Here is a 54581-nt window from a genome sequence, read left to right on the forward strand (position 1 = left end):
CTCACCCGCACCGGAACCAGGATCGAGCACCCGCCCCCGTATCCAACCGTCGCGCTCCAACGCGACGATCGCAGGCTGCGGCTCACCGATCACCCACGGCGCAACATCGTTGTCATAAGCGGAATCCCAGAACTCAGCTGATCTCGTCATCCCCCGATCGTCCACCCTGAACCGAGGTTGAGGTCAACCACGCTGCACCTGGCTACCCTCCGCGAGCCATAGCGGCGAGCTCGACGGTTCGAGCTCGCCGCGGACGTGGATCAGGCGACGGCGACCAGGCGGGCGGCGTTTGCGGCCTCGTCGTCGGCGGCCTGGTTGGCGGCCAGTTCGGCTTCGACGCGATCGCGGTAGCGGGTGAGTTCGCGTTCGGCGTCGGCGGCGTCCCAGCCGAGGCGGGCGCCGATCAGCATGGCCACCTCGGGGGCGGCGAGCAGGCCGCGGTCCGAGGCCTCGATGGAGATGCGGGTGCGGCGGGTGAGCACGTCGTCGAGATGCAGTGCGCCCTCGTGGGTTACCGCGTAGACGATCTCGGCGGCGAGGTATTCCTCGGCGCCCGCGAGCGGCTGGGCCAGCGTGGGATCCTCGGCGATCAGCTCGAACAGGTCGTGCACGGCGGAGCCGTACCGGCCGAGCAGGTGCTCGACGGTCGCCGGCGACAGCCCGGCGCGCTGCGCGACGCTGTCCAGATCGGCGGCCATCTCCTGGTAGCCGACCGCACCGAGCAGCGGCAGCTTGTCGGTCACCGACGGCGCGACCGCGCGACCAAGACCCTGCACCGCGGCGTCCACCACGTCGGCGGCCATCACCCGGTAGGTGGTGTACTTGCCGCCGGCGATCACGAACAGACCCGGAACCGGTTCCGCCACAGCGTGTTCCCGCGACAGCTTCGCGGTATCACTGGACGCGCCGGACACCAGCGGCCGCAGCCCGGCGTAGGTGCCGACGATGTCGTCCCGGGTCAGCGGCTCACGCAGCACGGCGTTGACGTGATCGAGGATGTACTGCACGTCGGCGTTGCTCGCGGCCGGATGATCCTTGTCCAGCGACCAATCCGTGTCCGTGGTGCCGATGATCCAGTGCTGGTGCCACGGGATGACGAACAGCACGCTCTTCTCGGTGCGCATGATCAGCCCGGTGTCCAGGTCCAGCCGCTCGCGCGGCACCAGGATGTGCACGCCCTTGGAAGTGCGCACGTGGAACGGGAATTCGACGCCGGTCATCCGGTTCATCTCGTCGGTCCACACGCCGGTCGCGCTGATCACCCGGCGGGCGCGCACGGTGTACTCGCACCCGGTCTCCAGATCGGTGACGTGCGCCCCGACGACCCGGTCGCCGTCGCGCAGCAGCCCGGTCACCTTGGTGCGGGTCAGCACGGTCGCGCCGTGCTGGGCCGCGGTGCGGGCGATCGTCATGGTGTGCCGCGCGTCGTCGACCTGTGCGTCGAAGTAGCGGATGGCTCCGGTCATCGAGTCCTCGCGCAGCGCGGGCGCCAATTCCAGTGCGCGCGTGCGGGACAGGTGCCGGTGCATCGGCAGCGCCCGTGCCCCACCGATCGTGTCGTACAGGGCAACGCCCGCACCGATGTACGCGCGCTCCCACACCCGATGCTGCAGCGGCAGCAGGAACGACACCGGGCGCACCAGGTGCGGCGCCAGCTTGTTCAGCAGCAGGCCGCGTTCCTTCAAAGCCTCACGCACCAGCCAGAAGTCGAGCTGCTCGAGGTAGCGCAGCCCGCCGTGGATGAGCTTGCTGGAGCGGCTGGACGTGCCCGCCGCGAAGTCCCTGGCTTCCACCAGGGTGACGCTCAGCCCGCGTGAAGCGGCATCCAGTGCGGCGCCGGCGCCGACCACGCCGCCACCGATCACCAGCACATCGATCTCTTCGTCACCCAGGGCGTCGATTGCCTCGGCGCGGTAGGTGGGGTCTAGTCGTGCAGACATGAATCTCTCCTTGTTTCAGTGATATTCGCGTCGGCGACTCAGTCGTCTACGTCTATCCAGTCGAGGGTGCGCGACACGGCCTTCTGCCAGCGGGCATAGCCGCGTTCGCGCTGCTCCTCGGACCAGGTGGGGTTCCAGCGCTTGTCCTCGTGCCAGTTCTGCACGAGTTCGTCAGTGCTGCTCCAGAATCCGACCGCCAGCCCGGCCGCGTAGGCGGCGCCGAGCGCGGTGGTCTCGGCGACCACCGGCCGCGACACCGGCACGCCGAGGAAGTCGGCCTGGATCTGCATGCACAGCTCGTTGGCGGTGACGCCGCCGTCCACCCGCAGCACATCCAGCGGCACCCCGGAGTCGGCCTGCATTGCCTCGACGACGTCGCGGGTCTGGTAGCAAATGGATTCCAGCGTCGCCCGCGCCAGATGGGCGTTGGTGCTGAACCGGGACAGCCCGACGATCGCGCCACGCGCGTCGGAGCGCCAGTACGGCGCGAACAGGCCGGAGAACGCGGGCACGAAGTACACGCCCCCGTTGTCCTCGACCTGCCTGGCCAGCGATTCGCTTTGCGACGCACCGGAAATGATGCCCAGCTGATCGCGCAGCCACTGCACCGCCGAGCCGGTCACCGCGATCGAACCTTCCAGCGCGTACACCGGCTTGGCGTCGCCGAGCTGATAGGCGACCGTGGTGAGCAGCCCGTGCTGCGACCGCACGATCTCCTCACCGGTGTTGAGCAGCAAGAAGTTTCCGGTGCCGTAGGTGTTCTTCGCCTCGCCGGGCCGGAAGCACACCTGCCCGACCGTGGCCGCCTGCTGATCGCCGAGCACGCCCGAGAGCGGCACCTCACCGCCGAAAGGCCCGTCGGCCCTGGTCTTTCCGAACAGCTCCGGGTTCGACGACGGCGCGATGGCCGGCAGCATGGACCGCGGAATGCCGAAGATGGACAACAGTTCGTCGTCCCAGTCCAGCGTCTCCAGATCCATCAGCATGGTGCGGCTGGCGTTGGTCGGGTCGGTGACGTGCACCCCGCCGTCCACGCCGCCGGTCAGGTTCCACAGCAGCCAGCTGTCGGTGGTGCCGAAGATCGCCTCGCCGCGCTCGGCCGCCTCCGCGACGCCGGCCACGTTGTCCAGGATCCAGCGCAGCTTGCCGCCGGAAAAGTAAGTGGCCGGGGGCAATCCGGCCTTGTGCCGGATGGTGTCGCCGTGGCCGGCGCGCTCCAGTTCGGCGGCGATGCGGTCGGTGCGGGTGTCCTGCCAGACGATGGCGTTGCAGTAGGGGCGTCCGGTGTTGCGGTTCCACACCACCGTGGTTTCGCGCTGGTTGGTGACGCCGACCGCGGCCAGGTCACTCGCCTGGAGATCGGCCTTGGTGAGGGTGCTCTGGATGACCGCGCGGGTGCGCTCCCAGATCTCGGTCGGATCGTGCTCCACCCAGCCCGCCTGCGGCAGGATCTGCTGATGCTCGAGCTGGTGGCGGGCGACCTCGTTGCCGCTGTGATCGAACACCATGAAGCGCGTGCTGGTGGTGCCCTGGTCGATGGCGCCGACGTACTGGCTCATCGTGGTCCTTTCGAAGAAAACTATTGAGAGAGAATGAGATTCAGAAAAGGACCTGTGCGGCCAACCCGGCCAGCACGCCGCCGAGCAGGGGACCGGCGATCGGCACCCAGGCGTATCCCCAGTCGGAGTTCTTGCCCGCGGGCACCTGCGCCGGGCCGGGATCGGCGAGCGGCTCGGCCGAGCGGGCGCCGACGGTCGCGGGCTCCCGCACCGCCGTGGTCTTGTGCACCGGCAGCAGCGCGTGCGCCAAGCGCGGCCCGAGATCGCGGGCCGGGTTGATGGCGTAACCGGTTGGCCCGCCGAGCGAGGCGCCGATGCCGACGACCAGCAACGCTGCGGCGAGCGGGCCGAGCCCGGTCGCGGTGTGGCCCATGGCCAGCAGCACCAGGACGAGGGCGAAGGTGGCGACCACCTCGGTGGCGAAGTTCCAGGACAGGCCGCGGATCGCCGGACCGGTGGCGAACACGCCGAGCTTCTTCTCCGCGTCGGTCTCCTCGTCGAAGTGCCGCTTGTAGGCGACGTAGGCGAGATTCGCGCCGACGAACGCGCCGACCAGCTGGCCGAGGATATAAGCGAGGGTGGTGGCGACGGTGATCTCGACGCCGGGGGTGTACTCGTCCGCGCCGCTGAACAGCACGCCGATCGTGTACGCGGGATTGAGGTGGCCGCCCGTTTTATAGGCGACATATACGCCGGCGAGCACGCCGAGGCCCCACCCGAAATTGATCAGTAGCCAGCCGCCGTCGAATCCCTTGGATTTGGTCAGCAACACATTCGCGACTACGCCGACACCGAGTAGCACCAGCATTCCCGTGCCGAGTGCTTCACTCAGGAAGATCGAGCCGAAGTTCACCGTTGAGTCTCCGTTCGCCCTGCCGGCCGCGGTCGCGACCTTGCGGACCTCGACGTTACGACGGGATTCAAACGGGGCACATAGGACACGTTCGACAATGCTGAACGGTTGGGCTGGCTGTGGGTGACCGCTGCCGCTACTGTCGGGCGCCCGAGGGGGTCGACATGACGCACGTCACACCGGCGCGTCGGGTGTGTTGCTCTCCGTTTACTAGGTGTTCGACATTGTCGAACCGAGAGGTTAGGTTTCGGTTCATGCCCGGTCCGATCCAATCGATCGAACGAGCGGCGGCCATTCTGCGGCTGCTCGCCCGCGGCGCGGGCCGCCTCGGCGTCGGCGAGATCGCCGGCGCGCTCGACCTGGCCAAACCCACCGCGCACGGCATCCTGCGCACCTTGCAGGGCGTCGGGTTCGTCGAGCAGGATTCGGCCACCGGCAAGTACCAACTCGGCGCGGCGCTGCTGCATCTCGGCACCAGCTATCTGGATGCCAACGAGCTGCGTTCGCGCGCGATCAACTGGGCCGACGCGCTGGCCGCCCGCACCGGCGAGGCGGTCCGCATCGGCGCGCCGGTCGACGGCGCGGTAGTCGTCGTGCATCACGTATTCCGTCCGGACAACACCGAACAGGCCCTGGAGCTGGGCGAACTCTTACCCCCGCACGCGACCGCGCTCGGCAAGGTGCTGCTCGCCTTCGACGCGGAACTCGCGGCCGCCGTGCGCGGGAGCGACCTGCCCTCACTCACCCGCCGCACCATCGTCGACCGCGTCGCGCTCAATCGAGCCCTCGCCGCGGTCCGGCAGGCCGGCTGGGCGGGGGACACCGAGGAGTTCCGGCCGGGCGAGGCGGGCATCGCCGCGCCGATCCGGGCGCACGGCGGACTCGTGGTGGGCGCGATCGGCATCAGCGGACCGGTCGACCGGCTCTGCGACCCGCAATTACGGCACCGCCCCGCGTTGATCACCCTCGTGCGCGACGCCGCGCACGCGGTCTCGCGCGATCTCGGCGCCGGACACTGACCACACCGTTTCACCTCAGAAAGGACGCGGATGACGCAGCGGTTCGTGCTCGCCATCGATCAGGGCACCACCTCCACCAGGTGCATCCTGTTCGATCAGCGCGCACGCCTGGTCGCGGTCGCGCAGCGCGAGCATCAGCAGCATTATCCGCGGCCCGGCTGGGTCGAACAGGACGCGATGGAGATCTGGCGCAACGTCGACCGGATCGTGCCGCAGGCGCTGCGCGACGCCGGCATCACCGCCGATCAGATTGCGGCCCTTGGCATTGCGAATCAGCGCGAGACCACGGTGGTGTGGGATCGGCGCACCGGCACGCCGATCCGGCGAGCCATCGTCTGGCAGGACACCCGCAGCGAGGATCTGGTCCGCGAGTTCGAGGAAAAGCCTGGCGCGCAACATATCCGGGAGTTGTCCGGGTTGCCGCTGGCCACCTACTTCGCCGCGCCGCGGCTGCGCTGGCTGCTGGATAACATTGCGGGCCTGCGTGATCGGGCCGAACGCGGGGAGGTGCTGTTCGGCACCATGGAGACCTGGCTGATCTGGAACCTGACCGGCGGAGTGGACGGCGGCCTGCACCTCACCGATGTCACCAATGCCAGCCGCACGCTGCTGATGAACCTGGCCACGCTCGCCTGGGACGAGGAACTGCTGAGCTTCTTCGGCATCCCCGCGGCGATGCTGCCGCGCATCCAGCCCTCGACCGCGTCCTACGGCACCACTCGCCGCGTCGTGCCGGGCATCCCGATCGCCGCCGCGCTCGGCGATCAGCACGCCGCGCTGTTCGGCCAAACCTGTTTCGCGCGTGGGGAAACCAAGTGCACCTACGGCACCGGCGGCTTCCTCATGATGAACACCGGCCGCGAGCTGGTGCAGTCCTCGCACGGCCTGCTCACCACCATCGGCTATCAGATCGGCGACGAGCAGCCGGTGTACGCGCTGGAGGGCCCGATCGCGGTCACCGGCTCGCTGGTGCAGTGGGTGCGCGACAACATCGGCCTGGTCGCCAGCGCGCCGGAGATCGAAACCCTCGCGCGCACAGTGCAAGACAACGGCGGCTGCTACATCGTGCCCGCCTTCTCCGGGCTGTACGCGCCGCACTGGCGCAGCGACGCCCGCGGCCTCATCGTCGGCCTGACGTCGTATATCACCAAGGGCCACCTCGCCCGTGCGGTCCTGGAGGCCACCGCGTGGCAGACCCGTGAGGTGGTCGACGCCATGAACGCGGACTCCGGTTTACAGGCCCGCGCCCTGCGCGTCGACGGCGGCATGACCTCCGACAACCTGCTCATGCAGATCGTCGCCGACGTGCTCGACGTCCCCGTCATGCGCCCGTTCAACGCCGAAACAGTATCCCTCGGTGCGGCTTACGCGGCCGGCCTGGCGGTCGGCTACTGGCCCGACCTGGAGGGCCTGCGCAACAACTGGCGACTGGCCGCCCAGTGGCGTCCGCAGATGGACCCGGTGCACCGCGCGGACGAATACGAGAACTGGCAGCGCGCAGTGCAATTGACCTTCGGCTGGAAGCGTTCGAAGCGCCATCCGGCGGGCGCCTGACGCCGACTATCCGCTGGTGACGACCGGCCTGCGCAGCGAGCCTTCGATATTCGAACGCACTCGCTGCGCGGTCCGGCGCAACCGGCCGCCCTTGAGCCCGGCCTCCAGCTCGAGGCGCAGCCGTCCGTTGTGCAGTGCGGTGCGCAAACCCTCTGCCGCGCCGGTGATTTCGGAGACGGCGAGGGTCGCGCCGTTCTGGAACTTGCGCTCCGAGGCGGTCTCCGGCGCGTCGTCGGCGGTGGCGATCAGGAAGCGGTCGGGGACCGCGAGCTTGTGGATGGTGCGCATGGTGAGCAGGTACTGCCGCAGCAGGGTTCCGCTGGTGTAGGGCAGGTCGTACTTGTCGCACAGGGCGCGCACCCGGACGGCGATCTCGGCGTAGCGGTTGCTCGGCAGATCCGGGAACAGGTGGTGTTCGATCTGGTAGCAGAGGTTTCCGCTGGCGAAGGCGAGGGTCGGGCCCGCGTCGAAGTTCGCGGTGCCGAGCATCTGGCGCAGGTACCACTCGGACTTCGTCTCGTCCTCGAGCGCGGCGGGGGTGAACTTCTCCGCGCCGTCGGGGAAGTGGCCGCAGAAGATGACCACGTAGGTCCAGGCGTTGCGCACGACGTTGGCGGTGAGGTTCGCGGTCAGGGCGCGGCGCCAGCGCTTTCCGCTCAGCGCGGGGAACAGCACGTAGTCCTTGATCGCCTGGCGGGAGATCTTCTTCAGGAAAGCCTTTGTCACCGCGGTCTTTTCGGCCTTCGACTCGGACCGGTCGCGGTCCGCGTAGAGGCCGTGCAGGCCGATGCCCCACTCGAAGGTGGTGGCCAGCAACAGGTTTTGCAGTGGTTGCAGCAGATGGCTCCGGTTCCACTCCTGGTCCCTGGTCACCCGCATCACGCCGAAGCCGATGTCGTCGTCCATGTCGATGACATTGGTGTAGACGTGGTGGCGGAAGTTGTGCGAGTACCGCCACTGGGAAGACAGCCCGACCATGTCCCATTCCCAGGTGCTGGAGTGGATCTCCGGGTCGTTCATCCAATCCCATTGGCCGTGCGAGACGTTGTGCCCGATCTCCATGTTCTCGACGCACTTCGCCGCGGCCAGCGCCGCCGTGCCGAGCAACCAGGTCGCCTTGTTCCGATTCACCGCGATCAGCAGCCGGGCCGCGATGTCGAGCGCGCGCTGGAATCGAATGGTGCGCCGGATATAGGCGGCGTCGCGCCCGCCGAGCGACTCGCTGACGTCGCGATGGATCGCGTCGAGCTCGCTGCCGAGCGCCTCGATGTCTTCCTTGCTCAGGTGCGTGTACACGGCAATGTCGGTGATAGCCATTGGTCCTCTTCGGATGGATCGGCTGCGCAGGCGCAGGAAAGCCCGGTCAGGCCGCCGACGCGTGTCGTGATCGGCGTTGCTCAGGTGAACCGAGCTCGATGATCGGCCGAAGAAATGGCCGACGATGATTCTTGCCTCGACGGTACCAGCGCCGCGGACACCGCCACGGCAACAGCAGGCGGACGCCAGTACAACGGGACATGACCGCGCCGGATACGCGCGCCGGAACCCGGCGACATCCCCTTGCCACGCCGATCGTTCGCGGTTCCGCGAGCCGAAGGGGTTGAATAGAGGGGATTGGCTATTCGCGGCCGATCGGAGGAGGCTCGACGAATGAGTCAGGAAAGCGGGCAAGGGTCCGGGCTGTTCAGCCATGACACCATTCCCATTCAGGTGTATACGCCTGCCGAGAGCAGTGACGTACATCATCAGCCGGTATTCAGTAGAGCCGAAGATGGCTCCGGGTCTGCTGTCGGGGAGGTCAATCCGCCGCACGCCTGACGCCGGACATGACCCGAGCCCCCGCATCTCTCGACGAGATGCGGGGGCTCGAGTCGTTTCCGGGGGTCCCTCGAACGGTTAAGTGAATCAGCCATAGCGTAATGCAGGTCACTGACCAGCGTCTTTGTCGATTGCTCTTCCAGGTGTGAGCCGCATGATGTTCAATAAGTGAATATCCGCTAGTCACCGTTGATGGGAACGACATGAGCAGACGCGCCGTCGTCGCCGGTGTGGGAATGATTCCGTTCACCACGCCGAGCCGGAGCCAGACCTATGACGTCATGGGCACGAGAGCGGCGCGGGCCGCGCTCCTCGATGCCGACGTCGACTACGCCCAGATCCAGCAGGCCTACGCCGGCTACGTCTATGGCGATTCGACCTGCGGGCAGGCGGTGATCTACGGGCTCGGGCAGACCGGCATCCCGGTGATCAACGTCAACAACAACTGCTCGACCGGATCGTCGGCCCTGTTCCTCGCCCGCCAGGCGGTGGAATCCGGTGCCGCCGAAGCGGTTCTCGCCGTCGGCTTCGAGCAGATGCAGCGCGGCGCGCTGGCCCGCGGTTACGCCGACCGGCCGAGTCCGTTCGCGCGCTTCGACGAGGTGATGGACGAGATCCAGGAGCGCGACGAATCCCCGTTCGCGGCACAGATGTTCGGCGGGGCCGGGCGGCAGTACGCGGAAAAGTACGGCACGGCGCCGGAGACCTTCGCCAAGATCTCGGTGAAGTCGCGCAGGCATGCGGCCAACAATCCGTTCGCGGTGTTCAAGGATCCGGTCACGGTCGCCGAAGTGCTTGCCTCCCCGCATATCTACGGCCCGCTCACCCGGCTGCAATGCTGCCCGCCCACCTGTGGCGCGGCCGCGGCGGTCATCGTCAGCGAGGACTTCGCCAGGGCCAACGGGATCGACCCGTCGATCGTGATCCGGGCGCAGGCGATGACCACCGACTTCCCGTCCACCTTCGCCGAGAAGGACATGACGAAGATCGTCGGCTACGACATGTCCAAGGCTGCGGCCCAACAGGTTTACGACGCCGCCGGCGTCTCGCCCGAGGACATCCGGGTGGTCGAGCTGCACGACTGCTTCACCGCCAACGAACTGCTCACCTACGAGGCGCTCGGGCTCACCCCGGAGGGCACGGCGGAGAAATTCGTCAACGACGGCGACAACACCTACGGCGGCCGGGTTGTCACGAATCCGTCCGGCGGGCTGCTGTCCAAGGGGCATCCGCTCGGCGCGACCGGGCTCGCGCAGTGCGCCGAATTGGTCTGGCAGCTGCGCGGGCAGGCGGAGGGACGTCAGGTCGCCGACGACCTGAAGCTCGCGTTGCAGCACAACATCGGGCTCGGCGGCGCGGCCGTGGTGACCCTGTACGAGAAGGTGAACTGATCGAATGCCCTTGGACCAGAGCGTAATCGGCACACCGTTGCCGCCGAGCACCCTGACCGTGGAGGCCGGACGGCTGCGTTTCTTCGCCCAGGCGATCGGCGAGCGGAACCCGATCTTCACCGACCTCGACGCGGCGAAGGCCGCCGGGTACGCGAATCTTCCAGTGCCGCCGACGTTTTTGTTCGGCATCGAGCTGGACAACCCCGATTCGTTCAGCTGGCTGGCCGACCTCGGCATCGACCTGCGCCGGGTGCTGCACGGCGAGCAGTCGTTCACCTATCACGCCACCGCGGTGGCGGGTGACGTGCTCACCTCGACGCCGACCATCGGCAACGTCTACACCAAGAAGGGCGGCGCGCTGGAGTTCATCGAGAAGACCTCCACCGTCACCCGCGCCGACGGCACCCTGGTCGCCGAGCTGAAATCCGTGATCGTCGTGCGCAACCCGGAGGCAGCGAAATGACCGACCTCGCCACCGTCGACCTCGGCACGGAATTGGCGCCGCTGCGGGTGCGGCCGATCTCCCGGACCACGTTGGCGTTGTTCGCCGGTGCGTCCGGCGATCACAACCCGATCCACATCGACCTGGATGTGGCGAAGTCCGCCGGGCTGCCCGACGTCTTCGCGCACGGCATGCTGTCGATGGCCTACCTCGGCCGGCTGCTCACCGATTGGGTTGACCCGCAGTCGATCCGCAGCTATCGGGTGCGCTTCGCGGCCATCACGCCGGTGCACGCCGAGCCCACCGCGACCGGCAAGGTCGTCTCGATCGACACCGTGGACGGCGAACGCCGGGCCACCCTCGAACTCGCCGTCACCCTCGCCGACGGCACCGTCACACTCACCGGCGACGCCGTCGTCGCGCTCTGAAAGGATTTGCAGCACATGGGAACTCTGGATGGCAAGGTCGCTATCGTCTCCGGCTCGGGCCGCGGCATCGGCCGCGAGATCGTGCTGAAGCTGGCGAGTGAGGGCGCGAAGGTCGTGGTGAACGATCTGGACGCCGAACCGGCCAAGGCGACGATCGCCGCCGTCGAAGCCGCGGGCGGACAGGCGGTTTCGTGTGTCGGCAGTGTCACCGAGGAGGGCTTCGCCGAGCGCTTCGTGCAGACCGCCGTCGACGAGTTCGGCGGGCTGGACATCATCGTCAACAACGCCGGTTACACCTGGGACTCGGTCATCCAGAAGATGACCGACGAGCAGTGGGATGCCATTCTCGACGTGCACCTCAAGGCGCCGTTCCGGATCCTGCGGGCCGCGCAGCCGGTGATCGCGGCGGCGGTCAAGCAGGCCAAGGCGGCCGGCGAGCCGGTGCCGTGCCGCAAGGTGGTCAACATCTCCTCGATGGCGGGCACCGGAGGCAATGCGGGACAGGCGAATTACTCCTCCGGCAAGGCGGGCGTGCTCGGCCTGACCAAGGCGCTGGCCAAGGAGTGGGGCCGCTACAACGTCACCGTGAACGCGGTCGCGTTCGGCCTGATCAAGACCCGGCTCACCGAGGCGCCCGCGGGCACCGGCGGCACGATCGACGTGCAGGGCAAGGAGATCAAGGTCGGGGTGAACCCGAACCTGCTGGCCGCGATGGAGCAGATGATCCCGCTCGGCCGCGGCGGCACGCCGGCCGAGGCCGCCGGCGCGGTGTATCTGCTGTGCCTGCCCGAGTCCGACTACGTCAGCGCGCAGACTCTCGTCTGTGGCGGCGGCTTCAACATCTAGGACCGAGGGACCGCCATGTACCTGACCCAATCCCTGCACCGCAATCTGCAACAGAATCCGGATCGCCCGCTGACGATCTACGGCGACCGGGTGCGCACCATCGCCGAATCCGCCGATCGCATAGCGCGTTTCGCCGGCGCGCTGGTCGCGCTCGGGGTCCGGCCGGGTGATCGGGTCGGCATGCTGGCGCTGAATTCCGATCGCTACTACGAATATCTGTACGCGGTGCCGTGGATCGGGGCGGCGGTCAACCCGGTGAACATTCGCTGGAGTCCGGCGGAGATCGGGTACTCGCTGCGCGAATCCGACACCAGGGTGCTGCTCGTCGACGACGCGTTCGCCGCCATGATTCCGGTACTGCGGCAAGAGTTTCCGGAGTTGACCTCGGTGATCTTCTGCGGTGACGGCGAACCGCCGGCCGACGTGCTGCACTACGAGACGCTGGTCGCCGAGCACGAGCCGGTCGAGGACACCAGGACCGGCGGCGACACCCTGGCCGGCGTCTTCTACACCGGCGGCACCACCGGGCGTCCCAAAGGCGTGATGCTCAGCCACGACAACATGATCCTCTCCGCGCTGGGCAGCACGGCGGGCGGCGAATTCGTCAGCCTCGGCGGCACCGTGCTGCACGCGGCGCCGATGTTCCATCTCGCGGATATCGCCATGATGACCGCGGGCAACCTGGTCAACTGCACCCACGTCATCGTGCCGATGTTCACGCCCGCGGGCGTGCTGCGCGCGATCAGCGAGCACGGTGTCACCAATGTGCTGTTGGTGCCCACCATGATTCAAATGCTGGTCGACGATCCGGCGGTGGTGGATTTCGATCTCGGGACCGTCGAGACGGTGACCTACGGCGCCTCGCCGATCGCCGAGGCGGTTCTCGGGCGGGCCCGAAAGGCTTTTCCCACAGCGGGATTCACGCAGGCGTACGGCATGACCGAGCTGGCGCCGGTGGCCACGCTGCTCTCGCCGTCCGATCACGACAACCCGGCGCTGCGGCGTTCGGCCGGCCGCGCCACGCCGCACGTCGAGGTCCGCATCGTCGACCCGGACGACAACGAGGTGCCGCGCGGCGAGGTCGGCGAGGTCGTCGTCCGCGGCGACAACGTCATGCTCGGCTACTGGAATCGGCCGGAGGACACCGCCGTTGCCGTGCGCGGCGGCTGGATGCACACCGGCGACGGCGGCCGGATGGACGAGAACGGCTACGTCTTCATCGTCGACCGGATCAAGGACATGATCATCACCGGCGGGGAGAACGTGTACTCCGCCGAGGTGGAGAACGCCCTCGCGGCGCACGCCGCGGTGGCGTCGTGCGCGGTGATCGGCGTGCCGGACGACGAATGGGGCGAGCGGGTGCACGCCGTCGTGGTGTTGCTGCCCGGCGCGCAAGCCACCGAGGCGGAGCTGCGCGCGCACTGCAAAGAGCTGATCGCCGGATACAAGGCCCCGCGCACGGTGGAGTTCACCGACGCGTTGCCGATCTCCGGCGCCGGTAAGATCCTCAAGCGCGAACTGCGCAAGAAATACTGGGATCCCAGCGACAGTCAAGTTTCCTGAGGGGCGACATCGAATGGTGAACGGGCCGGACCTGGTCCGTCCGGCCCGTGGCACCAGGCCGGCGAACCGGCGTGCACTGATCGTCGCGGCGGCCACGGAGTTGTTCTGCCGCAACGGATACGGGAACGTGGGCATGGGCGAGGTCGCCGAGGCGGTCGCCATCGGCCCGTCCGCGCTGTACCGGCATTTCCGCGGCAAGCAGAGCCTGCTGGCGACGGTGGTCGAGGAGGCGCTGACCGTGTTCGCCGCCGCGGTCGAATCGGCCGCGCGCGAACCCGACGACCTCGCGCGCACACTGGCCGCGACCGTGCTGGCCGGCCGCGATGTCGGGGTGCTGTGGCGGCGCGAAGCCCGGCACCTGTCCGACGAGGATCGGGCCGCGTTCCGCATCCAGGCCAGGCAGATCGGCGCCCGCCTGGCCGAGATCATCGCCGCGCGCCGTCCCGAACTGGATCCGGCGGCGGCCGACCTGCTGTCCTGGGCCGCGTTGGCGGTCGCGAACAGCGTTTCGTTCCAAAGCCTTTCGCTGCCCGAGCCCGAATTCACCACGCTGCTCAGCGAATTGATCGCCGCGGTGCTCGCCGCGCCGAAACCGACGCTGGGCGAGCGGCGGAATCGGCGCGTCCCGCAGGCGCCCCTCGCCGCGCGTTCACGGCGCGAGGCGATCCTCACCGAGGCGACCACCCTCTTCGCCGAACGCGGCTTCGTCAGCGTCAGCATGGACGAAATCGGCGCCGCCGTAGGCATTGCCGGGCCGAGCCTCTACAACCACTTCCCCGGGAAGGTGGACATCCTGATGGCGGCCATCGTCCGCGGTGACGAATGGCTGCGCATCGACCTGAACCGCGCGCTCGCGCAGGCCACCGACCCGCGGGACGGACTCGAACGGCTGCTCGCGGGTTACGGCGCGTTCGTGTTCGAGAATCCGCACCTCATGCAGACGCTCGTCTCGGAGGCGCGGCACCTGCCCGACGCGGACCATCACCGAGCGAAGGCGGCGCAACGCGCCTACATCGCCGAATGGGTGCACCTGCTGCGCAAGCTGCATCCCGATTGGGACCCGATCCCGGCTCGCATGCGAGTCCAAGCCGCCCAATCGATGCTGAGCCATCTCGCGCTGACCTCGCACCTGCGCGCGTTCCCCGACCTCGTGTCCGCGTCGGCGGCGATCGGCGCCGAGGTGCTCGGCCTGTCCGGATTACGCGGCGGCAGTGGATAACAGCGCCAGCGGGCGCACCGCGACGGCCTCGACGCCGCGCGGGCGCAGTTCGCCGATGAACGTGACCGGCTGACCCGGGGTGAGTGTCTTGAAACCGGGGGAGTCGATGCAGGAGTATTCGACGAAGACGCCGTCCGGGTAACCCTCGGATTCCAGGAACCCGAAGCCCTTCGCGGTGTCGAACCAGCGAACGGTGCCTTGCACCCAGGCCTCGCCCTCGCTCATGACATCGCCTCGAGCGCCGCCGGGAACTCGCCGGTTCCGGGTTCCATCACCTGCTGCCACCAGGCGGCCAGTGGGCTCGGATCGGGCCACACGACGGCGGGGCCGGAGCGGGCGGTGGTGTTGGTTGCTGCTTGCTGGGACGGTCTGATCTTGTCTGGACGGACCACGACGGACGATCTCCTCAGGGTCGAAACCTAGCGCGGGCACCCCGCGCAACTCGGGTGCCCGCAACGGCGTTATCGAAACTGTAAGCAGCCGAACGAGTATTCGTCCTGACTTCCCGGTCCGTCCGGTACAACGTCACACTTCGTTGCGCCTCGCTTCAGCCCGCCCAGGGGCCGATGCCGCCGACCTTGTCGATGCGGATGCGGGTCAGCAGTCCTGGCGGCGCGTCGGCCGGCGGGAAGCCCGCGTCCGGGCTGGCCAGGGTTTTGGCCAGTTCGGTGAGGAGTTCCGGAGCGCCGCCCTCGACGATCCGGGCGGTGCCGGTGACCGAGAGGTACGGGCGCATGACCTCGCCGCGCTCGGCGGACAGGATCGTCACCGCGACCCGGCCGTCCCGGCGGACATTGCGCACCTTCTTGTATTCGCCCAGGTGGGCGGTGACGAGCTCGTCGCCGTCCGGGCCCGATTGCAGCGCCACCCACACCACGCTCACCTGCGGGCTGCCGTCCGGGTTGATCGTGACCAGCGTGGCGTCCGCACCGGCGCCGATCAGCGCGCGAGCATCGTCGTCGAGTTTCATGCCTTGTACTAACACCGGGTCCGGGCTTTCATTCCCCGGTCCACGCACCCGCGAGGCGTGTCGGCCCGCTGTACTAACGTCGCTGGTATGCGGCTTCACGTGGGCTGTGCGATGTGGACGCACGCGGCATGGCAGGAATGGCAACCGGCCTCGGGAGATCGGCTGGCGGCCTATGCCGAACGGTGCAATGCCGTCGAGGGCAACACCACCTTCTACGCGATACCGGCGCGGCGCACGGTCGAGTCGTGGGCCGCGCAGACCGCGACGGACTTCCGGTTCGTGGTGAAGCTGCACAAATCGATCACCCACGAACGCAGGCTGACCGGCGTCGACGACGAGATGCACGCGTTCCTGTCCGCGATCGAGCCGCTCGGCCCGCGCACGCACGCGCTGTGGGTGCAGTTGCCCGGTTCGTTCGGGCCGAACGATCTCGACGCGCTCGCGCTGTTCCTGCGGCGGCTGCCGCCGTACTACCGCTCGGCGGTCGAGGTCCGCCATCCCGCGTTCTTCGAGAACGAGCAGGCTGCCCGGCAGCTGGAGAGCGTGCTGGGCCGGGTCGGCGCCGAATGGATACCCTTCGACACCACAACGCTTTTCGACGGTCTCCCGGTCACCGCCGCCGAGCAGGAGGCGTATTCGAAGAAGCCGCGCCTGCCGCGCCGGACGCGCGCGCTGACCGAGTACCCGATCGTCCGGTACCACGGCCGCGACTCGACCGAGCGCACCGTCGAAGGCTGGCAGCCGTGGATCGGCACGGTGGCGGACTGGCTGCGCGACGGACGCTCGCCCACCGTCTTCATCCACACCCCGGACAACGCGCAAGGCGTGACGCTCGCGCGCCGCTTCCACGCCGAGGTGGCGGCCCAGGTGCCCGAACTGGTCCCGCTGCCCGAACCCGCGCCTATCGAACCGATGACCCTCTTCTGACCGCCGAGGCGCCGTAGGCGACCGCGAGAATCACTGCGCAGCCGATGATTTGGAGCGGCGCGGGGCGCTCGCCGAGGATCAGCGCGCCCAGCAGCAGTGAACCGACCGGCGTCAGCAGGAGCAGTCCGGCGCCGACCGCGCTCGGCACCAGCGGCGAATACCGGGCGACGAGCAGCCAGCCGATCGCCCCGTTGGTGAGCGCGGTGAGCGCGATCCAGCCGAGTGCCGGGCCGTCGATGTGCAGCGTCGACGGGAACCCCTGGATCAGCGCCCAGGCGAGCGCGGCCACGGCGGGGACGGCGATCGAGACGGCGTAGGTCTGTAGGTTGCGTCCCTGTCTTCCGCTGCGCCGCAACAGAAACAGGAAGCCGGAGTAGCAGATACCGGCCACGATGGCATGTGCCGCGCCCGCCATCGGTGCGGGACCGGTGCTGCCCTGCTGGAGAATTCCGCTGGCCGCGGCGAGGCCGAAGATCATGATCGGCAGCGCGAAAAGCACACGTCTACTTGGTCTTTCGCGATCGATCAGGAAGGCGATCAGCGGTACGACCACCACCTGAACGTTCACCAGCACGGTGGTGAGCCCCGCGCCGGCTTCGAGAATCGCCGCGCCCCACCAGAACATGTCGGCGGCGAAGAACGCGCCGCACAGCAGCGCGAAACCCCATTCGCGCGCGTCCATGCGGCCGTTGCGGCGGCTCTCCGACCAGGCGAACACCGCGAGCACCGGCAACACCAGCGCACAGCGATAGAAGGTCGACACCTCGGTCGGCGCGCCCGCCAACGCGATGAACACGCCCGACGTCGAAACCATCAGCGCGCCAACGGCAATGGCGATCGTCGCGCCGGTACGGTCCGGCGCGACGATCCGATGGACGGGTGCCTCCGTCCGCTGCCCGGTCATCCCACGACTGTGGCACGGTCGGCCAGGGATCGCGACGGATTATCGAGCGGCCTACCGGCTGCCGATGGGCTGTTGCAGCAGCCCGGCCAGCAGCGTGCCCGCTCCTTGCAGCCAGATCGGCCAGCTCGCCGGATCCAGTGCCATCGACCCCTCGTCGTGGATGGAGCAGCCCGGCTCGGCGGGGACGCCGTCGAATCGGTCCTTCATCCACAGCAGCACCCGGGCGATGCTGTCGATCTCCAGCGTGATGTGCTCGCTGAAATGGTCGCGGGTGTAATGCACTCGCGCGTTCGGATCGCGGCAGTACTCGTCGACCAGTGTGTTCACCGGGCCGACCGGAGCGATCCAGTCGGGGTTCGAATTGAAGATGAACATCGGCATCTTCGGCACCGAATGACCCATCCGCAGCGCGTCGAACACCTTGCTGGGCACGGGATCGTCGAGCGCGTTGGGGGAGTCGTACATGCCGTCGGTCAGGTTCATGAACGGCAGCAGCGCGGCCGAGTACAGGCACAGCGAGTTCTTGATCGGCGCCAATGTCTTGCCGATCGGTTTCATGTGCTGCGCGTTGTACGCGGCCAACTCCGGATACTCCTGCGCGACGCCGAGCAGCCCGGAGAAGATCAGTCCGGAACCGAGATTGCCGCTGGCCATCCGATACATCGCCTTGATATCGGCGGGGACGCCACCCTCGGACGCGCCGACGATATTCAGCTCCGGCGCGTAGGCCGCGGCCAGTTCCGCGGTGTGCCCGGTGGTGATCGCGCCGCCGGAGTACCCGGCCAGGCCCACCTTGGTCTGTGGGTTCAGCCCCATCGGCTCGAAGTTCTCCGCCGCCCGGATGCCGTCGAGGGTGATCCGCGCGCCGAGCGGGCCGGCGGCGAAGGCCGAGTTCGGGCCCTCGTGGTCGGGCATCGCCACCGCCCAGCCCGCGCCGAGCGCGGTCAGCGGCAGCACGAATTCGAACGGGATGTCGAACTGGCCGGTGATATTGCCCGGCACCGAAGCCTGTTGCAGCACATAGGATGCCGCGCAGTACTGCGCGTTGGAGTCCTGCGGGAACTGATACGACAGCAGCGGGCGGGGCGCGCCCGCGTTGTCGCCGCGCGGCTTCATCAGCGTGGTGACGGCGGCGATCGGTTCGTTCCTGGTGTTGGTGGAGCGGAACGACAGCTGCCAGGAGTCGATGTTGAACGGGATGACCGAGTAGAACGCCAGATGCACCTCGCGGGCCGCAATGATTTCGCCGGGCTGCTTCGAGGCGACCAGGTCCGCGGGTGGTGCATAGAATCCCGGATCGAGTTCCGGCGGCGCCGGCGGAATCGGGAACGGCAGCGGCGGCTGCACCGGAACCTGCTGCGCCACCGGGTTGTGGGCCGGTGTCGCAATTGCCGGTATTCCGGCAGCTACCTGAATGGAAGTCGCGATCAGGGCGATGAAAGCCGCAGCGCGGAATCGCCCGTGCTTTCCGGGTACGACGGTATTCATTGAGCTTCTTTCGCTGGTGAGAGGTGCTTGTGAGATCCAGGAAATGGATCTGTCGGGCGCAGAAAGTATTCCGGCCACGACCGCGTGCTTGCGTACGGCACGCCGCGCTTGACCCACCAGAATGTCTGTAAGGCTAAGTAACAGCAAATGCTAGAACTGAATGCGGGACCAGAGGCAAAATACTAATTTCTGCACGCCTCGACTGTGCAAATTGCACAAGCTCCTTCCTGAATCACGCCCTGTACCAGGGATTGCTCGCGGGTCCGAGCTTGTGCTCGGTCACAACTCGCGGTCGCCGCATTGGTGGCTGAGCCAAGCGCCGCGGGCCCCGCCTCTGCCAGGCTGAGTGCAGCGTTATCCCGGATTTCGGTGATGCCACTCCCGAGGAGCCTCTCTTGTCCACGCTCGCCAGCGATCGCACCCTCGACCCTCCTGCCCGATGATGCTCTCCACGATCATCCGGACGATCGTCGTGAACGGCGTACCGATCGGCTACACCGACACGGGCGATCCGAACGGCCGATCCGACAGTCCCGTCATCGTTTTCGCGCACAGCCTGCTGTTCGGCAGCTGGATGTTCCGTGCGCAGATCGAGGTGCTGCGCGAGCACTACCGCTGCATCGGCATCGACTGGCGCGGCCAGGGCGGCACCCAGCCGACCAGGGACGGCTACGACATGGACACGCTGACCACCGACGCGGTCGGGCTGATCCGCGCGCTGCGCCTCGCGCCGGTGCACTGGGTCGGCATCGGCATGGGCGGCTTCGTCGGACAACGCGTCGCCGCCCGGCACGGTGAACTGGTCCGCTCACTCACCCTGCTGTCCACCAGCGCCGGCTCGCAGGATCGGAGCAAGGTCGGTAGATACACCCGGTTGACTTGGGCCGTAAGACTTTTCGGCGTCGATATGGTGCGCGGCAAGGTGGCGAAACTGCTGTTCGGGCCCGCGTTCCTGGCCGATCCGGCCGCCGCGGACACCATCGCCGAATGGGCCGAGCGGCTCGATCGGATCGACAGCGCGGGCACCCGCAAGGCGATCCGCGGCGCGATCGGCCGCACGCCCGCCGACCCGGAGATCACCGCCATCACCGCGCCGACCCTGGTCGCGGTCGGCGTCGACGACGCGGTCACCCCGATCGCGGACGCGTGGCGGCTCACCGAGCTGATTCCCAAGGCGCGCTTCGAGGTGATCGAGAAGGCCGGCCACTGTTGCGTGCTCGAGCAACCGGGCGTCGTCACCGCGCTGGTGCAGAGCTTCCTGGCGGATATCGACTGATGCCCGACCACTCAGGCGATGGCCCGATCCGGCTGCGGGGTAAGGATTTTGTCGCCGTAGGTCTGCGCGCAGCGCAACGCCAATTCGATATAGGTCGCGCGTTCCTCGATGGAATGGCCGAGCAATTCCTCGGATTGGTTGATGCGATAGCGAACCGTGTTGGGGTGCACGTTCAATTGTTGCGCGGTGGCGGGGGCATTGCGTCCGCTGGCCAGATAGGCGAGCAGAGTTTCGCGCAATCGGGCGGTGGTCTCGTCGGCACTCGTCAATGCGCCCAATTCCCTTGCCGCCATGACCCGCATCGCCTCGACACTGCCGTCGCCGGTGGTGAGACAGACCAATTCGACGTCGGCATAACGGATCACCGTTGCGGCATGGTCGGTTTCGATGGCCACGCGTTGTGCGGCGATGGCCTCGCGATGACTCTGCCGGAACCCGGCGATATCCGGCGCGGACGAACCGATGGCGGCGTGCAGGCCCGGTTGACCGACCGCGGGCAGCGCTGCGAGATCCGGCACGTTCGATGTGGCGATCCACGCCCACATGCCGCGCACGCCGGAGGAGAGCATGAGCGGGCGCGGCGCGTCCAGCAGCGCGGCGATGTCGTTGCCGAACTTTTCCAGCGTGCGCACCGGGTCCGGGGTAGCGGACGTGTCGTCGGCCCACAGCACGATCGCGGTCTGGTAGCGGCGCAGCGAATGGCCGAGCTGGGCCTCGGCGTGGTCGATGTCGATCGCGTCGCCGCGCAGCAGCGAGCCGGCCAGCCCGAACCGCCGCGCCAATGCACCGCGCTGCCACTGCTCGCGCTCGTCGGTGTAGACCGCGACCGACGCCTCCACACAGGTGTCGGTCCATTCGAGCACCCGATCCCAGAACAGCAGCAGCACCGCGCTGCGCAGCTGGTCGTCCTCGATCGCCTTGTTCAGGAAATCGGTGATGAACTGCCAGAGCATGGCCTGCCCGACCCGGTAGGTCCGCATCACCACGTCGATGCCGAAGCCGCGCCGGGCGACCGTGCGGGAGAGCGCGAGCACCTCCGCGGGCGGATGCACCTCGAACACCTCCCGGCTCACCATGGCGAGGAAGCTGCGCCAGTGCGAACGGGTCGCCGCGTGCAGCATCTCGGCGAGTTCGGCGTCGCCCGGCAGTTGCGCGTTGACCTCGTTGATCTTGCCGTCGACCAGGTCGACCAGCTGCTGGGTCTGCTCGTCGTTGCGAGCCTGTGCCCCGAACTGGACGAGCCAGTCGAGGGCTTCCTGATCCAAGGCAGTCATAGACCACATTCTGCTGCCCGGGCCTGCCGGGCGCGGCGCATTCGTCCTATCGGCGCCACGAGATGTCAAGTACCGCCGCCCAGTTCGGGGTGTAGCGGAGTAACCGGTCGCGATTACCGACTGGTCGGGATCCATCGTTGAATTTCCCTGTCTGAAAAGTTCGCGACGCACACTGCGGGAATGCGGCTCGACGCATGCCGGATGGGTAATCTGAGTACGTTCCGCCGACAGACGGAACGGTAATTCAATGAGTCCGATCGGCACTGACCCAACTCCTGGAGGGCCGTAATGAACGGATCGCGAAACCTATGGGCCGGTTTGTTTATCGGACTCGTGGGCATAACCCGGTCATGAAACCGGAGGACGCCGCGCGCCGCCTGTTGGAGGACATTTTGGCGCGGTATACGTCGTTGGAAGAATTCCTCGGCCTACTACGTGTCGACCCCCTTGTCGATACGACGGAACTGCCCCCGATATCGGCTTACCTCTGGACCATTCCGACGATCACCTGAGGGCGGTGGATCAGCGACGGTCGATCGAACGTGGTCGGCGGGACTCGATGTCGTGCGCGAGATCGGTCCATTTGATGGCTAGTGCGGCGAGCCGGGACCAGGCCGCGTGCACCCGTTGTTCCGGCACGTTCTCGGCGTTCATCAACAAATGATCGGCGAGGATCTGCGCGGCGGCCATGCGATCGACGGTGCCGCCGAGCGACTCGGGCGGGCGCTCCTTGCTGCGCCGGGGCGGCACCTGCTTGGCCACCCAGTCGTCGATCACGGCCACGACTTCGGCACGGCGGCAGTCGATTTCGACCAGGCGCTCCGGCTGGGCGCGGCGGGTGTGGTGCAGCTGCGCCAGGGCCCGGGCCAGTTGGATGACGAGGTGGTCGCCGGGGCGGTCGCCGGTCTGCAAGCGGAGTGCGGCGGACAGTTCGTGCCAGTCCGGCAGGAGCGGGCGCCGGGCACCGCCTTCGATCGACATGGCCCGCGCCCTGGGTCCGTCGGCGGTCTGCACGGTCACGTGAGGTGGTCGGCGCGAGCCGGTGCGGGCCGCTGGCAAATGCGACCGGCTCGTGCCTCACTACGGCGGCTCGGTGTCATGGCTCGCGCGCGCGATCGCGCGTCCCCCATCTCTCGGTTGTCCAGCTGCGTGGGCAAGGTAGGCCTTCCCTGGCGACGGTCGAGGTGCATCCGGCCCCGGCGACCAGCCATATTCCTCTGGGTGGACCGGTCGTTCTGCGCGTACCCGAGATAAGGGAGCGAAGCGCCCGGAACCGGATGCATCTTCAAGTTTCGGGCATCGGATGGTCCTCCGGAAGCCGAATTCAGGTCATTCCGCGCGTTGTTTGGCCTCTTTGGTTATGCCTCCGCAATCCATGACGTGACGTCCGAGGTTGCTAAGGTAAGTTGATAAACTAGACTGATTAGGTAAGCTCAGGATATGACCGACGATCTGGATGCGTCCGACGTTGCCTCCGCCCTGCTGGTCGGAGTCGGCGCGCTGGTTCGCCGGTTGCGACATCTACAGCTGGAGGACGCGCTCACGATGCCCGAGCGCACCGCGTTGGCCCGGCTCGATCGGGAAGGACCCGCGACCTCGGCGGAGTTGGCGCGCAAGGAACAGATCACCCCGCAGGCCATGGGAGCGACGCTGAGCGCATTGCAGGCTCGCGGCCTGGTCGAGCGGCACTCGGATCCGGCGGACCGTCGACGCGTCGTTCTCGCGCTGACCCCCGCGGGCTCCCGGGTGCTGACCGAAAAACGCAGTGCCAAAACCGAGTTGATGGCCCGCGTGCTTGCCGAGGAATTCACGGCCGCGCAGCTGAAACAGCTGGCCGCGGCCGCGCCGCTGATCGAGCGGCTCGCGCACGACATCTGATCCGCAACGTTCGATAGGTGCATTTCTGATGATCGATCTCCACCAGCAGCGCACCGAAGCGTCCACCCCCGACGGCTACAAGTGGGCCGCGCTGACCAATACCACTGCCGCCGTGTTCATGTCGGCCTTGGACGGTTCGATCGTGTTGATCGCGCTGCCGGCCATCTTTCGCGGCATTCATCTGGATCCGTTGGCGCCGGGCAACATTGCCTATCTGCTGTGGATGATCATGGGATACCGGCTGGTGCAGGCCGTGCTGACGGTGACCGTCGGGCGGCTCGGCGACATGTACGGCCGGGTGCGGATCTACAACGCCGGGTTCGCGGTGTTCACCGTCGCGTCGATCCTGCTGTCGGTCGATCCGCTCGACGGCGGGCACGCGGCGATGTGGTTGATCGGCTGGCGGGTGTTGCAGGCCATCGGCGGATCGATGCTGACGGCGAACTCGGCCGCCATTCTCACCGATGCGTTTCCGGAGCGGCAGCGCGGATTCGCGTTGGGTATCAACCAGGTTGCCGCGCTGGCCGGGATGTTCATCGGGCTGGTCGCCGGCGGGCTGCTGGTCGCGTGGGACTGGCGGGCGGTGTTCTGGGTGAACGTGCCGATCGGGATCTTCTTCACCGTGTGGGCCTATCGCACGTTGCGGGAGACCAGCCGGGCCGTCGGCGGGCGCATAGATTGGTGGGGGAACATCACTTTCGCCGTCGGGTTGAGTGCGCTGCTGGTGGCGGCGACCTTCGGCTTGCAACCGCACGGCGGGCACACGATGGGGTGGACCAGTCCGGCGGTGATCGGGCTGGGCGCGGCCGGGCTCGGACTGCTCACGGCGTTCGTCGTGATCGAAAAGCGGGTCGGCGCACCGATGATCGAGCTGAGCCTGTTCCGGGTGCGCGCTTTCACCGCGGGCAATCTCGCGAGTCTGGCCATCGCCATCGGCCGGGGCGGGCTGCAATTCATTCTGATCATCTGGCTGCAAGGCATTTGGCTGCCGCTGCACGGTTACGACTATGCTGACACTCCGTTGTGGGCGGGCATTTTCATGCTGCCGTTGACCGCCGGGTTCCTCGCCGCCGGTCCGGTCTGCGGGTATCTGTCGGATCGGTTCGGCTCGCGGGGACTGGCCAGCAGTGGTGCGTGGCTGTTCGGGGCCAGCTTCATCGGGTTGCTGCTGTTGCCGATCAACTTCAGCTACTGGGCCTTTGCGGTGCTGATCGCGATCAACGGGATCGCCAGCGGCATGTTCGCGTCGCCCAATTCCTCGGCGATCATGGGGAGCGTGCCCGCGGATAAGCGTGGCGTCGCGTCGGGGGTGCGTTCGACCTTCCAGAACACCGGTACCGCAGTGTCGATCGCGGTGTTCTTCGCCCTGATGATCACCGGACTGGCCAGCAGTCTGCCCAGCACGCTCACCAACGGGCTACAGCAGCAAGGTGTTCCGGCGTCGGTCGCCGCGCAGAGTGCCGAGTTGCCGCCGGTCGCCACACTGTTCGCCGCTCAGCTCGGCGTCAATCCGATCCAGCACATGCTCGAACCGAGCGGCGTGCTGCCGACCCTCACCACCGCGCGGCAACAGACGTTGACCGGGCGAGAGTTCTTCCCGCAGTTGATCTCCGGGCCGTTCCACACCGGTCTGGTCATCGTGTTCGCGTTCGGTGCGATCCTTGCCGCATTGGCGGCGATCGCTGTGCTGCGCGGCACTCGAACCGAATCCACACCGTCCGAGCGGGACTCGGATCCGCGCGTTTCCCTGACAACCGACTAGGAGCAGCACCCATGGCACTCAGCACCCTCGACGCCCGCACCGCGCTCGTCCTCATCGATCTCCAGAAAGGCATCACCGCGATTCCCGGGTCGCCGTACCCGATGTCCGAGATCATCGATCGCGCAGTCGAACTCGCGGACGCGTTCCGTGCGCACCGGTTGCCTGTCATCCTGGTGCGGGTCAGCGGAGCTCCCGACGGTTCGGACTTCGCGGCCGGCCGCAGCGATGCCCCGCGCCGTTCGGGCCAGCGTCCGGAAGGTTGGGATGTGATCGTGGACGAATTGACCGGCCACCCCGGAGATCTCATCGTCACCAAGCGCAACGTGGGCGCGTTCTACGGCACCGATCTCGAACTGCACCTGCGCCGCCGTGGCATCTCCCAGATCGTCCTGGGTGGCGTGGCAACCAGCATGGGCGTCGAATCCACTGCCCGTGCCGCCCACGATCACGGGTACCACGTCACGTTCGCCACCGACGCCATGACCGACATGGACGGGAGCATCCACGAGCACAGCGTCACCCGAGTCCTCCCGCGCTTCGGTGAAACCGGCACCACCGCCGAAATTCTCGAGCTGTTGGAGAAGACTCGCTAGCCGCGAGATCCGCTGCCTATCCGCATCGTCGGCCGCACCGAATACCTGAGGTCCCGACCAACCGGTTGGGACCTCGGTCGTACCGGCCATGAATTGGAAAGGGCTGCTTATGATCCGCAAGACTACGGCACTCGTCGCGCTGAGCCTGTTCGTCGCCACCACGTCGATTGCCCTGGCCACGGGCACGGCTTCGGCCGTCCCGGCAAGCATCTCGGGGGGCGGTAGCCAGCAGCAGATGGCGTCGGGTCAGGCGTCCGACGTGGACAAGCCTGCCGCAACGGAACCGGCCAACGGGGTGAGTGAAGGCAAGACCGACGAAGGTAAAGGCGGTAAAGGCAAGGACGGCAAGGGGAAAGGCAAGGGAGGTAAGGGCAAGGGCGGAGCCGGCAAAGGCAAGGCTGCGGCCGACCTTCGCTGACTCCGCCCAGCGGTCCTACTGCCCGACTTGCTCGCGCCGTTGAGTGCGCAGCAGGAAGCGCTGAACCTTGCCGCTCGGGGTCTTGGGCAGTTCGCCGACGTAGTGCACCGAGCGGGGGTAGGCGTGCGCGGCGAAGCCGGTCTTGACCTGTTGTTGTAGTGCGGCGGTGAGGTTTTCGGAGGGCGTGGCTCCCGCGCGGAGCACGATGAACGCTTCGACGACCTCACCGCGCAGCTCATCGGGGACGCCGACCACGGCCGCCTCGGCGACATCGGGATGGGCGAGCAGCACGCTTTCCACATCGAAGGGCCCGATTCTATAGCCCGCCATGATGATCACATCGTCGTCGCGGGAGGAGAAGTAGACGCGGCCGGATTCGTCGCGGGTGGCGGCGTCGCCGGTGAGGAACCATTTGTGGTCGGCGGTGAAGCGAGCGGCCGTCTTCTCCGGGGCGTTGTGGTAGCCGCGGAAGGAGAACAGGGGACTGTTCCGGTCGACGCCGAGTCGGCCGAGGGTGCCGGGCGGTGCCGGTTCGTCGGAGTCGTCACGCAGGACCTCGACGGTCCAGCCGGGGAGGGCGTGGCCCATCGAGCCGGGTTCGATGTGCTGTTCGAGGTCCGGATGCCAGGCGTTGCCGACGACCATGCCGAGTTCGGTCTGGCCGAAATGGTCGCGGATCGGCACGCCGAAAACCGTTTCGCCCCAGGGGATCAGGTCCGGGGTGAGCGGTTCGCCCGCACTGGAGGCGCGCCGCACGACCAGTCCGTCCGGGGTGGAGGTGGTGCGCATCGCGCGGAAGACGGTGGGCGCCGCGGCGTAGTTCGTCACGCCGAATTTCGCCAGCACCTGCCACGCCAGCTTCGGGTCGAAGCCGGAGTGCAGCAGGATGCTGCGCTGTCCCTTCGCGAGTGGACCGATGATCGCGAAATACAGGCCGTACGCCCAGCCGGGGTCGGCCACGCACCACCAGACGTCGTCGGGTGTCAGACCGCAAGCGAATTCGAGGTAGGACGTGCTGTGCGCAAGGCATTCGGCCGCGTGCGGAACACCTTTCGGGGCGCCGGTGGTGCCGGAGGTGAAGACCATGATGAATTCGCCTGCCCCGCCGACGATCACGGGCTCGGGCCGGGTGGCCGGTTCGGCGGCGAGCAGGTCGGCCAAGGCGGTGTCGCCCGCGCGGGCGCCCGGGCCCGCGGTGACGATCCGCCACGGCGCGTCGGCGGGCAGGTCTGGCGACGGATCCAGCTTGGCGCGCTGCTCGGTGTCGGTGATGACCACTTTCGCGGCGCTGCCGCGCAGTCGTAGCGCGATGGCCGCCGGCGCGAACGCGGTGAACAGCGGCACGTGCACCGCGCCGAGTCGCCAGATCGCCAGCAGCGACACCACCAGGTCGACCGACTTGCCCATCAGCACGCCGACTCGATCCCCCTGCGCGACACCGAGTTCGGTGAGCCCGGCGGCGACGCGCTCGGACATCTCGCGCAGTGCGCCGTAGGTCAGGTCGACGCTCGACAGGTCGGGTTCGACGATGGTGAACGCGACCGCATCGGCCGGATGGTCGTCGCACAGCGCCGCGGCCACGCACAGATCCTCGGTGCCATAGCGGGCGACCAGCTCGGCGATGCGCGCTTCCGGTGTTTGCTGTGTCGACGTCATATCGGCTCCTCCTCGAACCCGGCGCGCCGGTGTTCTCCCGGCGACTCGCACTGTGCCGAAGTATTGCATGAGCATTATGTAACATCAATGCTATGCAACATTAAGGTTGCTGATGGACGCGGAAAACCGGAGCTGACCATGACTTTGCCCAGCCGCCTCGCCGGGCGTCTGTCCCTGCCGCTGATCGCCGCGCCGATGACCGGCGTCTCCGGTCCCGAACTCGTCATCGCGGCCGGTCGCGCGGGGGTGATCGGGTCGTTCCCGACGCACAATGCGGCGACCGTGGATGAACTCGACGCCTGGCTCGCGCGGATCAACGCCGCGCTGCGAGACGAGCCGGCGCCGTTCGCGCCGAATCTGGTGGTGCACAAGACGAATGGGCGGCTCGCGGAGGACGTGGCGGTGCTGATCGAGCGCGGCGTCGAGCTGGTCATCGCGAGCGTCGGCAGGCCCGATCCGGTGATCGAGCCGCTGCAGGCCGCCGGGTGCCTCGTCTTCGCCGACGTGGCGAGTCTGCGTCATGTCGACCGGGCGCTCGAGGCCGGTGTCGACGGACTGGTCTTGCTGACGGCGGGTGCGGGTGGTCAGACCGGGAATCTGAATCCGTTCGCGTTCGTGCGCGCCGTGCGCGACCGGTATGACGGGCCGATCGTGCTGGCCGGCGGTGTGTCCGACGGTGCCGCGTTGGCCGCGGCCGAGGTCCTGGGCGCCGATCTGGCCTACATGGGCACCGGGTTCATCGCCACCGCGGAAAGCAGTGCCGCGCCGGACTATCGGGACGCGCTGGTCGCGGCCTCGCTGGACGATGTCGTGACGGCCACGCTGGCTCAGGGTTTGCCGACCAATTTCCTCGCGTCGTGGCCGGAGTGGCGGGATGCCCGTGCCGCTGTCGAGAAGGTCGCGCCGTCAGTGGGTTTCGACTTCGCCACGCTGCTCGGTCAGCGGAATCTCTGGGGTGCGGGGCACAGCGTCTCCGGTGTACGGGGGATCCAGCACGTGCACGACCTCGTTGCCCACATCGCCGAGCAGTACCACGCCGCCAGGGCGCGAACCGGCGCCGAACCGTTGCGCCGGGGCGGTGTTACATAGCCACTATGGGATGATTCGACCGTGCCGGAACTGACGATCGACGAGCTGGCCCGGCGGGTCGGCATGACCGTCCGCAACGTCCGGGCACACCAGACCCGCGGCCTGCTGCCCGCCCCCGAGCTGCGCGGCCGCACCGCCTACTACGGCGGCGAGCACGAGCAGCGGCTCGACACCATCCGCTCGCTACAGGAATCCGGGCTCTCGCTGGACGCGATCGGCGAACTCCTGGGGCGCATGCCGACCGGACGCGCGGAGCAACTGCTGGCCTTGGCCGGCGCGACCGCCAACCCGTTCGGCCCGGAAGCGCCGATCATCACCGAACCGGCGGAGCTGATCGACCTGTGGGGCGAGCAGGTCACCCCGGAATTGCTGCAACGGATCGTGGACTTCGGCCACGTCCGCGTCCTTCCTGACGGGCGCTGGGAGGTGCGCTCGCCGCGGCTGTATCAAGCCGCGACCGAGCTGGCGAACCTCGGCGTTCCGCTGGCCGAGGTGGTCGAGCTGACCGAGTCCATCTATGCGCATTCCACCTCGATCGCGGCCGATTTCCTGCGAATATTCCAAGAGCACATCGAGACCGCGGATCCATCGGCCGACCGGGAGGAGGCGATCGAACGGGTGTCCTCGCTCGCCGGTCAGTCGGTGCTGGCGATCTTCCGCATCGCCGCTCAGCAGGTCGTCGCCGAGGCCTATCAACTCGACCTCGACTAGCTTTCCCGACTCGATGCGCACGCCTACGGTCGATTGCATGAATGCGATGTAACATAGATTATATGCAATCAACGACGAGTGCAGACGGCCGCGAGACCGCGGCCTGCTTTCGTGGCGGCACCGGGCAACCGCTGTTGCTGCTGCACGGCGGCACCGGAACCTGGCACCACTGGCGGCCGGTCCTGCCGAAGCTGACCACCTCGTTCGACGTGATCGCCCCGACCATCGCCGCCCACGTCGGCGGTCCACGATTCCCCGTGAACGTGCGCTGGACGATCTCCACCGCGGCCGACGCACTCGAACGTCAACTCGACACCCTCGGCGTCGACCAGGCGCACGCCGCCGGAAACTCCCTGGGCGGAGCGCTCGGGATCGAACTGGCGAAACGCGGCCGGGTGCACAGCGTCGTCGCGATCTCCCCGGCCTTCGGCTGGGAACCCGGCTCGCCCGAGGGAGCGCGAACGGCACACATGTTCGCCGTGCTGGTCCCGCGAGCCCGAAAGTCGCTCCCGGTAGCACCTTTCGTGCTGCGCAGCGCCAAAGCTCGCCGACTCGCCTTCCGTGAGGCGATGATCCACGGCGACCGGCTGACGCTCCCCGAAGCTCTCGAATTCACCAGGGGAGCAGGAGAATTCACGATGTTGGACGCACTGCTACCCGCGATCCGCAACGACGCGGACTGCCTTCCGGCCGATCTCGACCAGATCAAGACGCCGGTCCTCCTCGCCTGGGCAGAACACGACCACTTCGTCCCGGCGGAAACCTGCGCAACCCGCTACCGCCGAGAAATCCCCGGCGCCGAATTCCGCCTCCTCCCCGCCGTCGGCCACGTCCCGATGTGGGACAACCCGGACCTCATCGCCGACACCATCATCGACTGGACCCGCCGCCACGAACCGGAACCCGAATAGTCCGGCGGCGCGCTAGGCTCCTGGCAACGTGGGGGTTCGCGTCGATCGACTGTCGTGCAACACCTCTCGTCGGATAGTGCTGAGTCGTTCGGGGGAGTTCGTTATGAAAACATCTGGTATCGCTGTGTCATTCGCAGCGGCGGCCGTCGTCGCGTTGACCGGTTCCGCGGTCGCGTCGGCGTATCCCAATCAATACGAGGGATTGGAGATCGGTGGCTGCGCGTCCTGGGACAAGGCGAATAACACTGCGGGACCTGCCGATTGCGATTCGGCCGCCGCTAAATACCGATTGATCGAGCATTACCAACTGACTCCGGAGACTCAGGAACGCGAGTGCGGCCCGAAGGCGACCTTCAAGTATCAGCACCGCACCGATGACGGCTATCGGCTGGCGCTGTACTGCTTCACCTACAACATGACCGTCGACAGTTGCTGGGATCTGACCGATGTCAACGATCCGCACCGGCTCGACTGCGCCGCGCACCAACCCAACAGCGAGCGCATCACCGGGGTATTCGACGGTGTGGCCGACGGAACGCGTTGTTCGACAACGGCAATCGTCTATCGTCGGATCGAACTCACCGTCTGTGTCGTGCCCAACTGATCGGTGCTCACAGCGGTGGGGCGTCGGGTTCCAGGAGTCGTTTGGGGTGCATGCCGTCGACCTGGCCGATGAAGGGGGGATGGATGCTGTAGCCGAGCATGCGGCGGATGTCCTCGGAGACGGTGCGGACGGTGTCGCGGGTGATCGACAGGGTGAAGGCTTCCTGTGGGCGCAGCCATGGTTCGCAGTATTGGGCGGTGGCGGCGAGGCGGGGGTTCGGTGAGCGGTTGGCGCCGCCGCCGTGCCAGAGGGTGCCGAGGAAGAAGACGCACGAGCCGGCCTGCATCACCACGGGTTCGCGCTCGGCCGCATCGGGCATCCGATGGCCCCACAGGTGACTGCCCGCAATGATGTCGGTGGCGCCGTTTTCGGCGGTGAAGTCGTCGATCGCCCAGATCGTCGCCGCGCCGAGGGCGGCGCGCGGCCGCGGCAGGGGATAGAAGCCGTCGTCGGTGTGCAGCATCTGCGCCTGCTCGCCGGGGAGAATGTTGATCACCTGCAACATCGACAGCAGGTAGTTCGGTAGGAACAGTCGGTCCAGCAAAGCCAGGACGCGTGGATGGTCGGCGATTCGGTCGCAGGCGCGGGTCTTGTTCAACACGCTGTAGATGCGCTGGGTGGTGTGCCCCTCGAAGTCGTTGCGGCCGCGCCGATCCAGCAGTGGCGCGACGGCTTCGCGGATTTCGTCGAGTTCCTGCGGGGTGAGCAGATCGGGCAGGATCACGTATCCGTCGCGCTGGACCGCGGCTAGATCCGCGGCGCTGACCGCCGGGTCGATGGTCGCGCCGCTGCTCGGGGTCCGGCGATAGGTCCCGGCCAGATCGCCACCCAGGTCGGTCAATGACGACACGTCGGTGCTCATGGCGGCTCCTCGAGATCAGAACATAACTGAGTTCGGTTATGCTTCGACTGTGGCACGTGCACCGATCGGACGTCAACAACTTCTCGACGCCGCCCGCGACGAACTGGTCCGCGGCAACGGCGTCCTGGAACTCGTCGCACTCACCCGGCGCGCCGGCCTGAGCACCGGTGCGCTCTACCACCACTTCGGTTCCAAAAGCGGTCTGCTGGCGGCGATTTACGACGGCTTCTACGAAGGACTCCGGCACGCGATCGCCGACGCCCACCTACCCGCCGACGCCGACTGGGCCACTCGCGAACACGAACGCACCCGCCGCTTCGTCGCCTACCACTTCGCCGACCCCCTGGCCGCCGTCCTGCTCGACCGCACCGCGCTGGACCCGCAGCTCACCGAGCTCGAAGCCGTCTACATCCAGACCATGAGCGACAACGCCGCCGACAACATCCGCCGCGGTCAAGCCCACGGTGAACTCCCCGCCGACGTGGACCCCGACAGTGCGGGCGCGTTCGTCATCGGTGGCCTCCGGCACGGCATCGCTCAGCAACTCCGCATCACCCCACCGCCCACCCCTGACCAAGCCGCCGACCGCCTCTGGCGGCCCACCGCGGCGGCCCTCGGAGTCTCCTGACTCAGTCCGCGGTGCGCAGGGGCGCGCCGACGTGATGCAGGTGCTTCAGCGCCTCGGCGTAGGAGGCGATCAGTCCGGTCTCGTGGTACGGCACGCCGATCTCGGCGCAGTACTCGCGGACGATCACCTGGGCGTGCCGCAGATTCGGCGTCGGCATGCTCGGGAACAGGTGGTGTTCGATCTGATAGTTCAGACCGCCGAGAGCGAAGTCGGTCACCACACCGCCGCGTACGTTGCGCGAGGTCAGCACCTGCCTGCGCAGGTAGTCGGGGCGATCGTCGCCGGTCAGGGTCGGCATGCCCTTGTGGTTCGGGGCGAAGATGCAGCCCATGTAGAGGCCGAACAGCGCCTGGTGCACGGCGAGGAACGCGATGGCCTTGTCGGCGGGCAGGACCGCGAACAGCACCGCCAGATAGCCGGCGAAGTGGGCGAAGAGCAGCGTGCCCTCCAGCACCCGGCGTTTGACCGAGCGGTTTCTGAGCGCCCGCACGCCGGCCACATGAAGGTTCACGCCCTCCAGCAGCAGCAGCGGAAAGAACAGGAACGCCTGCGCTCGCCCGATGAGCCGGGCCAGACCACGGCTGGCCCGCGCCTGCCGTTGCGACCAGACCAGAATGTCGGGCGCGACATCGGGATCGAGTTCCTCGTGGTTCGGATTGGCGTGATGACGCGTGTGCTTGTCCTGCCACCAGCCGTAGGCCAGACCGATGCCGGCGTTGCCGACGATTCGGCCCACGATCTCGGTCGTCCCCCGCAACCGGAAGACCTGGCGGTGCGCGACGTCGTGCATGACGAGTGCGACCTGAGCGAACATCACCGCCATGAACGCCGCGATCAGCAGCGTCCACCACGAGTCGCCGACCAGGACGAACGCCGCCCAGCCGCCGATGAATGCGAGCCCGACGAGGCTGAGCCGGACGGCGTAGTAGATCGGCCGTCGATCCATCAGTCCCGCGGCGGAGATCCGGCGTAGCAGCCGGGCGTAGTCGCCGTCGGCGCCACTGCGCCGCGCTGATCGTGGGGCTGACTCTGGGACCAAAGCCGATGTCGTCATAGCTGTCCTTCCGTCAGTCCTCAGGCCGGGCACTGACAGACCGAAGCTATCGGCTGTTTTCTCGTTGCGGGTAATCCCTTGGTATGACGTGGAATAGGACTCCGGTGTGATAACGGAGTCCGCGCGACCATCAGATGATCCCGCACGAATCCTGATCGCAGAAGGCCAGACTATTGGGGCCTTGCTCAATCCCCTTGATGGACAACATGATTGATCTGTCAACGGCGGGGGATCGAGCGGCGACCGGCACCACCCAGGCTGCTCGCTGCCCGTTCGAATCGCACAGCAGCCCAACAAGATCGGTCCCCGGCCACATCCACGCCGGGGAGCGCCCGCACTTCACGAGATGTGCGGGTATCGCTCGACGAAAGGCATCGCCATGAAACACCTCGGCGCCGCATTGGCAACGGCCGGCCTGGTTCTCGTCTCGGTCCTCGGCGCAGCGGGCACCGCTCATGCCGCCACCGGCGACTTCATCTACACCAGCCCCGATGGCCAGCGGCACACCCTGCACGACCCCGAAGACGGCAAATGCTTCCGTATCCTAGGCGTGGCCTACACCGAAAACACCACGGATAAGGCCGCCGAAACCTTCCGGAACTCCACCTGCACCGAGCCCTTCGGCGAACTCTTCCCGCCCGGAACCCGCGAAGAGAACTCGAACTTCCAATCGGTCCGCTTCGGACGCCCGATCTGATCCGTCCCAGCGCGCGGGTATAGATCGCGTCGAGCCAGGGCCCGTCACGCAGGCGGGCCGTCTGGTTGACTGTCGCGTCGTAGGCCGTCCCTCATCGGCGTGGTAGCGATCACACTCCCTCATGTTGACGGTGTTCGCATTGAGTCTTATGTTAACACCGTTCGCATTGCTTGACGGACGGGCCTCGTTAACCCCGCTTCCGCAGACGGAGATCGAGGAGAGGGGATGAGGATGCGTGCCACGGCGTTGTTGCGTAGTCCGAAGATCTGGGTGTTCACCGTGTTCGGTGCGGTGCTCGGGTTGGTGCTGTCGGTGGGGTACCTGGGTGGTGTGCTGGACACCGATACGCCGACCGGGCGGATCCCGATCGTGTGGGTCGACGCCGATACGACGGCCGGGAACGGCTGGGCCGGTGCGGTGCTCACCGAGCAGATTCGAACCGGGCCCGCCGCGGGTGCGGCGCAATGGATTTCGGCCGGCAGCGAGGAGCAGGCTCGGCGCTTGCTGTCCGAAGGTGTCGGCTATGCCGCGGTGATCATTCCCGCGGATTTCAGTGCGCGCCTGGCGAGTCTGGCCGACTCGAGTCAGCCGTCGGCGGCCACGGTGACATTGCTGACCAATCCGATCGCGGGCCCGGTCGCGACCGGCACCGCGACCGGTGTCGCCCAGCAGGTGCTCGGCGAGCTGTCGCGGTCACTGGGTGCCCAGCTCGTCGCCCGGCAGCCGACCGAATCAGCCACGGCGCGAATCCTTTTGGCGAATCCGGTGACGGTGGTGACCACGCCGGTCACGTCTGTGCCCGCGCACACCGCCGGAGGTATGGCGGCCTTCTATTACGCGCTGGTGCTGATTCTGACCGGATTCCTCATCGCCCAGTTACTGCACTCCGGCGTCGACGGGATACTGGGCTTCACGCCGCGGGAGTTCCTGCACCGGCGGGCCACGCACCCGCCGCTGCCGATCGGGCGGGTGCAGACCCTGATCGCCAAGTCGGTGCTGATGGCCGGCTGCGCGGTGGTCGCGGCCACGGTGATCGAACTCGTCGCGGTCGCCGGGCTCGGCATGCCGATCGCCGCACCACTCGGGCTCTGGGTGTTCTCGATCCTGGCGGTGACCACGGCCGGAGTGCTGCCGCTGGTGCTGCTCGCGGTGTTCGGTTCGCCGGGCGCGTTGCTGGCGACGGTGGTGCTGGTGGTGTTCGGGGTCCCGTCCTCCGGTGGCGCCTACCCCTCGGAACTGTTGCCGACGGCGTTCCGATGGCTGGGGGAGGTGCTGCCCATGCGCTACATCACCGACGGCATCCGGGATCTGGTCTTCGATACGCCCGCAACAACATTGACGCGCAGCGTGGTCGCGGTCGCAGTGTGGCTCGTCGGCGGCCTGGTGGCCGGGATCGTGCTCACCGGCTTCTACGACCGTTCCGGGCGCGCCAGGGTCAGCGCGCATGAACGCGGCCTGTCTGCCGCCTGATCACCAATTCCGCTGTACCGCAACGATTCGACTGGGAGTTCTCGATGTCCACTGTGCAACCGCTGACGCTGAACAGCATCTGGGGGTCGGTGTCGCGCACCGGCCGCTGGCAGGTACCCGCCTCGATCACCGCGACCTCCACCATGGGGTCGATCCTGCTGGACTTCACTGCCGCCGACTGTCCGCAGCCGGAGGTCGAGGTCCGGGTGAGCTGCCAAGCCGGGCGGATCACGCTGATCGTGCCCGCGGGCTGGGCGGTCGATGCGAACGACTTGACCGCCAACGGCGCCGGGGTGACCGTCACCGGCGAGCATCGCGGCGATCCGGGAATGCCGCTGCTGCGGGTCACGGGACGCGTCGTCTGGGGTGGGGTGTTCATCACCGACCCCGAGGGTTCCCGCACCGGATCCGATAGCGCCGACCGTGAGCAGCGCCGGCGGGACCGACGCGAGCGGCACGACCGTCGGCACAACGGCCGCTGAGTGTCGTGGTGGTCAGCCGGTCAGGGCCTGGGTGATGAACTGCTGTGTCTGTGCGATCGTCTCGGTGCGCGCCTGCTCGGGCAGCGAGCTCAGCGGACCGTCGATCAGCAGCGCGGCCAAGCCGTGGATGGTCGCCCACACCGGGGTCTCGGCGCCTGGCCGCCGCGCCGCCGGCAGCACGCCGGCGGTGACCAGCCCGTCCAGTGCGTCCGCCAGCAAGCGGAACGACTCCGAGGACATCGCGGTCGGCGTCTCGTGGGCGAACGCCGAACGGAACCAACCGGATTCGGTCTGCGCGAACCGCAGGTATCCCCGCCCCAGGGCGTGCAGTCGCGCCACCGCCTGCGCGCCCGCCCCGGTCTCGGTCGGCACCGGCTCCGTCCGCATCGCCCGCGTGAGCTCTTGCTGCGCATGCGCTTTCACCGCCGCGATGAGGTCGTGATGGTTGGCGAAGTGCCGGTAGGCCGAGGTCGGCGATACGCCGACCCGGCGGGCCGCCTCGCGCAACACGATCGCCTCCGGACCGCCCGTCCGGGCCAGCTCAATTGCCGCCGCTATCAACGCATTCGATAAATCCCCGTGGTGATAGCTCTTCCGTGTCGCCGCCGGCATATGCGCGCACCCGACCTTCCCTAAATGTTGACAGTGTTCCTATTCAACCTTATGTTAACGCCATAAACATTCGATCGGCCGGGTCCGTGCCGATTCACCTCGCTCTATCTCCCCTCGAAGAAAGGCCGACCTTCCATGAGCAAGCCGACCATCGTCCTGGTCCATGGCGCCTTCGCCGATGCCAGCAGCAGCTGGAACACCATCGCCCGCAACCTGATCGGACAGGGCTGGCCCGTTCTCGCCGCCGCCAATCCGTTGCGCGGCCTGCACCACGACGCCGAGTACCTGCGCGCGGTCCTGGCGACCATCCCCGGCCCGGTCCTGCTGGTCGGCCACTCCTACGGCGGCGCGGTCGTTACCCAGGCCGCCACCGGCGTCGCCTCGGTCACCGGGCTGGTGTACATCGCCGCCTTCGCCCCCGACGAAGGCGAGACCGCCGGTGCGCTCGATGAGAAGTTCGGCGGTGCAGCACAACGAGTCTCGCAGGCTCGGCCGCTGCCGGGCCCGGCCGACCCGCAGGGCCCGCCGAACATCGAACTCAGCATCGATCCGGCACAGTTCCACGCCGTTTTCGCGCCCGACACCGATCCTGAAACCGCCGCGCTGCTTGCCACGACCCAGCGCCCACTCGCCTTGACCGCGATGCTCGAACCGGTCGACGCGCCCGCCTGGAAGACCTTGCCCACCCACTACGCCCTCGCCACCAACGACCAGATGATCCCGGTCGCCGGCCAACGGTTCATGGCCGACCGGATGAACGCCACCACGATCGAGGTCCCCACCGGGCACGCCGCCATGTTCGGCGCGCCGGATGCCCTCACCGACTTCATCATCAGCGCAGGTCAAGCAGGCTGATCGGCCGGTAGGGCGCGCGCTCGCCAGGCATGACCCGCGTGACGCGGGCATGATGATCCGATGGAGTCCGGTCAGCGCACTGAACCACCGCAAGTGGCAGGGGAGTACGAGACACTCATCGGCTTTCTCGAATTCCAGCGAGACACGTTGGACTGGAAGTGCTCTGATCTCAGCGCCGAGCAGCTTCGGCGACAGGCGGTGCCGCCGTCGACGCTCTCGCTGCTCGGCCTGATCCGGCATCTGACCGATGTCGAACGCACCTGGTTCGCCCGTGTCTTCCAAGGTGACGACGCGCCCCCGCTGTATTGGGGTGCCAATTCCGTCGACGACACCGACTTCGTCGTCGAGCACGCCGACATCGACGAGTCGATCCGGTTGTGGCGCAACGAATGCGCCCGCTCCCGCGAGATCGTGGCCGGCTGCCGCGAGCTGGACAAGGTCGGTGTCCGGCACCCGACCGGCGAGTCCTACACCCTCCGCTGGATCCTCACCCACATGATCGAGGAGTACGCCCGCCACAACGGACACGCGGACCTCCTCCGCGAGATCATCGACGGCGAAACCGGCGAGTAGCGGTCTACGCCGAGTGCAGAACCGGCTCGATCCGATTCAGCAGCGTGATGAGATCGGTTGCGCCGGAACGGATTCGCGGGTCCGGGTCGCGAGTCAGCGTCGTGCAGACGCGGACCGCGGCATCGCGCTCATCGGCGAACACCCCGTACACGTCCTGCAATGCCGTGCCGATCCATTCGGACTGATTCGCATCCGCCTCGGAAAACGCGGCAGCGACGATCGAAAGCCCGACCACGTCCTTTCGGCGGAGCAGGGCCTCGGCCGTAACGACCGTGACGAACGTGTCTTCCGCATCGAGGACGAGTGGCATCAATACCGCTCGCGCATCGGGTATTTCGGCGAATGCTGCCAGCCCATGACCGGCATCGGCGCGATCCCGGACGTCGGTGCTACGAGCCAACTCGGCCAACGCGGCGACCGCGGCATTTCTCGCGTCGGTGCTCACGCCGTCTCCGCAGCGGTCGGCGCCGGTGGATTTCCCCGCATCGTCGGAAGATAGCAGCCGATCAGGTCCTGCCCGTGCGAGCGAGCGGATATGCTGGTGAAGTGGAGCGTTGCTCCGAATATGGACGCCGAAGGGAAAGGAACGTCGCGTGAGTGCGGACGCCGAGCCGATCATCGTGAATACGGGTAAGCGCGCGGACGCCCGACGGAATGAGAAAGCGCTGCTCGATGCCGCGGCGTCGGTGTTTGTCACCGATGGCGTGAATGCCCCGGTGCGCCGGATCGCCGCCGAGGCGGGGGTCGGCATGGGCACTATCTACCGGCACTTTCCTACCCGCGTGGACCTTATCGCGGCCGTGTATCGGCACCAGATCGACGAGTGCGCCGAGGCCGGCCCCGCCCTGCTCGCGACGGCGCCGTCACCGTTCGCCGCGCTGCGGCAATGGGTCGATCTGTTCGTGGATTTCCTGGCCACCAAGCATGGGCTGGCCGCGGCGATTCGCACTGATTCCGACAGCTTCGCCGGCCTGCACGCACTGTTTCTCGATCGCCTCGTCCCGGTTTTCGACGATCTGCTCTCCGCCGCCCGGGACTCGGGCGAGGTCACCGCCGACCTCACCGCCTACCAGCTGATGCGCGGAATCGGCGACATTTGCGCGGGCGCAGAAATGACGGACCCGAACTACGATGCGCGCGTCACTATTCGACTGCTGCTCGATGGCTGCCGCCAGTAGCGTTCTGCCGTTGCTTCGCGCGATGGGTCAGCGCATCGACGATCCGTTGCCACGCCGGTGACGCATCGGAGATCCGGGACACGACCAACTTCAGCAGCCCGGGCTGCCCGGCCCCGCGCTCGTGGGCGATCTCCCAGGCATCCAGGTCATCTATGAGCTGATCGAGGCGCGGATCGTTCGGATCCCAGTCGACCGATTGATCGCAGGCGATATACAGACGCGTCGTCTCGGGATCGTCCAAGCCCGCATTCTTCTCCCGAATCCGCTGCGGCATCGCCCCCGGATCCAACGCCTGCATCAGGATCCACGAATCCCGTTCGAGCAGCACCCGCTGTTCGCTGATCCCGAGCCCGCGCATCCGGTTCAGAATGGCCACCACCGCGGCGGGCAGCACCAACTTCTCGCCGCTGTCCAATTCGCCGATCCGGCGCCGATATTCGATCAACTGATTGATCTTGTTCTGCAATTCGGCGTCGATATCGATGATGGCGGAGGCGAATTCGGTCGGCTGCGCGTGCAGCAGCGCGTCGATCCGGGCCAGCGGCACACCGGCGTCGGCCAGGGTCCTGATCCGGATGAGATCCACCGCCATCTGCGCGCTGTAGCGGCGGTAACCGGAGGCGTCGCGCTCCGGCTCGGGCAGCAGTCCGACGTGGTGATAGTGCCGAACGGTGCGCACGGTCACCCCGGCGGTCGCCGCCAGTTGACTGATCGTGAGCACCGTCCTCCTCGGGTCTGCGTGTAGAACATCGCCGAGTCTAAGACCGTGCCACCCGGTCCACGACGTCGCGGACCGCCTGGACCACGGCATCGGGCCGGTCGAAGCAGAGCCGATGGTGCAGGGTGTCGGAGAGGAGGCGTTGTTCGCCGTGCGAGACCACGCCCACCAGCGCCGCGTCCATTCGTGTCTTGGCATCGTTCATCTCTGGCGTTGCCAAATCCGGCTGATTCGGATCGGTGCCCACCACGGAAAGCGCGATCACCGGGACATCGGGAATGCCCGGCCCGGCCCGCAGTTCGGTGGCGAGGTCGACCAGCGTGCGGCGCTCGGCGAGACCGGCGCGCATCGATTCGGCACTCACCCGCACGTCGATCAGCGGTTCTCGCACGTACTCCGGATAGTCCGCATACAACTCGGCGTGCATTTCGCGCAACGCCGGGCGCATCTGCTCGAGCTGTTCCAGATCGGGCCCCATCCGCTCGAACTCGGCCAGACTCGAAGCGGGCGGCATGAAGTCGTCCCAGTCGCGGTGGAGTCCGTCCAACCAGACCAGCCCGGCCACGTCCTGCGGATACAGCTGCGCGAACCGGTGCGCATAGAACCCGCCGAGCGAGTGCGCCGCGAGAACCCAAGGGGCAGGGATGTCTTGCGCCTGCAATAGCTCGCGTAGCTCCGTGGCGACCGCGGTGGCGGTGCGCGGCAGGGGGAGTGGATCGCTGTAGCCGGTGCCGCCACGGTCATACAGAACGGCCGTGGTGAACTGCGAAACCTGTTGCTGGACACCGAAATAGTCCAGACCGATCGCGCTCGCACCGGTCAGGAAAACGACGGCAGGCCCGCCGCTGCCCGACCGGTGCACGAAGAGGCGTCGGCCGTCGATCTCTTGGAACTCACCGATCGGCGGCGCGAGCCGAGTCGAGGAAATGCTGTTGTTCGTCATCCGACGATGCTCCAACCCTGACGCAGGGTCAGGGTCAAACTCGGGCCGGGGACCCGCCTGATCCCCGGCCCGCGATTTTCACTGCGCGGTTTCCGTCCAGCGCACCGGCAGCTCGTGAACCCCATAGATATTCATGTCGGTCCGGAGCCTGACCTCCCCGGCGGGAACGGCGAGTTCGAGCGTCGGAAAACGCCGCAGCAACCCGGCGAAACCGGCCCGCATCTCGATCCGCGCCAACTGCTGCCCGAGGCACTGATGAATACCGTGACCGAAGGACAGATGCCCACGAGCCTTGCGATGGATGTCCAGATCCGGATTCTCGAACCGCAACGGATCGCGGTTCGCGGCCAGCAGCGAGATGACCACGGTCGACCCCTCGCCGATCGTTTCACCACCTAGCTCGATGTCCTCCGTGGCATACCGATAGAAGATGTCGGCCACCGACAGATAGCGCATCAGTTCCTCGACGGCATCCGGAACCAGCTCGAGCTCGCCACGCAGTTCGGCCAGCTGCTCGGGATGCTCCAGCAGCGCGAAAGTGCCGAGCGCCAACATGTTCGCGGTCGTCTCGTGCCCCGCGAGCAGCAGCAGGAAGGCGATGCCGACCAGCTCCTCGATGGTGAGATCGTCGTGCCGGGCCAGATCGGACAGGATGTCCTCGCCGGGTTCGGCCCGCTTCTGCGTAACCAGCTCGGCCAGATACATATTCATCGCGCCGAACGCGGCCATCTTCTCGTCCAGCGTCTGGTCCTTCACCAGGAACTGCGCGGAGTTGACCTGGAAGTTCGCCCGGTCCGCGTACGGCACACCGAGCAGTTCACAGATCACCAGCGACGGCACCGGCAGCGCGAACTCCTTGACCAGATCGACCGGCGGGGTCATCCGGGTCATCTCGTCCAGCTGCCGCTCGGTGATCTCGATGATCTGCTCTTCCAGCATCTTCATCCGCCGGACGGTGAACGCGCCGGTGAGCTTGCGCCGCAGCCGGGTGTGATCCGGCGGATCCATGGCGATGAACAGCCCCGGCAGCGGCGGGGACGGCTCGGTCGCGACGGGCATGCCGGGCGTCTCGTACGGCACGTGCACGATGCCGATGTCCTGCCGCGAACTGAACCGGGTGTCGGCCATCAGCTGACGGACCTCGGCATAGCCGGTGACCAGCCACCCTTCGTGACCATCGGGAAAGATCAAGGGGCTGACCGGCCGTGCCTCGCGCAGCTGGGTGATCTCGCGGGGCGGGTCGAACGGCCCGGCATTGCGTTCCATCGGAAGGCCGTGCGGGACGGGAACGTCTTGACTCATGAGGGGGTCCTTTCGGGACGGTTTGTCGGGTCGGCGAGGGGAGTCAGTCGCCGGAGACGAAGGTGAGCGCGCCGGACGGGCACATCTGAACGGTCTCGCGGACGTCCGCCGCCTGCTCTGGCGTGGGCGTGCGGGTCAGCGAGAGCACCCGCCCGTCCGCGAGGTCCTGGTCGAATACTTCGGGGGCGGTCAGCACGCACATGCCCGCGCCGATGCAGCGCTCCCGGTCCACGCGGAGTTCCATCACCCCTCCGCCCGAGGGATCGTCTTGTCCCCGAACGCCTTCCGTGCTCCGGAAGCGGGGATTGCAGAATTGCTCATGGGAATACTGTCGCCAGCCGGGCTGATATCGACCTGACAGCGACCTGACACGGTGCGCGGCGCGTTCAGCCGTGGTTATCCAGGGTGGACCGAGTACCGCCGACCATGCACGGCAGAATGGTCCGGTGCAGATCGGAATACTTGGACCGCTCGAGATCCGGCTAGCGGACGGCGGATCGGTAGAGGTCCCAGGTGCGCGGTTGCGGGCGCTGTTGATCGCCCTCGCGCTCGAACCCGGTCGCGCGGTCCCGAAAACGACCCTGGTCGACTGGATTTGGGGCGAGCAGCCGCCGTCCGACGTGGCGAATTCGTTGCAGGCCCTGGTCTCCCGGCTGCGCCGGGCGCTGCCCGACGGTTCGCTCGACGTGCAGGCCGGCGGATACCGCCTGACCGTGCCGCCCGCCGCCGTCGACGCGGTGCGCTTCGAGCAGCTGCTCGACCAGGCCCGCGGCGGAGGCGACGCGCATCGCGCCGAACTGCTGCGCGAGGCCGTCGACCTGTGGCGCGGCGCGCCGATGCAGGACGTCGACGTGCGCGACAACACCGCCGTCGACACGGTGGTCGCCCGATTCGAGGGCCTGCACCTCGCCGCGCTGGAAGATCTCTATGAGGCGGAAATCCGCCTCGGCCGCGACGCCGACCTGGTCACCGAGCTGACCGAGCTGGTGGCTCGGCACCCGGCCCGGGAACGGCTCGTCGCCGCGCTGATGCGCGCGCTCGGCGCCGCAGGCCGCGGCGCCGAGGCCCTGACCGTGTACCAACGCGCACGGGAGGAACTCGCCGACACCCTGGGCGTCGACCCCTCACCCGAGCTGTCCGCACTGCATGTCGCGCTGCTGCGCGGCGAAGTGGGCGCGAAGGAAGAAGACCGCAAGACGAACCTGCGCGCCGAGTTGACCGAATTCATCGGCAAATTCACCGACGTCGCCGCCGTCCGCGAACTCATCGCCGACCACCGCCTCACCACGCTGACCGGCCCCGGCGGCTCCGGGAAAACCCGGCTGGCCGTGGAAACCGCGCGCACCATGCTCGACGACCTGCCCGACGGCGCGTGGCTGGTGGAACTGGCGTCCCTCGGCGCGAGCGGCGACGTGGCCCAGTCCACGCTCGCCGCGCTCGGCCTGCGCGACGCGCTGCTCGGCAACGCGACGAGCGCGGAACCGATGGACCGGCTCGTCGCGGCCATCCGCGATCGCGAAACCCTGTTGATCCTGGACAACTGCGAGCACGTGATCGACGCCGCGGCGGCCTTCGCGCACCGCCTGCTCGGCGAGTGCCGGCGGCTGCGGATCCTGGCCACGAGCCGGGAACCGCTCGGCATCACCGGCGAAGCGTTATGGCAGGTCGAACCGCTGGCCTTGCCCACTGAGGATGCGAAACCGGACGAGATCGAGTCCTCCCCGGCAGTGCAGCTGTTGCGCGACCGAGCGGGTGCGGTGCGCAAGGACCTCGCGACCGACGCGCACGCACTGGCCACCATGGCCCGCGTCTGCCGGGCACTGGACGGCATCCCGCTGGCGATCGAACTGGCCGCGGCCCGGCTGCGCACCATGTCACTCGATCAGCTCGCCGACCGCCTCGACGATCGGTTCCGCCTGTTGACCGGCGGCAGCCGGACCGCGCTGCCGCAGCATCGGACGCTGCGCGCCGTGGTCGACTGGAGCTGGGAGCTGCTCACCGACGCCGAACGATCGGTGCTGCGCAGGCTCGCGGTGTTCGCCGGCGGCGCGAGTCTCGAAGCGGCCGAACAGGTTTGCGTCGGTGACGAGGTGGAGCAGTGGGAGGTGCTCGAGCTGCTGACCGCGCTGACCGAGAAATCGCTGCTGCGCAGCACCGGGGACAGCGAGCCGCGCTACCGGATGCTCGACACGATCAGGCAGTACGCCATGGACCGGCTGGCGGAGGCGGGGGAGTCGGATTCCGCGCGCCGGGCGCATCTCGACTACTTCACCGGACTCGCCGCGACCGCCGAGCCGCACCTGCGTCGCGCCGAGCAGCTGGAGTGGCTGGCCGTGCTCGAGGCCGAGCACGACAACATCGCGGTCGCCATGCGCGGCGCGCTCGCGGCCGGCGATGCGACCGGCGCGATGCGGCTCGCGGTGCAGGCGGGCTGGTACTGGTGGCTCGGCGGGCACAAGGCCGAGGGCATGGAGCTGCTGACCGCGGCCGCCGAGGTGTCCGGCGAGGTGGACGACGCGACCCGGGCCATGGTCTACGGGCTGGTCGCGCACTTCGCCAGCACCGGGCGCAACGACGAGTACGACGTGGCGGATTGGATCCGCCGGGCCCACCGATTCAACCAGCTCAGCCACACCCCGCACCCGCTGCTGGCGTTCATCGACGCGCTGGAACGCATGTTGCAGGGGCCGGAGGCGCTGCTGACCGCGTTCGAACCGCTGCTCACCGCCGAGGATCCCTGGGTGCGCGCGCTGGCCCGGCTACAGATGGGCAAGATGCGGATCGTGCTCGGGCAGGACGGGCCGGAGGCGGACGCGTATCTCGAGGCGGCCCTGACCGAGTTCCAGGCCATCGGCGAACGCTGGGGAATGTCGTTCGCGCTGACCGAGCTGGCCAATCGCATCGCCATGCGCGGCGAATTCGCCGGTGCCGGTGAGCTTTACGCGCAGGCGATCGCGGTGGTCACCGAGGTCGGCGCGATCGAGAACATCGTCGAGATGCGCTCGCGACAGGCTCAGTTGTATTGGCTCTCGGGTGATTCGGCGGCGAGCACGGCCGCGATGGCGGAGGCGCAGCGCTATGCGGATCGGGCCGCCTGGCCGAACGCGCTGGCCGAACTGGCCTTGACGAAGGCCGAGCTGGCTCGCTGGAGCGGTGACAACGAGCAGGCGCGTCACCACATCGAGGTCGCCACAAAGCTGTTGGGCAAAGACGTGGAACAGCCGACGGTCGGCGCGATGATCCATGGCATGCGCGGCTTCCTCGCCGACGAGGTCGACGAGGCCCGCGCCGAGAATGCTGCGGCCTTCCAAGCGGCCTCGGCGGCGGGGCACGCGCCCCTCGTCGCCCAGGTCCTTGTCGGCATCGCCGACCTGGCCCTGCGGCTGGACCGGAACGAGCAGGCGGTGCGGCTGCTCGCGGCGAGCGCCGGCGTTCGCGGACTGCCCGATCGGTCCCATCCGGACGTGGCCCGGATCGAGCAGAGCGCACGAGATCGCCTCGGCGAAGCGAGCTTCACCGAGGCGATGGCCGAAGGGACACAAGCGGATTGGCGTGATCTGGTCGCGGCTACGCTCGCTTCGTGAACGTGTGCCGCGACCACACGTACCCGACCAGGGCGAACGCGGCGCACCAGCCCAGCGCGGCGGCGGTGTAGCCGCCGGACGGGTGGCCGGCGAGAAATCCCCGCAGCGACTCGATGATCGGCGTGAACGGCTGGTACTGCGCGAACTGCCGGACACCCTGACCCATCTTGTCGGCCGGCACGATCGCGCTGCTCAGGAAGGGCAGCATGATCAGCGGCACCACGGTGAGGCCCGCGGCCTCCGGGGTTTTCGCCGAGATCCCCAGCGCGACGGTGAGCCACGACGCCGCGAACGAGGTCGCCGCCATGACGCCGATCGCGCCGAGCCAATCGAGTGCGGTTGCGGGCGAACGGAACCCGAGCGCGAGCGCCACGCCGAGCACGGCCGCGATGGCCACCGCATTGGTCAGAATGGTCGCCGCGACGTGCCCGGTCAGGACGGCCCCGCGGGAGACATCCATGACCTTGAACCGGTTGATTATGCCCTTCGACATGTCCGAACTGACCGCCACCGCGGTGCCCGACAACCCGTAACTGATGGCCAGCAGGATCATTCCGGGCGTCGCGTAGTCGATGTAGTTCCCGCCGACCTCGAAGGCGCTGCCGAACACGTACACGAAGATCAACATCATCACCACCGGCATCAGCGCCGCGTTGAATACCGTGACCGGGGTCCGGGCGATGTGTTTGAAGTTGCGGCGCAACATGATCGACGAATCGGCCAGTGCGATGCTCATGAGGTTGCCTCCGCGGTTGCGTGACCGGTCAGGGAAAGGAAAACGTCGTCGAGGTCGGGAGTGTGCACCGAGACCTGCTCGGCTTCGATCGAATAGGCGGCAAGCCGATCCAGTAAGTGGTGCAACGATTTCGATCCACCGTCGCCCGGTACCCGCAAGGCCAGCGCTTCGTCGTCGCGGGTGGCATCGGGCAGGATGCGTTGCGCCGCATCGAGTTCCGTGATGTCGGTGAAACGGAGCTGGACGTGACTGCCCGGCACCCGGCGCTTGAGCTCGTCGGCGGTGCCCTCGGCGACGATGCGGCCCTGGTCGAGCACCGCGATGCGGTCGGCCAGCTGGTCGGCTTCCTCGAGGTACTGGGTGGTGAGGAAGATCGTCACGCCGTCGGAGGTCAAGCCGCGCACGATGTCCCACATGGTGCGCCGGCTGCGCGGATCGAGACCCGTGGTCGGCTCGTCCAGGAACACGATGTCCGGCTTGGTCACCAGCGTCATCGCCAGATCCAGCTTGCGGCGCATACCGCCGGAGTAGGTCGCCGCCCGCTTGCGCGCCGACTCCACCAGGTCGAACCGTTCCAGCAGTTCGGCGATCACCCGCTTGCCCTCGGTGCCGCGCAGCCGGTGGATATCCGCCATCAACTGGAGGTTCTCTTCGCCGGTCAGCAGATCGTCCACCGCGGCGAACTGACCCGTGACTCCGATCGAGGCGCGCACCGCCTTGGTCTCGGTCGCGATATCGTGCCCCGCGACCCACGCCGTGCCGCCGTCCGCCGTCAGCAGCGTGGTGAGCACGTTCACCGTCGTCGTCTTGCCCGCCCCGTTCGGGCCGAGCAGCGAGAATATAGTTCCGACACCGATATTCAGGTCGATGCCATCGAGGACGGTCTTGCCGCCGAAGGCCTTCCGCAGTCCGGAGGCCGTAATGGCCGCGGCGTTCATCGCGCACCGCCGAACACCGCGTCGACGAGCAGCTTCAGCGCCGCCTGGAAGGCCGCCGACAGGGACAGCGTGGCGTCGTCCACGTAGTTGAAGGCGGCGGTCATGGTCTTCTTGCCGTCCGGCGTGCTGAACATCAGCGCCCCGTAGCCCGCGGCGCCGCCGTTGTGGGTGATGACGATGTCACCGTCGGTACCCACGGGCTGCACGAAAACGCCGAGGCCGTAGCCGACTTTGGTTTCCGGCGTGAACATTTCGGTCCGCAGCGCGTCAGGCAGGAGTTGGCCGCCGGTCAGCGCGGAGATGAAGGTGTGCAGGTCCTGGGTCGTCGAGATCATGTCGCCGCCGCTGGAGATCCAGGAGGGGTTGTGCTCGGTGACGTCGATCGTCTTCTCCACGCCGCCGTCGTCGTAGCGGTAGTAGGCATGGGCGTGCGGCTCGGCGATCTCGATCTGGTTGGTCGGGGTGACGGTGCCGGTCAAGCCGAGTGGCCCGAGGATCAGGCGCTGCATCTCCTCGGCGTAGGAACGGCCGGAGACCTTCTCGATCAACAGCCGCAGCACCACGTAGTTGGTATTGGCGTAGCTCCAATCGGTCCCGGGTTCGAACTTGCTCGGCTTGGACAACGCCAGGCGCACAAGGTCTTCCGGCGGGTAGGTCTTGAACCGGTTGTCCACCCACTCCTTGCCCGAGATGGTGGAGGGGATGCCCGCGGCCACCGTCCCGTCCGCGGCGTACTCGCCGGTGAAGTTGAAGATGCCGCTGGTGTGCTGCAACAGCATGCGCACGGTGATCCGCGGGTCGAGCTCGAACTCGGGCAGGTAGTCGACTGCCGCGGTGTCCAGCGCGATTTTGCCCTCGGCCACCAATTGCAGCACCGCCGTGGCGGTGAAGGTCTTTGTGTTGCTGCCGATTCGGACGTGTCCGTCGATCGGCGGCAGGCCCGGCTCATCCAACCGGCTCACGCCGGCGGTGCCTGCCCATTCGCCCTGCTCGTCGTTGACCCGCAGGGTCAGTCCGGTGAAACCGGATTCGACAACCTGCTCGATGAGCTGCTGGAGTTCCGGACGATCCTGGGTGGTGTTCTGGATGTTCATGGTTTCGTTTCTCTCTCGGGTTGTGCTGAGGTGAAGGTCGGAGCGGTCAGGCCGCGTGCCGAATGATGATGTTGCCGAACGAGTTTCGGGCGAAGACCTGGACGGTTTCCGCGTTGTCCCGCGACCCGTCGACCGGTCCGAGCACGTTCTGCACCGCGCCGTGCTTCGCGTTGGTTTCCAGTTGCACGCCGCTGCCTGCACGGATGCCCACCTCCAACTCGCCCATGGAGGTCTCCAGCCGGAGCACACCGCGGGCGGCTTCGCGGATCCGGATGTCGCCCTTGGCGACCTTCGCGGTCACCGAGTCGCTCGGGCGCTCGACGATGATGTCGCCGGCGGCGATCTCCAGGTCGGACCGGCCGAGTTCGCCGATGCCCGCCAAGCGGCCCACGCCGGCGTTGGCCTTCAGCCGGGAGCCGAGGGGCACCTCGACGGTCACCGCGACCGACGGGTTGCCGCCGAACGGGGTGTAGGTGCGCCAGTCCTTCGGCGTCTGCACGGTCAGGATGCCCGCCGCGAACGTGACCTGCGTGTGCTCGGCGGCGCGTATGTCGCCCTTCTTGGCCGCGTCGGCCGGCTGGACCGTGACGACGGTGTCGGTCCGGTCGGTGGCGATCACGGTGACGTCGCCGCTGAGCACGTCGATGGTGACGGCGATCGGTTCGGGGGTCTGGAAGGTGGTCATGGCTGAACTCCTGTGTGTCGGTCGGTGTGTGTCGGTGGGTTGGTCCAGCCGGTCACTGGAACTACCATCGCCAAGGCGGCTGATACCGACCTGACGCCGACCTGACACGTCCGCTGACACGGTGTTCGCCCTGGTCAAAGCGGGTGTGCCCGAACCCGGCTACAGTCCTGATCATGGGGTTCAGCATCGATCGAATCGACCATGTGGTGATCAACTGCCGCGACGTCGCCGAAACCGCCCGGTGGTACGTGGAGGTGCTCGGCCTGCGCCTGGAGACGTTCGGGCCCAGTGGCAGAACGGCTTTGCGCTTCGGCGACCAGAAACTCAACCTGCGCCCGATCGGCGCCCTGACCACTGACCCGGCGTGGACGACGGCCGCGGTCGAGAGCGCGGGCTCCGCGGATCTGTGCTTCGTGGCCGATGCCACGGCGGAGGCGGTGCACGATCATCTCGTCGCCTGCGGCGTCGACATCGCGAATGGCGCGGTCAGCCGAACCGGCGCACTCGGCCCGATGATCTCGCACTACTGCAACGACCCGGACGGAAATCTGATCGAGATCGCCGTCTACCCGGCGGATCCGGTTCACGAGCGGCACGCATCGGCTGCCACCGCTGGGTACGCGCAGGTGAACGGTCTGCGCATGTATTATGAAATCCACGGCAGCGGTAGACCATTGGTGGTTCTGCACGGCGGGCTGATGACCATCGACTTGGCGTTCGGCGCGATTCTGCCCGCGCTGGCGGCCGGTCGACAGGTGATCGCGGTGGAGTTGCAGGGTCATGGGCACACCGCCGATACCGAGCGGGAACTGACGCTGGACAACCTCGCCGACGATATCGCCGTCCTGCTCGGCGAACTCGGCATCGAGCGGGCGGATCTGTTCGGGTTCAGCCTCGGCGGGCTGACGGCGTTGCGGGTGGCGATGCGTCATCCGGAGCGGGTCGGCCGGCTGGTGGCCGCCGCGACGCATTACCGGTCCGCCGGTTATCACCCGGAAATCCGTAATCCGCAGCCCGGTGATTCTTCGGATCGGATGCCGACGCAGGCAGACTTCCAGCAGTGGCAGGACGAGTATGCCCGGGTCGCCCCGGACCCGGCGCAGTTCTTCGCGCTGGTGGCGAAGGCCTCGCGGACACCGGATGACGTCGACGGCTGGACCGAAGCAGAGCTCGGGTCGATCGCCGCGCCTACGCTGCTGATCGTCGGCGACAACGACTTCGTCCGGCTCGACCACGCGGCCGCCATGCGCGACCTCATCCCCGGCGCGCAGTTGGCCGTGCTGCCCGGCGCCACCCACATGGGCGTGCTGCGACGCACCGATCTGCTGCTGCCGCTGGTCGAAACGTTTCTGGCACAGGGGGATTGACGGAAACCCCGGCCGCGGGGACCGGCTACTCGGGGGTGCGACTGGTGAAATCGAAGGATCCGCCGTCGAGGCCCCAGGAGATGACCCGGTCGGGGTGAATGCGGATGATCGCGCGTTCCTGGGGCTGGAACGGCGGCTCCTCGTCGTCGAGCGCCTCCGCCGTACCGCGTACCTCGATGCCGCGAATCACGTAGGGCTCCAACGAAACCTGTTGGTCGATGACGAACGACACCCGGCTGCCCGCCTCGACGTTGCGGAACTTTCGGCTGGCCCGCATCCGCATGCCGCCGATGTCGATCGTCCCGTCGGCGTTCACCCGGTAGCTGGTCGGGTTGTTCTGCACCACGCCGTCCGGCGACACGGTGGCCAGTCGGCCGATTCCGGCCTCGGCGAGGAACTGCTGTTCGTTGGCGGTGAAGGTCATTTCGGTTACTCCTCGGTGGAATTCGGTATCGGGGTGCCCGGCGATCAGCCGGAAGTTGTCGAGTGGGAGAAGCGAAAGCTGTTGCCCACCTGGTATTTCGAGATCAGAACAGGATCAGCGCGGCGCACAGTCCGGCGATGGCGACGAACTGCAAGGTGACCCGGTACTTCAGGATGCTGTCCCACTTGTCCTGCAGCGCACGGGCATTGGCCGGAATGATGCCGCTCTGCGCGGCGGCGGTCTGCTGGGTGTTGATCGGCTTGGCGATGCGGACATAGAGGGCGAGCCAGGTGAGCAGCGCCGCCACCGTGATCCCCGCCGCCACCGCGGCGCCGATCTGCCCGGCGAACAGCGCGATCAGCAGCGTGAGCACCGCGGTGATCACACCGCCCGCGCCGACGACCGGCATCCGCTTGTCGCCGTAGTAGTGACCCCAGCCCGCACTCACGGTCACGGTCGCGTCGTCGAGCTTGCGGTACACCGACCGCATGATCACGGCCCCGCAGACATCGGTGCCATAGACGACGGCATTGGCGAGAACGGCGACGGCGGCAATGATCTGGCCGGTGATGATGAGCATTTCGGCTTCCCTTTCCTGAAATCTAGCAGCGCTAGATGCTGGAGCAACGTTAACATTCGCTCGCTACATTGTCTAGCGTTGCTAGATTTCAGGGTGTGATCGTCCGCCCCGGCGGAAACACCGTGCTGAGGATTCGCCGGTCGCCGTGCAGATTGCCGAGGGTGAGGGCCTGGTCGATTGTGAGCCCGCCTGCCGCGAGCCCGACGACGACATCCGGAACGGCGGTGAAGATCGTGTCCGGCTGCTGATCGGTCTGGGCGATCGCGCTGGGACCGTCCTCGTCGACGCGCAGGATCAGGCGGAATCCGTCCGTCTCGATGCCCAGTTCTACCGGCGGGGTCGCGGTGATTCCGCGGAGCAGGGCGGGGAGGGCGAGGGCGAGCCAGCGTGGTTGGAACGAATCGCCGTTGCGTCCGGTCATCACCAGCGGCGCGCCCCATCTGCCGAGCGCCTCCATGGGTTCTCGGAGTCCCGCGCCCCACGGTGTCAGGGTGTAGAGGACTCCCGTCTCGCCGAGTTGTCGCTGCACGATGCCGTTCGACTCCAGCGTTCGCAGCCGCTCCGCCAGGAGGTTGGTCGCGATCCCCGTGAGCGAGGTCTTCAGTTCGGAGTAGCGCATCGGGCCGGGGAGCAGTTCGCGCACGATCAGCAGGGTCCAGCGCTCACCCACGATGTCCAGGGCGCGCGCGAGGGCGCAGAACTGCTCGTAGGAGCGGGGACTTTTCGGCTTACGCTTGACTTCATCCATCAAGGTTGATTTTATCAACCACACCGGGGGTGTCGAGCAGAGGGACACGCCTGCCGGGCGGAGTCGGTCCCGAAACCCGCCTGTTCCGAGATGCTTTCACTCCAGAGAGGCACCTTGTCATGACTCGCGCGGTGGGAAATCCGTCCGCCCTCTCGACCTGGCACGGCAAGCTGATTCTGGTGTTGCTGTGTTCGGTCGGGTTTCTCGATTTCATGGACTCGGTGATCGTCAATGTGGCGCTACCGTCGATTCAGCATCGGCTCGATTTCTCCGAGCAGGGTCTGCAATGGGTGGCGACTGGTTATCTGCTGACGTATGGCGGGTTCATGCTGCTCGGTGGTCGCGCGGCGGATCTGATCGGGCGTCGGCGGGTGCTTGTGGTGGGGGTGATCGTGTTCGCTGTGGCGTCTTTGGTGGGTGGGTTCGCGACGACTGCGCCGTTGCTTGTGGGGGCGCGGTTGGTGCAGGGTGCGGGGGCGGCGTTGATGATGCCGGCGGCCTTGTCGTTGGTGACGACGACCTTCGAGGAGGGGACAGATCGTCATCGTGCGTTGGGGGCGTGGGGTGCGATGATCGGGCTGGCTTCGACCGCGGGGGTGCTGCTGGGTGGGATGTTGACCGAGTATTTCGGTTGGCGGGCGGTGTTGTTGATCAATCCGATCATCTGTGCGGTGCTGCTGGCTTCGATTTATCGGTTGTTGCCTGATGATCGGCATCGTGCGCCGAGCCGCGATTTCGATACTGCCGGTGCGATTTTGGGTACGGGTGGTGTGTTGTTGCTGGTGTATGCGGTGGTCGAGGCACCGCATGCGGGGTGGGATTCGCTGAGCACGATCGGGCGGCTGGCGGGTGCGGCGGTGCTGCTGGTGTTGTTCGTGGTGAACGAGTACCGGCATCCGAATCCGTTGCTGCCGTTGTCGATCTTCCGGGTGCGTGGGCTCGCGGCGGCGGATGCTACTCAGTTGATCGCGATCGCCGGGTTCTTGTCGATGTTCTTCTTCCTGACCCTCTACATGCAGAACGTCCTCGGGTATTCGGCGTTGAAGACCGGTCTGGTGTATCTGCCACTGACTTTCGGTGTCGGGATCGGTGCGGGTGGGTCGACCAAACTGATTCCGTTGATCGGCACTCGGCCGTTGATCGTGGGTGGCTGTGTACTCGCCTCGGTCGGGGTGTTCTTGTTGTCGCGGTTGCCGGTCGATGGTGAGTTCCTGACCGATCTGCTGCCCGGGATGATGGTGGTCGCGGTGGGTTTGGGCACGGTGTTGGTGTCGGTGACCAACGCCGCCAACGCCGGGGTGTCACCGGATCAGGCAGGTTTGGCGGCGTCGTTGCTGAACAGTTCTCAGCAACTCGGTGGCGCGCTCGGTCTCGCGGTGCTGACCACCCTGGCGACCTCGCGCACCACGCACCTGCTCCATGCCGGGACGGCTCCGCCGGAAGCGCTGGCTTCCGGGTTCGGGCGAGCGTTGCTGGCCAGCAGCATCGCGGTCATGATCGCGGCGCTGATCGGGTTGGGTACCTACAACACTCGCACCAACGACGCACCCATGTGACGTCGGCCTATCGCCTGCCGGATGGGTCGCCGTGCAGCGGCGGTCACCGCGCCGCTGAACGACCGATCGGCCCGCATCCGCGTCAACGGATGGGGCCGTCCGGTCAGTTCAGCTCACTGAGCAGGTGCCAGCACCGGACTGTTGTGATAGGCAGCGATCAGCCATTTGCCCTCGCGCTTCTCGAAAACCCAGGTGGCGTTCACCTTTCGCGCGGCGTCGGAATTTCGGTCTCGCCGGCGAACAGGATGGCGGGTTCGCTGATGACGATCGCGGCGTCCGCGCCGAGGAAGCGGATGTTGAGCTGCTTGTTGACCGTCGAGCTGCCAGCGAGTGGTCCGGCTCCGTCCGGAACGGTTCGATTCGACGATCGAAGCCTTCGGTCATTCCACCGCCGCGGGGGCG

The 54581-nt window shown here is 67.4% G+C and carries 57 protein-coding genes and 1 pseudogene (2 of these 58 running past the window's edge); 29 read left to right on the forward strand and 29 right to left on the reverse strand.

From position 1 onward, the window contains the following. The 4 genes from AB0M22_RS37225 to AB0M22_RS37240 form a co-directional block, all read right to left on the reverse strand. A protein-coding gene (locus tag AB0M22_RS37225; RefSeq protein WP_364736948.1) for a class I SAM-dependent methyltransferase crosses the window boundary here: on the reverse strand, nt 1–150 show its 5' portion. It extends 501 nt beyond the left edge of the window; only the first 150 of its 651 coding nucleotides appear in the window; the start codon lies at nt 148–150; the stop codon falls past the left edge of the window. A 110-nt stretch (nt 151–260) separates the two neighbouring features. Further along, nucleotides 261–1940 (reverse strand): glycerol-3-phosphate dehydrogenase, encoded by a 1680-nt coding sequence (gene glpD, locus AB0M22_RS37230; RefSeq protein WP_364736950.1) that lies wholly within the window; start codon nt 1938–1940, stop codon nt 261–263. A gap of 38 nt (nt 1941–1978) precedes the next feature. After that, nucleotides 1979–3499, reverse strand: a complete 1521-nt coding sequence (gene glpK, locus AB0M22_RS37235) for a glycerol kinase GlpK (protein WP_364736951.1) — start codon at nt 3497–3499, stop codon at nt 1979–1981. 40 nt (nt 3500–3539) lie between these two features. Then, a complete protein-coding gene (locus AB0M22_RS37240) occupies nt 3540–4352 on the reverse strand; it encodes an MIP/aquaporin family protein (protein WP_364736953.1) in 813 nt (270 codons plus the stop codon). 254 nt (nt 4353–4606) lie between these two features. Here AB0M22_RS37240 and AB0M22_RS37245 point away from each other — a divergent pair, with 254 nt between their 5' ends. Both AB0M22_RS37245 and glpK (AB0M22_RS37250) read left to right on the forward strand, forming a co-directional pair. Continuing rightward, a complete protein-coding gene (locus tag AB0M22_RS37245) occupies nt 4607–5371 on the forward strand; it encodes an IclR family transcriptional regulator (protein ID WP_364736955.1) in 765 nt (254 codons plus the stop codon). Between the two features lie 30 nt (nt 5372–5401). Then, nucleotides 5402–6925: a glycerol kinase GlpK gene (gene glpK, locus AB0M22_RS37250; RefSeq protein ID WP_364736957.1), complete on the forward strand. Its 1524-nt coding sequence runs from the start codon at nt 5402–5404 to the stop codon at nt 6923–6925. Between the two features lie 6 nt (nt 6926–6931). On the opposite strand, the gene AB0M22_RS37255 is transcribed toward glpK (AB0M22_RS37250), so the two are convergent. Next, nucleotides 6932–8242, reverse strand: a complete 1311-nt coding sequence (locus AB0M22_RS37255) for an acyl-CoA desaturase (protein WP_364736959.1) — start codon at nt 8240–8242, stop codon at nt 6932–6934. A 704-nt stretch (nt 8243–8946) separates the two neighbouring features. On the opposite strand from AB0M22_RS37255, the gene AB0M22_RS37260 reads away from it, so the two are divergent. Genes AB0M22_RS37260 through AB0M22_RS37285 form a run of 6 tightly spaced genes read left to right on the forward strand, consistent with a single transcriptional unit; the run spans nt 8947 to nt 14632 of the window. Beyond that, entirely contained in the window at nt 8947–10134 is a 1188-nt protein-coding gene (locus AB0M22_RS37260; protein WP_364736961.1) for a lipid-transfer protein, read from the forward strand. A 4-nt stretch (nt 10135–10138) separates the two neighbouring features. Further along, nucleotides 10139–10597 (forward strand): MaoC family dehydratase N-terminal domain-containing protein, encoded by a 459-nt coding sequence (locus AB0M22_RS37265; protein WP_364736963.1) that lies wholly within the window; start codon nt 10139–10141, stop codon nt 10595–10597. Then, the gene (locus AB0M22_RS37270) at nt 10594–11004 is read left to right on the forward strand and encodes a MaoC/PaaZ C-terminal domain-containing protein (RefSeq protein WP_364736965.1); all 411 of its coding nucleotides are present in this window, start codon (nt 10594–10596) and stop codon (nt 11002–11004) included. Before AB0M22_RS37265 ends, AB0M22_RS37270 begins: the two co-directional genes overlap by 4 nt. Nucleotides 11005–11019: 15 nt before the next feature. Next, nucleotides 11020–11850, forward strand: a complete 831-nt coding sequence (locus tag AB0M22_RS37275) for an SDR family oxidoreductase (protein WP_364736967.1) — start codon at nt 11020–11022, stop codon at nt 11848–11850. A 15-nt stretch (nt 11851–11865) separates the two neighbouring features. Then, entirely contained in the window at nt 11866–13413 is a 1548-nt protein-coding gene (locus AB0M22_RS37280) for a long-chain-fatty-acid--CoA ligase (protein ID WP_364736969.1), read from the forward strand. 13 nt (nt 13414–13426) lie between these two features. Further along, nucleotides 13427–14632, forward strand: coding sequence for a TetR/AcrR family transcriptional regulator (locus tag AB0M22_RS37285; protein ID WP_364736972.1), 1206 nt, complete (start codon nt 13427–13429; stop codon nt 14630–14632). Here AB0M22_RS37285 and AB0M22_RS37290 read toward each other — a convergent pair. The 3 genes from AB0M22_RS37290 to AB0M22_RS37300 all read right to left on the reverse strand — a co-directional run bounded on the left by AB0M22_RS37290 (nt 14612) and on the right by AB0M22_RS37300 (nt 15602). Beyond that, complete coding sequence (locus AB0M22_RS37290) at nt 14612–14857, reverse strand: cold shock domain-containing protein (RefSeq protein WP_364736974.1); 246 nt, start codon at nt 14855–14857, stop codon at nt 14612–14614. The genes AB0M22_RS37285 and AB0M22_RS37290 overlap by 21 nt on opposite strands. Beyond that, nucleotides 14854–15024 (reverse strand): hypothetical protein, encoded by a 171-nt coding sequence (locus AB0M22_RS37295; protein WP_364736975.1) that lies wholly within the window; start codon nt 15022–15024, stop codon nt 14854–14856. The genes AB0M22_RS37290 and AB0M22_RS37295 overlap by 4 nt, the downstream gene beginning before the upstream one ends. A gap of 155 nt (nt 15025–15179) precedes the next feature. Beyond that, on the reverse strand, nt 15180–15602 hold the full coding sequence (locus AB0M22_RS37300) for a PPOX class F420-dependent oxidoreductase (protein WP_364736976.1): 423 nt from the start codon (nt 15600–15602) through the stop codon (nt 15180–15182). 87 nt (nt 15603–15689) lie between these two features. On the opposite strand from AB0M22_RS37300, the gene AB0M22_RS37305 reads away from it, so the two are divergent. Continuing rightward, a complete protein-coding gene (locus tag AB0M22_RS37305; protein ID WP_364736978.1) occupies nt 15690–16529 on the forward strand; it encodes a DUF72 domain-containing protein in 840 nt (279 codons plus the stop codon). On the opposite strand, the gene AB0M22_RS37310 is transcribed toward AB0M22_RS37305, so the two are convergent. Both AB0M22_RS37310 and AB0M22_RS37315 read right to left on the reverse strand, forming a co-directional pair. Next, the gene (locus AB0M22_RS37310) at nt 16504–17433 is read right to left on the reverse strand and encodes a DMT family transporter (RefSeq protein WP_364736980.1); all 930 of its coding nucleotides are present in this window, start codon (nt 17431–17433) and stop codon (nt 16504–16506) included. The two genes, AB0M22_RS37305 and AB0M22_RS37310, sit on opposite strands and share 26 nt — an antisense overlap. A 51-nt stretch (nt 17434–17484) precedes the next feature. Then, on the reverse strand, nt 17485–18921 hold the full coding sequence (locus AB0M22_RS37315; RefSeq protein ID WP_364736982.1) for a lipase family protein: 1437 nt from the start codon (nt 18919–18921) through the stop codon (nt 17485–17487). A 439-nt stretch (nt 18922–19360) separates the two neighbouring features. Between AB0M22_RS37315 and AB0M22_RS37320 the strand changes: the two genes are divergently transcribed. Continuing rightward, nucleotides 19361–20197 (forward strand): alpha/beta fold hydrolase, encoded by an 837-nt coding sequence (locus AB0M22_RS37320; protein ID WP_364736984.1) that lies wholly within the window; start codon nt 19361–19363, stop codon nt 20195–20197. A gap of 11 nt (nt 20198–20208) precedes the next feature. Here AB0M22_RS37320 and AB0M22_RS37325 read toward each other — a convergent pair whose 3' ends face one another. Then, nucleotides 20209–21471 (reverse strand): helix-turn-helix domain-containing protein, encoded by a 1263-nt coding sequence (locus tag AB0M22_RS37325; protein ID WP_364736986.1) that lies wholly within the window; start codon nt 21469–21471, stop codon nt 20209–20211. A gap of 522 nt (nt 21472–21993) precedes the next feature. Beyond that, nucleotides 21994–22452: a DUF4254 domain-containing protein gene (locus AB0M22_RS37330; protein ID WP_364736988.1), complete on the reverse strand. Its 459-nt coding sequence runs from the start codon at nt 22450–22452 to the stop codon at nt 21994–21996. Between the two features lie 459 nt (nt 22453–22911). On the opposite strand from AB0M22_RS37330, the gene AB0M22_RS37335 reads away from it, so the two are divergent. The 4 genes from AB0M22_RS37335 (at nt 22912) to AB0M22_RS37350 (ending at nt 26122) form a co-directional block, all read left to right on the forward strand. Further along, on the forward strand, nt 22912–23349 hold the full coding sequence (locus tag AB0M22_RS37335) for a MarR family transcriptional regulator (protein WP_364736990.1): 438 nt from the start codon (nt 22912–22914) through the stop codon (nt 23347–23349). Nucleotides 23350–23377: 28 nt separating this feature from the next. Beyond that, entirely contained in the window at nt 23378–25111 is a 1734-nt protein-coding gene (locus AB0M22_RS37340; RefSeq protein WP_364736992.1) for an MFS transporter, read from the forward strand. 11 nt (nt 25112–25122) lie between these two features. Further along, nucleotides 25123–25704, forward strand: a complete 582-nt coding sequence (locus AB0M22_RS37345) for an isochorismatase family protein (protein ID WP_364736994.1) — start codon at nt 25123–25125, stop codon at nt 25702–25704. A 109-nt stretch (nt 25705–25813) separates the two neighbouring features. Beyond that, a complete protein-coding gene (locus AB0M22_RS37350) occupies nt 25814–26122 on the forward strand; it encodes a hypothetical protein (RefSeq protein WP_364736996.1) in 309 nt (102 codons plus the stop codon). A gap of 15 nt (nt 26123–26137) precedes the next feature. Here the strand turns inward: AB0M22_RS37350 and AB0M22_RS37355 are convergent, their stop codons facing one another. Next, nucleotides 26138–27778, reverse strand: a complete 1641-nt coding sequence (locus AB0M22_RS37355) for an AMP-binding protein (protein WP_364736998.1) — start codon at nt 27776–27778, stop codon at nt 26138–26140. Nucleotides 27779–27916: 138 nt separating this feature from the next. Here AB0M22_RS37355 and AB0M22_RS37360 point away from each other — a divergent pair, with 138 nt between their 5' ends. The 4 genes from AB0M22_RS37360 to AB0M22_RS37375 all read left to right on the forward strand — a co-directional run bounded on the left by AB0M22_RS37360 (nt 27917) and on the right by AB0M22_RS37375 (nt 31093). Beyond that, complete coding sequence (locus AB0M22_RS37360) at nt 27917–28867, forward strand: nitronate monooxygenase (protein WP_364737000.1); 951 nt, start codon at nt 27917–27919, stop codon at nt 28865–28867. A gap of 21 nt (nt 28868–28888) precedes the next feature. Further along, nucleotides 28889–29578 carry a MerR family transcriptional regulator gene (locus tag AB0M22_RS37365; protein ID WP_364737002.1) on the forward strand — a complete coding sequence of 230 codons (690 nt, stop codon included), beginning with the start codon at nt 28889–28891 and terminating at the stop codon, nt 29576–29578. Between the two features lie 62 nt (nt 29579–29640). Then, nucleotides 29641–30489, forward strand: coding sequence for an alpha/beta hydrolase (locus AB0M22_RS37370; protein WP_364737004.1), 849 nt, complete (start codon nt 29641–29643; stop codon nt 30487–30489). Nucleotides 30490–30613: 124 nt separating this feature from the next. After that, on the forward strand, nt 30614–31093 hold the full coding sequence (locus AB0M22_RS37375) for a hypothetical protein (RefSeq protein WP_364737006.1): 480 nt from the start codon (nt 30614–30616) through the stop codon (nt 31091–31093). Between the two features lie 7 nt (nt 31094–31100). On the opposite strand, the gene AB0M22_RS37380 is transcribed toward AB0M22_RS37375, so the two are convergent. Further along, entirely contained in the window at nt 31101–31955 is an 855-nt protein-coding gene (locus tag AB0M22_RS37380) for a phytanoyl-CoA dioxygenase family protein (protein ID WP_364737008.1), read from the reverse strand. A 49-nt stretch (nt 31956–32004) separates the two neighbouring features. Between AB0M22_RS37380 and AB0M22_RS37385 the strand changes: the two genes are divergently transcribed. Continuing rightward, nucleotides 32005–32583: a TetR/AcrR family transcriptional regulator gene (locus tag AB0M22_RS37385; RefSeq protein ID WP_364737009.1), complete on the forward strand. Its 579-nt coding sequence runs from the start codon at nt 32005–32007 to the stop codon at nt 32581–32583. A gap of 1 nt (nt 32584) precedes the next feature. Here AB0M22_RS37385 and AB0M22_RS37390 read toward each other — a convergent pair whose 3' ends face one another. After that, the gene (locus AB0M22_RS37390; RefSeq protein ID WP_364737011.1) at nt 32585–33637 is read right to left on the reverse strand and encodes an acyl-CoA desaturase; all 1053 of its coding nucleotides are present in this window, start codon (nt 33635–33637) and stop codon (nt 32585–32587) included. A 379-nt stretch (nt 33638–34016) separates the two neighbouring features. On the opposite strand from AB0M22_RS37390, the gene AB0M22_RS37395 reads away from it, so the two are divergent. From AB0M22_RS37395 to AB0M22_RS37405, 3 genes are all read left to right on the forward strand, one after another. Beyond that, nucleotides 34017–34334: a hypothetical protein gene (locus AB0M22_RS37395; protein WP_364737013.1), complete on the forward strand. Its 318-nt coding sequence runs from the start codon at nt 34017–34019 to the stop codon at nt 34332–34334. Between the two features lie 225 nt (nt 34335–34559). Beyond that, a complete protein-coding gene (locus AB0M22_RS37400) occupies nt 34560–35804 on the forward strand; it encodes an ABC transporter permease (RefSeq protein WP_364737015.1) in 1245 nt (414 codons plus the stop codon). A 44-nt stretch (nt 35805–35848) separates the two neighbouring features. Continuing rightward, entirely contained in the window at nt 35849–36286 is a 438-nt protein-coding gene (locus tag AB0M22_RS37405; protein ID WP_364737017.1) for a hypothetical protein, read from the forward strand. A gap of 12 nt (nt 36287–36298) precedes the next feature. Here AB0M22_RS37405 and AB0M22_RS37410 read toward each other — a convergent pair whose 3' ends face one another. Further along, complete coding sequence (locus AB0M22_RS37410) at nt 36299–36898, reverse strand: TetR/AcrR family transcriptional regulator (protein ID WP_364737019.1); 600 nt, start codon at nt 36896–36898, stop codon at nt 36299–36301. A 135-nt stretch (nt 36899–37033) separates the two neighbouring features. On the opposite strand from AB0M22_RS37410, the gene AB0M22_RS37415 reads away from it, so the two are divergent. Further along, complete coding sequence (locus tag AB0M22_RS37415) at nt 37034–37753, forward strand: alpha/beta hydrolase (protein ID WP_364737021.1); 720 nt, start codon at nt 37034–37036, stop codon at nt 37751–37753. A gap of 60 nt (nt 37754–37813) precedes the next feature. Next, a complete protein-coding gene (locus tag AB0M22_RS37420) occupies nt 37814–38326 on the forward strand; it encodes a DinB family protein (protein WP_364737023.1) in 513 nt (170 codons plus the stop codon). Nucleotides 38327–38330: 4 nt separating this feature from the next. Here AB0M22_RS37420 and AB0M22_RS37425 read toward each other — a convergent pair whose 3' ends face one another. Continuing rightward, the gene (locus AB0M22_RS37425) at nt 38331–38771 is read right to left on the reverse strand and encodes a hypothetical protein (protein ID WP_364737025.1); all 441 of its coding nucleotides are present in this window, start codon (nt 38769–38771) and stop codon (nt 38331–38333) included. 148 nt (nt 38772–38919) lie between these two features. Here AB0M22_RS37425 and AB0M22_RS37430 point away from each other — a divergent pair, with 148 nt between their 5' ends. Then, nucleotides 38920–39504, forward strand: a complete 585-nt coding sequence (locus AB0M22_RS37430) for a TetR/AcrR family transcriptional regulator (protein ID WP_364737027.1) — start codon at nt 38920–38922, stop codon at nt 39502–39504. Here AB0M22_RS37430 and AB0M22_RS37435 read toward each other — a convergent pair. The 4 genes from AB0M22_RS37435 to AB0M22_RS37450 form a co-directional block, all read right to left on the reverse strand. Further along, nucleotides 39470–40225, reverse strand: coding sequence for a MerR family transcriptional regulator (locus AB0M22_RS37435; RefSeq protein ID WP_364737029.1), 756 nt, complete (start codon nt 40223–40225; stop codon nt 39470–39472). The two genes, AB0M22_RS37430 and AB0M22_RS37435, sit on opposite strands and share 35 nt — an antisense overlap. 37 nt (nt 40226–40262) lie before the next feature. Continuing rightward, nucleotides 40263–41165: an alpha/beta hydrolase gene (locus tag AB0M22_RS37440; protein WP_364737031.1), complete on the reverse strand. Its 903-nt coding sequence runs from the start codon at nt 41163–41165 to the stop codon at nt 40263–40265. A 78-nt stretch (nt 41166–41243) separates the two neighbouring features. Continuing rightward, complete coding sequence (locus AB0M22_RS37445; protein ID WP_364737032.1) at nt 41244–42467, reverse strand: cytochrome P450; 1224 nt, start codon at nt 42465–42467, stop codon at nt 41244–41246. A gap of 43 nt (nt 42468–42510) precedes the next feature. Then, nucleotides 42511–42711 carry a ferredoxin gene (locus AB0M22_RS37450; protein ID WP_364737033.1) on the reverse strand — a complete coding sequence of 67 codons (201 nt, stop codon included), beginning with the start codon at nt 42709–42711 and terminating at the stop codon, nt 42511–42513. 202 nt (nt 42712–42913) lie between these two features. On the opposite strand from AB0M22_RS37450, the gene AB0M22_RS37455 reads away from it, so the two are divergent. Further along, nucleotides 42914–46051: a BTAD domain-containing putative transcriptional regulator gene (locus tag AB0M22_RS37455; protein ID WP_364737034.1), complete on the forward strand. Its 3138-nt coding sequence runs from the start codon at nt 42914–42916 to the stop codon at nt 46049–46051. Here the strand turns inward: AB0M22_RS37455 and AB0M22_RS37460 are convergent. Genes AB0M22_RS37460 through AB0M22_RS37475 form a run of 4 tightly spaced genes read right to left on the reverse strand, consistent with a single transcriptional unit; the run spans nt 46035 to nt 49504 of the window. Then, on the reverse strand, nt 46035–46787 hold the full coding sequence (locus AB0M22_RS37460; RefSeq protein ID WP_364737036.1) for an ABC transporter permease: 753 nt from the start codon (nt 46785–46787) through the stop codon (nt 46035–46037). The genes AB0M22_RS37455 and AB0M22_RS37460 overlap by 17 nt on opposite strands. Next, on the reverse strand, nt 46784–47725 hold the full coding sequence (locus AB0M22_RS37465) for an ATP-binding cassette domain-containing protein (protein WP_364737038.1): 942 nt from the start codon (nt 47723–47725) through the stop codon (nt 46784–46786). Before AB0M22_RS37465 ends, AB0M22_RS37460 begins: the two co-directional genes overlap by 4 nt. Further along, nucleotides 47722–48819: a serine hydrolase domain-containing protein gene (locus AB0M22_RS37470; RefSeq protein WP_364737040.1), complete on the reverse strand. Its 1098-nt coding sequence runs from the start codon at nt 48817–48819 to the stop codon at nt 47722–47724. The genes AB0M22_RS37465 and AB0M22_RS37470 overlap by 4 nt, the downstream gene beginning before the upstream one ends. A gap of 46 nt (nt 48820–48865) precedes the next feature. After that, nucleotides 48866–49504 carry a hypothetical protein gene (locus AB0M22_RS37475; protein WP_364737042.1) on the reverse strand — a complete coding sequence of 213 codons (639 nt, stop codon included), beginning with the start codon at nt 49502–49504 and terminating at the stop codon, nt 48866–48868. 173 nt (nt 49505–49677) lie between these two features. Here AB0M22_RS37475 and AB0M22_RS37480 point away from each other — a divergent pair. After that, nucleotides 49678–50076: pseudogene (locus tag AB0M22_RS37480) on the forward strand (VOC family protein); the annotation flags it as partial. Then, on the forward strand, nt 50062–50871 hold the full coding sequence (locus AB0M22_RS37485; RefSeq protein ID WP_364737134.1) for an alpha/beta hydrolase: 810 nt from the start codon (nt 50062–50064) through the stop codon (nt 50869–50871). The pseudogene AB0M22_RS37480 and the gene AB0M22_RS37485, both read left to right, overlap by 15 nt. Before the next feature lie 25 nt (nt 50872–50896). On the opposite strand, the gene AB0M22_RS37490 is transcribed toward AB0M22_RS37485, so the two are convergent. The 3 genes from AB0M22_RS37490 to AB0M22_RS37500 form a co-directional block, all read right to left on the reverse strand. Continuing rightward, nucleotides 50897–51295 carry a PPOX class F420-dependent oxidoreductase gene (locus AB0M22_RS37490; protein WP_364737044.1) on the reverse strand — a complete coding sequence of 133 codons (399 nt, stop codon included), beginning with the start codon at nt 51293–51295 and terminating at the stop codon, nt 50897–50899. 103 nt (nt 51296–51398) lie between these two features. Continuing rightward, nucleotides 51399–51875: a DUF1772 domain-containing protein gene (locus AB0M22_RS37495; protein WP_364737046.1), complete on the reverse strand. Its 477-nt coding sequence runs from the start codon at nt 51873–51875 to the stop codon at nt 51399–51401. Between the two features lie 88 nt (nt 51876–51963). Beyond that, the gene (locus AB0M22_RS37500) at nt 51964–52623 is read right to left on the reverse strand and encodes a helix-turn-helix domain-containing protein (RefSeq protein WP_364737048.1); all 660 of its coding nucleotides are present in this window, start codon (nt 52621–52623) and stop codon (nt 51964–51966) included. A 119-nt stretch (nt 52624–52742) separates the two neighbouring features. Here AB0M22_RS37500 and AB0M22_RS37505 point away from each other — a divergent pair, with 119 nt between their 5' ends. After that, nucleotides 52743–54179 (forward strand): MFS transporter, encoded by a 1437-nt coding sequence (locus tag AB0M22_RS37505; RefSeq protein ID WP_364737049.1) that lies wholly within the window; start codon nt 52743–52745, stop codon nt 54177–54179. Nucleotides 54180–54559: 380 nt separating this feature from the next. On the opposite strand, the gene AB0M22_RS37510 is transcribed toward AB0M22_RS37505, so the two are convergent. Further along, nucleotides 54560–54581, reverse strand: partial view of an amidase family protein gene (locus AB0M22_RS37510; protein ID WP_364737052.1) — the end only. The gene runs 1475 nt beyond the window's last position; the window shows 22 of its 1497 coding nt (coding positions 1476–1497); the start codon falls outside the window, past its right edge; the stop codon is at nt 54560–54562.

Source organism: Nocardia sp. NPDC051756, from assembly GCF_040681495.1.
In the GTDB taxonomy this organism is placed as follows: domain Bacteria; phylum Actinomycetota; class Actinomycetes; order Mycobacteriales; family Mycobacteriaceae; genus Nocardia.

What these genes read in the sequence shown, in the direction of transcription:
- AB0M22_RS37410 (WP_364737019.1), bottom strand. Translation starts at nt 36,898, where the DNA reads ATGCCGGCGGCGACACGGAAGAGCTATCACCACGGGGATTTATCGAAT.
- AB0M22_RS37285 (WP_364736972.1), top strand. Translation starts at nt 13,427, where the DNA reads ATGGTGAACGGGCCGGACCTGGTCCGTCCGGCCCGTGGCACCAGGCCG.
- glpK (WP_364736951.1), bottom strand. Translation starts at nt 3,499, where the DNA reads ATGAGCCAGTACGTCGGCGCCATCGACCAGGGCACCACCAGCACGCGC.
- AB0M22_RS37305 (WP_364736978.1), top strand. Translation starts at nt 15,690, where the DNA reads ATGCGGCTTCACGTGGGCTGTGCGATGTGGACGCACGCGGCATGGCAG.
- AB0M22_RS37505 (WP_364737049.1), top strand. Translation starts at nt 52,743, where the DNA reads ATGACTCGCGCGGTGGGAAATCCGTCCGCCCTCTCGACCTGGCACGGC.
- AB0M22_RS37275 (WP_364736967.1), top strand. Translation starts at nt 11,020, where the DNA reads ATGGGAACTCTGGATGGCAAGGTCGCTATCGTCTCCGGCTCGGGCCGC.
- AB0M22_RS37360 (WP_364737000.1), top strand. Translation starts at nt 27,917, where the DNA reads ATGACTTTGCCCAGCCGCCTCGCCGGGCGTCTGTCCCTGCCGCTGATC.
- AB0M22_RS37440 (WP_364737031.1), bottom strand. Translation starts at nt 41,165, where the DNA reads ATGACGAACAACAGCATTTCCTCGACTCGGCTCGCGCCGCCGATCGGT.
- AB0M22_RS37500 (WP_364737048.1), bottom strand. Translation starts at nt 52,623, where the DNA reads ATGGATGAAGTCAAGCGTAAGCCGAAAAGTCCCCGCTCCTACGAGCAG.
- AB0M22_RS37300 (WP_364736976.1), bottom strand. Translation starts at nt 15,602, where the DNA reads ATGAAACTCGACGACGATGCTCGCGCGCTGATCGGCGCCGGTGCGGAC.
- AB0M22_RS37320 (WP_364736984.1), top strand. Translation starts at nt 19,361, where the DNA reads ATGATGCTCTCCACGATCATCCGGACGATCGTCGTGAACGGCGTACCG.
- AB0M22_RS37475 (WP_364737042.1), bottom strand. Translation starts at nt 49,504, where the DNA reads ATGACCACCTTCCAGACCCCCGAACCGATCGCCGTCACCATCGACGTG.
- AB0M22_RS37290 (WP_364736974.1), bottom strand. Translation starts at nt 14,857, where the DNA reads ATGAGCGAGGGCGAGGCCTGGGTGCAAGGCACCGTTCGCTGGTTCGAC.
- AB0M22_RS37350 (WP_364736996.1), top strand. Translation starts at nt 25,814, where the DNA reads ATGATCCGCAAGACTACGGCACTCGTCGCGCTGAGCCTGTTCGTCGCC.
- AB0M22_RS37255 (WP_364736959.1), bottom strand. Translation starts at nt 8,242, where the DNA reads ATGGCTATCACCGACATTGCCGTGTACACGCACCTGAGCAAGGAAGAC.
- AB0M22_RS37335 (WP_364736990.1), top strand. Translation starts at nt 22,912, where the DNA reads ATGACCGACGATCTGGATGCGTCCGACGTTGCCTCCGCCCTGCTGGTC.
- AB0M22_RS37325 (WP_364736986.1), bottom strand. Translation starts at nt 21,471, where the DNA reads ATGACTGCCTTGGATCAGGAAGCCCTCGACTGGCTCGTCCAGTTCGGG.
- AB0M22_RS37315 (WP_364736982.1), bottom strand. Translation starts at nt 18,921, where the DNA reads ATGAATACCGTCGTACCCGGAAAGCACGGGCGATTCCGCGCTGCGGCT.
- AB0M22_RS37405 (WP_364737017.1), top strand. Translation starts at nt 35,849, where the DNA reads ATGTCCACTGTGCAACCGCTGACGCTGAACAGCATCTGGGGGTCGGTG.
- AB0M22_RS37450 (WP_364737033.1), bottom strand. Translation starts at nt 42,711, where the DNA reads ATGGAACTCCGCGTGGACCGGGAGCGCTGCATCGGCGCGGGCATGTGC.
- AB0M22_RS37310 (WP_364736980.1), bottom strand. Translation starts at nt 17,433, where the DNA reads ATGACCGGGCAGCGGACGGAGGCACCCGTCCATCGGATCGTCGCGCCG.
- AB0M22_RS37330 (WP_364736988.1), bottom strand. Translation starts at nt 22,452, where the DNA reads ATGTCGATCGAAGGCGGTGCCCGGCGCCCGCTCCTGCCGGACTGGCAC.
- glpD (WP_364736950.1), bottom strand. Translation starts at nt 1,940, where the DNA reads ATGTCTGCACGACTAGACCCCACCTACCGCGCCGAGGCAATCGACGCC.
- AB0M22_RS37270 (WP_364736965.1), top strand. Translation starts at nt 10,594, where the DNA reads ATGACCGACCTCGCCACCGTCGACCTCGGCACGGAATTGGCGCCGCTG.
- AB0M22_RS37370 (WP_364737004.1), top strand. Translation starts at nt 29,641, where the DNA reads ATGCAATCAACGACGAGTGCAGACGGCCGCGAGACCGCGGCCTGCTTT.
- AB0M22_RS37400 (WP_364737015.1), top strand. Translation starts at nt 34,560, where the DNA reads ATGAGGATGCGTGCCACGGCGTTGTTGCGTAGTCCGAAGATCTGGGTG.
- AB0M22_RS37470 (WP_364737040.1), bottom strand. Translation starts at nt 48,819, where the DNA reads ATGAACATCCAGAACACCACCCAGGATCGTCCGGAACTCCAGCAGCTC.
- AB0M22_RS37465 (WP_364737038.1), bottom strand. Translation starts at nt 47,725, where the DNA reads ATGAACGCCGCGGCCATTACGGCCTCCGGACTGCGGAAGGCCTTCGGC.
- glpK (WP_364736957.1), top strand. Translation starts at nt 5,402, where the DNA reads ATGACGCAGCGGTTCGTGCTCGCCATCGATCAGGGCACCACCTCCACC.
- AB0M22_RS37495 (WP_364737046.1), bottom strand. Translation starts at nt 51,875, where the DNA reads ATGCTCATCATCACCGGCCAGATCATTGCCGCCGTCGCCGTTCTCGCC.
- AB0M22_RS37395 (WP_364737013.1), top strand. Translation starts at nt 34,017, where the DNA reads ATGAAACACCTCGGCGCCGCATTGGCAACGGCCGGCCTGGTTCTCGTC.
- AB0M22_RS37390 (WP_364737011.1), bottom strand. Translation starts at nt 33,637, where the DNA reads ATGACGACATCGGCTTTGGTCCCAGAGTCAGCCCCACGATCAGCGCGG.
- AB0M22_RS37280 (WP_364736969.1), top strand. Translation starts at nt 11,866, where the DNA reads ATGTACCTGACCCAATCCCTGCACCGCAATCTGCAACAGAATCCGGAT.
- AB0M22_RS37415 (WP_364737021.1), top strand. Translation starts at nt 37,034, where the DNA reads ATGAGCAAGCCGACCATCGTCCTGGTCCATGGCGCCTTCGCCGATGCC.
- AB0M22_RS37445 (WP_364737032.1), bottom strand. Translation starts at nt 42,467, where the DNA reads ATGAGTCAAGACGTTCCCGTCCCGCACGGCCTTCCGATGGAACGCAAT.
- AB0M22_RS37260 (WP_364736961.1), top strand. Translation starts at nt 8,947, where the DNA reads ATGAGCAGACGCGCCGTCGTCGCCGGTGTGGGAATGATTCCGTTCACC.
- AB0M22_RS37265 (WP_364736963.1), top strand. Translation starts at nt 10,139, where the DNA reads ATGCCCTTGGACCAGAGCGTAATCGGCACACCGTTGCCGCCGAGCACC.
- AB0M22_RS37380 (WP_364737008.1), bottom strand. Translation starts at nt 31,955, where the DNA reads ATGAGCACCGACGTGTCGTCATTGACCGACCTGGGTGGCGATCTGGCC.
- AB0M22_RS37460 (WP_364737036.1), bottom strand. Translation starts at nt 46,787, where the DNA reads ATGAGCATCGCACTGGCCGATTCGTCGATCATGTTGCGCCGCAACTTC.
- AB0M22_RS37345 (WP_364736994.1), top strand. Translation starts at nt 25,123, where the DNA reads ATGGCACTCAGCACCCTCGACGCCCGCACCGCGCTCGTCCTCATCGAT.
- AB0M22_RS37355 (WP_364736998.1), bottom strand. Translation starts at nt 27,778, where the DNA reads ATGACGTCGACACAGCAAACACCGGAAGCGCGCATCGCCGAGCTGGTC.
- AB0M22_RS37420 (WP_364737023.1), top strand. Translation starts at nt 37,814, where the DNA reads ATGGAGTCCGGTCAGCGCACTGAACCACCGCAAGTGGCAGGGGAGTAC.
- AB0M22_RS37245 (WP_364736955.1), top strand. Translation starts at nt 4,607, where the DNA reads ATGCCCGGTCCGATCCAATCGATCGAACGAGCGGCGGCCATTCTGCGG.
- AB0M22_RS37340 (WP_364736992.1), top strand. Translation starts at nt 23,378, where the DNA reads ATGATCGATCTCCACCAGCAGCGCACCGAAGCGTCCACCCCCGACGGC.
- AB0M22_RS37490 (WP_364737044.1), bottom strand. Translation starts at nt 51,295, where the DNA reads ATGACCTTCACCGCCAACGAACAGCAGTTCCTCGCCGAGGCCGGAATC.